A 56,457-nucleotide genomic window follows, 5' to 3' on the forward strand; every position below is an offset into this window, starting at 1 on the left:
GCTTCCGGCTGGAGCATCTTGCCGGGTGGGACTTGCACCCACTGGAAAGCGCCGCCTTGTCACGGCGCACGCCATTTGCTGACCTTCATGGCGCATCTACAAACCTGCCGTTCGCGCTATGACTTGATGCGACCCATTCGAGACGCCGGGGCGATGGGAGGAGTGACTGCGGAACCCTGGGCAGCGGTCGTTTCGGGCCATGGGAGAACCCGTTCGATCCAGACCGGTTGCGATGCCAGCATGCAGAACCGCGGCCTGACACCATCATGTGGATAGGGGATTTGGCGGCAGTCCTCGCAGCCTCGACATGTCCGCGCGGTATTAGAGCTGGAACTCAGCCGAAAATTCAGCTCCATCAGGATGCAGCGTAAGCCGGGAGCTGCCCTTCAGGGTGTGGCGGAACGCTGCCTCCAGGACGCGGGAGCCGTAGCCGGTGCGGCCGGCGCTGGTTATGATCGGGCAACGTTCCCGCCAGCGAAACATTACCCGCGTCGCGCCCCCTTCGCCCGCCTGCACCGTCCATTTAATGTCAACTCGCCCCTCAGGCGAAGCAAACGCGCCATGCTTGACTGCGTTGGTGGTGAGTTCGTGAACGGCCATTGCGAATGCCTGGACCGCATCTTGCGGTAGCGCGATTGCGGGGCCGTCGAGATTGAAATTCCCACCTTCCCGTCCGCCATGCGCCTGCAGCTCCAGCCGCAGAATCTCGGACATATCAACACTTCCTCTCGGCGCGCGCACCAACAGATCCTGCGTGCGTGCCATGGCACCGAGCCTGCTCTCGAAGGCTCGGCCGAATTCCTCAAGCGAACCGCTGTCGCGCAGCGTTCGTCTTACCAGCGCATCGACGGTGGTGAGGACGTTCTTTATCCGGTGATGGAGCTCGCCGACCCGCGTTTCCCGCTCCTTCTCCATGCGGCGCTGCTCGGTGACGTCGCGGATCGCCAGCAGGATGAGGTCCAGATGGTCGAGGCGTCGCCCGTTGAGGAGCATGACGCGGCGGCCGACGTGCTCAAAATCATGCTCCACTTCCACATCATCGAAGGCGTTGTTGTCGGGCAGGACGTTCTCAAGCAGCTCTCTCAGACGCGGGATGTCCCATTGCCCATTGCCGATCTCGTAGATCAGCCGCCCCTTAGTGTCGTCAGGAGACACCTGGAAGGCGTCATAGAAGGGCCGGTTGGCGCGAACCACCTTCAGGTCCCAATCGAGCACCAGGAGCGCCTCCCGGGTACTGTCGATCAGCTTTTCCCCGAACTCGACGTGGCCTTCGAGTTCGAACCGGGCCTGTTCGGTCTCGGTGCGATCTGAGATGACCAAAAGGATCAGTTCAGGGCGGTCGCCCTCGGGCGGCAGCCGCCTCGCGTTCAGGATCATGATCCTTTTGCCGATCTCCGGGAACTTATGCTCTAGTCGGTAGTGCTCCACTACCGACTGCTGCGGCAGGATCTCCTCCAGGAGCCGACGGAGCTCGGGGATATTCCACTGGCCATTGCCGAGTTCGTAGAGCAGGCGCCCGCGGGTCTCTTCGGTGTCGACCTTGAACAGCGTGTAGAACGCCGAATTGGCTTCCTCGACCGTAAGGTCGTCTCTTAGGACCAGCAGCGGCTGATCCATGGTCTGCAAGATCGCTTCGGCAAGGCCAGTTGAACCGAGATTGTACAACCGGGGTGGCCTGCTTTCCCCCGAGGATTTTTGGTTGCCCATTCGTTACAATGAACAGCAGATTGAGCTAGAGTCCAGTTGGATAGCTTCTTGTGAGCCCCACTTGATCGGAAACAGAAGGAATGGCCTCTTTCTAACGTCAACCGGTTCTGCGGCGCGCGCAGCCAGAAAAGTCGGCTCGCCGCCCAACCGCGACGAAGAACGCTCCGCGGCTGTACGGCAGAACGAATCCTTCGGCCGGCTCGGTCGCGCCACGAGTTGCCCTTCAATGACCGTGGGACCTACCGCCGGATTGCGGGCATTCGCGACGTTAGACTGCGACAGACTGTAACTGGACAGGACGCGGAAACAGGCTAGCATGCGGCGTCGTGGATAGGCTTGCCCGCATCTTTGCAATTGTCCTGCTCGCGGTCTTCGCGGCGGGTACGGTTGCGCATGCAGCGAACGCGACGAGGATGTCGCTGGCCATGTCTTCCGCCGCGATGACCGACGGAGACATGGGCGATTGCGATGCCTGCCCGCCCGAGGACGGCAAGGCCCCATTGTGCGGCCAGGCCTGCCTCGCGCCGTTCGTCGCAATTCCGGCGGCCGCCGGTGTTGAACTTTCCCTTGTGGTGGCCGAAACAGCGGCTTCGCCACTAAAAGAGATGGTCGGCCACACCGGCCCGCCCGACCCCTCTCCTCCCCGAATCATCATCCTGAACTGACGCCGGTCGGGCTTGCCCGGCTTTCGGCGTAGACGATCGCTTGCGCATTTTTTGCCACGGCGATCGGGGTTTCGCATGAAGCGTCGTTTCGCGCGTCGCCATGCGAGCGAACGACCGATTTCAGGATGGTTGAACCATGCCCAGTTTTCCCATGCCGACGCTGACGCGTCGAGCCTTTCTCGCATTGGCCGCGGCAGGCGCGATGCTACCCTTCCGACAATCGCCGGCCGATGCCGCGGCCATCCGCGAAGTACGGTTGCGGGCGGCGCCCGGCGGTATCCGCCTCTTGCCCGAACCAGCCGGCGAGGTTGCCGCGTGGTACTACAACGGCACCGTTCCAGGCCCCGAGATCCGCGTCCGTCAGGGCGAGGGCCTGCGGGTCGAGGTCGAGAACGGCCTTGCCGAGGAAACGACCGTGCACTGGCATGGCGTGCGCGTGCCACATGCCATGGACGGCGTGCCTCACCTCACCCAGAAGCCAATCGGAGCAGGCGAGCGCTTTGTCTACGAATTTGACGCCGTCGACGCCGGCACTTTCTGGTATCACCCGCATCAGCGAAGTTTCGAACAAGTCGGGCGTGGGCTTTACGGACCGCTGATTGTCGAGGAGCACGAGCCGGTTCGGGTCGACCGCGACGTGACCTGGGTGCTCGACGACTGGCGGCTGACCAAATCGGGCGCAATCAGCGAGGATTTCGGCAACCGGCACGACATCCACCACAATGGTCGCGTCGGCAACACAGTCACCATAAACGGCCGCGTGCCGGATACCTTTGCGGTCAGAAAAGGCGAGCGCATCAGACTGCGGCTGATCAACGCCGCCAATGCACGTATCTTCAGTCCCGACTTCACGGGTCTTCAGCCGGTCGTCATCGCGCTCGACGGCCAGCCGGTCGCGCCGCACGCGCCGGATGGCGGGCGGGTGGTGCTTGGGCCGGCCATGCGCGTCGATCTCATCCTCGACATGACCGGCGAGGTCGGCAGTCGGGTTTCGGTCTTCGACCGGTTCTATGAAGGACTGGAATACAAGCTCGTTGACCTCGCTTATTCCGACACTCCTCTCAGAGAACGCGCGCCCGACTGGCCGCTGGCCCTGCCGGCCAATTCGCTGCCGGAGCCGGACCTCGAGACAGCGTCCCGCAACGAAGTCGTCTTCACTGGCGGCATGATGGGCGAGATGGTGGCGCAGGACATGGGTGAAAGCATGGGTCCGGGCGCGCCGGGCAGGATGATGCGCGACATGGATTCGATGATGGGAATGATGCAGGCCATGAACTCCGGCACCGCCTGGTTCATCAACGGCGTCGCTGCCGACGAGGCCAGCCACGACATGAAGCCAGCACAGACTCTCGGGCGGAACAAGAGCCACGTCATCGCCATGACCAACGCGACCGCGTGGCACCACCCGATCCACCTGCACGGCCATTCGTTCCGGGTGATTTCCCGCAACGGCCAGCCCACCCGCCACCGCGAATGGCAGGACACCGTGCTCATCTCGCCGCGCGAGAAGGTCGAGATCGCCTTCGTCGCCGACAATCCCGGCGACTGGATGTTTCACTGCCACATTCTGGAACACCAGGCCGGCGGCATGATGGCCGTCTTCCGCGTCGCCTGACCACTCCACAACCCGAAAGGAGAAGCAAAATGTCCAATATTCTGAAAGCTCTTGTCCTCGGCTCGATCCTGTCGGGTGCCGGTCCGGCGCTCGCCGGCGAAAAGGACGTTACCCTCTACAAGAACCCGCAATGCGGCTGCTGCGAAGGCTATGCCGACTATCTCAGGGAGAACGGCTTCGCGGTCACCGTCAAGCCGACGCACGACCTTTCCGCCATGAGCCGCGAAGAGGGCATTCCGGCGGAAGCCGAGGGCTGCCATCTTTCCTTCATCGACGGCTACGTGGTGAGCGGCCACGTGCCGGTCGGCACGGTCAACAAGCTCTTGACCGAGCGCCCCGACATCAAGGGCGTGACGCTGCCCGGCATGCCAATGGGCTCCCCCGGCATGAGCGGCACGAAAGAGGGCCCGTTCGAGATTCTCGAAATCCGGAAGTCCGGCGGGACCGGAGGCATCTACACCACGGAATAGGAGGCTTCGATGATGGAAGGCATGAGCGGCATGATGATGTTCGGCATGGGCCTGGTGTGGTTGCTCGTCGTCGTCGTGCTCGTCCTCGGGGCAGCCGCGCTGATCAAGTACCTGTTCTTCAGCGGCGGCAAATGAGAAGGGTGTCGGTCCTCTTATCTATGCTCGGCGTGGCGGCGGCAGGCCTTGGATTGGCCTGGACATGGCCTTGGCTCACCGACCGGATGGCCGGCGGCGGTGCCTCGGCCGCAACGATTGCGCTCGGCAAGACGGTCTATGCCGAGCGCTGCGCCGTTTGCCACGGCGCGAGCCTCGAAGGTCAACGCGACTGGAAAAGCCCACTGCCTTCGGGACGGATGCCGGCGCCACCCCACGACGCCTCCGGCCACACCTGGCATCACCCCGACGGCGTGCTCTTCCGCATCACCAGGGAAGGACCGGCGACGGTCGTCGGCGGCGGCTACCAAAGCGACATGCCGGGCTTCGGGAATGTCCTCACCGACGAGCAGATCCGGGCCGTTCTGGCCTTCATCAAGAGCACATGGCCCGAGAGGGAACGCGCCTATCAGGCGCAGATGAGCCGTCGGGAACGGGAGCAGACACAGTGAGACCAATCCAAACCGCGGAGACCTCGAGCGCCCGCAACTGGAAAGCATTGCCCATGGAAGCGAAAGCGATGCTCGTGGCTCTATCTTTGGCGCTCGCCCTCGCGACCTCGGCGCAGGCCCACCATCCGGGCGCCGACCTCGACGAGATGATGGGCAGCGAGGAGAAATTCTTCCAGGCGATCGACGAGCAGGCCGCGCCGCCTTTCGAACTGGCCGACGCGGACGGAAAGCCCGTCCGCCTTTCCGATTTTTCCGACAAGATAGTGGTGCTCTACTTTATCTTCGCGAGTTGCACGGACCTGTGTCCGATACATTCCGAGGTGATTGCGGACATTCAGCGCAAGGTCAACGATACGCCGATGAAAAACCGGGTGCAGTTCCTGGCGGTGACGACTGACCCGGTCAAGGACACGTCCGAAGTCCTCAAGGCCTATGGTCCTGCGCATGGACTGGACGCCCGCAACTGGATGTTCCTGACGACAAAGCCGGGCCAGATGGAGGACACCACGCGAAAGCTCTCGGAGGAATACAATGTCCGGTTCGAACAGCTGGAAGACGGCCAGCAGATGCATGGTGCCGTCACCCACGTCATCGACCGCGGCGGGCGCTTTGCCGCCAAGTTCCACGGCCTGAGGTTCGATACGTTGAACATGGTTCTCTACATCAACGGCCTCACCAACAACGTGCGGAAACCGGCAAAGCCCGAGGCCGGCTGGTGGGACAGGTTGAAAGCAATGTTCAGGTAAACGTTGACCAATCGAAAAACCCTAGCCGCGACGCCACGGTTCCCCGAACGACCGGAAAGGGGTTGTTGCTTGCCGTAGAACTTCCCCGAAAGAAGGGCAGAGAAGGGTCACGGAGCGCCGCTTCGGAATGCGACGCTCCGCGGCGCTCTACAGTTCGACTTGTTCAGAAATAGCCAACGCATCGTCCACTTCAATGCCAAGGTAGCGGACGGTGCTCTCAAGCTTGGTGTGCCCGAGCAGCAGTTGCACGGCGCGGATGTTGCCGGTCTTCTCGTAAATCTGCGAAGCTTTCGTGCGTCTCATCGAATGAGTGCCATAGCGCTTCGGATCGAGCCCGATGCTCGAAACCCATTTGTCGACAATCCTTCCGTACTGCCTCGTCGACATGTGTGGTTTCGCCCGTACGCGACTCGGGAACAAATAATCCCTTTCGGTGAGACCACGGCGGGTTATCCAAGCACCGACGGCGGCGCGGGTCTGCTCTGTGATCTCGAATTGGACCGGCCGCCCTGTCTTCCTTTGAACGATCACCGCCCGATCGCGGACAGCGCCGGAAAGCGCAATGTCGCTGACCGCGATGGTGACCAGGTCGCAACCTCGAAGTTTGCTGTCGATGGCGAGATTGAAGAGTGCCAAATCCCGTTCTGCGCCCGACACCTGCAGTCGTGTTCGAATGCTCCAGACCTCGCGCGGTTTAAGAGGAGGCTTCTGACCAACAATGTGGCCTCTGTTCCAGATGGACATGGTTCTTCTCCCATGCCGCCCTCCGCAGCCGCAGCGCTCAACACGAGCAGGCGAATGTAACAATGGCTGAGAGCGTCGCCGAGGATTTCAGGCCGAAAGGGTTACCGGGCTCCCGGTTGATCGAAGCCGCGGGCCGATCAATGGGCGCAAGGCGCCATCTCGCGACATTCTGGCCGCTTCTCCAAAGCTGATCTTCGAGCAACGGCAGCTGTCGACCTTCGCGATCGTCAGTCAAACTTCCGGGCTCTGCATTAGCTGAAGAGTGCCACGATTCCATAACAGCAAGCAGCAATCAGCGCCGTAGAGGGCATGGTGATGACCCAGGCGATCACGATCGAGCCGGCTATGCCCCAGCGGACGGCAGAGATGCGCCGTGCCGCTCCGACGCCGACGATCGCGCCGGTGATGGTGTGCGTGGTGGAGACCGGGATGCCGAGCCAGGTCGCGCCGAACAGCGTGATCGCGCCGCCGGTCTCGGCGCAGAAACCCTGCATCGGATTGAGCCGAGTGATCTTCGAGCCCATCGTGTGGACGATGCGCCAGCCGCCAAACAGCGTGCCTAGCGCCAGCATTGCCTGGCAGGTGATCACCACCCAGAAGGGCACGTAGAACTCGCCCCCGAGCATGCCCTGCGAGTAGAGCAGCACCGCGATGATGCCCATCGTTTTCTGCGCATCATTGCCGCCATGGCCGAGCGAATAGAGCGACGCCGACACGAATTGCAGGGTGCGGAAGGTATTGTCGACCGCGAACGGCGTCTGGCGCACGAAAATCCAGGAGACGGTGAGTATCAGCACCAGAGCCAGCACGAAGCCGGTGAGCGGCGACAGCACGATGGCCGCGACCGTCTTCAGCAGCCCCGACCAGACGATGGCGACGCTTCCCGCCTTGGCGACAGCCCCGCCGACCAGCCCGCCGATCAGCGCATGCGAGCTCGACGAGGGTATGCCGTAGAGCCAGGTGATGATGTTCCAGGCGATTGCGCCGACGAGCGCCGCGAACACGACCTGCGGCGTCACGATGTCGGCGCTGACGATGCCCCTGCCGATGGTCTCGGCGACGTGGAGACCGAAGAACATGAAGGCTATAAAATTGAAGAAGGCAGCCCAGAAGACCGCATATTGCGGGCGCAGCACACGCGTCGAGACGATGGTGGCGATGGAGTTCGCCGCGTCATGCAGGCCGTTCAGGAAGTCGAAAAACAGCGCAACCCCGATCAGGCCGACCAGAAGCGGAAAGGCGAGTGTCGGGTCCATCCGCTCAAACGTTCTCGATCACGATGCCGCTGATCTCGTTGGCGACGTCTTCGAAGCGGTCGACCACCTTTTCCAGCTGGCCATAGAGCTCGCTGCCGACGATCCACGCCATGGCGTCGGTCCTGCCGTGCCTCTGGAAGAGTTCCTTCAGGCCTGCGTCGTGCAGCCCGTCGGCGCGCTCCTCGACCTTGGTGATCTCCTCGGCAAGGGCGCCGAGCCGTGTGACGTTGGCACCGACTTTTTCCAGCAGCGGGATCGCCTCGGCGGTCAGATGCGCGGCCTCGACGATGACGGCGCCCATCTCGCGCATGCGCGGCTCGAAGCTCGTTTGCTCGAACAGCCTCACCATCTTGACCACCTTGTGCATCATATCGATAGCATCATCCATCGACTGGATCAGGTCCTTGATGTCGCCACGGTCAAAAGGGGTGATGAAGCTCTTGCGCACGGCGAGCAGCACCTCGCGAGTGACCGCGTCGGCCTGGTCTTCGAGCTCGACTATCTCACGGCAATGGCGCTCGACGCCCTCACCGCCATCGAGCAGCTTCTGCAGCGCCTCGGCGCCGGCGACCAGGATGCGGGAATGGCGCTCGAAGAGGTCGAAGAACTTGTCCTCGCGGGGCAGAAGCGCACGAAACCAATTGAGCATGTTTTATCCTGTAGCGTTCAGAAATGAGCCAGTTCAGGCGCTATAGATTCCAATAGGGCAGCCAACTTCGGTTCATCGACCAGGAGTGCTGCTTGATCCGGCTTAAGCCAGGCCCGTCTTCGATACTTCTGCTCCTTCCATTCATCCAGCTCCTGCTGCACGTGAAGCGGGTATACTTCAACGGTTACCGGGACAAACGTGTCCTTCAATCGTTTCCAATAATGGAAGCTGCCAACGGATTGCTCATGCAAAGTGCCCACTACTCCGGCTTCCTCACCCGCCTCTTGAGCTGCAGCCTCGCGGTCTGGTCGACCCTTCATCGGCCACCCCTTGGGCAAGATGAAGCGGCCCGTTTGCCGAGACGTTAGCAGCAAGATTTCAGTGTCTCCGTCTGCAGCGCGGCGATAAGGCAAAGCGGCAACCTGTGCGATGGGCTTATCACGGCGCGCTCGCTTCCCCAGTTTCTTTTTCTTCAAAGGCCCGGCCAATCCATTTCGCTGAGACCTTAGCCCGTATTGTCGGTAGCTGGCTAAATTTTTTGCGAAAGCCACAGCTAGGTTCTTGGACGAGTCCGACGTCGCCCCTTGCACGCAAAACTGCCAGTCTTCAATTAAGACGTGAAGGATCTTCCTTGAGTCAATGCTGACATTCACAGTAAGCAGCAGAAACATCCTCATGAAGGGCAGCTCAGGGTCATCAGTGCTGGTTGCCGCGAATGTCGGCTATCGGGTAGCAAAACGGGTTGATGAAGGTCGGCTTGGGGTCATGGGCGTGAATTCGGCAGGGTCAAACGAACGTCCGCAACGGGTCGGAACAGGTAATCCCCATCGGGAACCAAGTGTCAGATTTCTACCACTAAGTCTTTGGCCGGGAAGCGTTGTTGTTGCGGTCAAGAATAGCCAATGCACCAGCCACAACGCCATCAAATATCCGCCGAATATCGCCAGGAAGTGTACCGACACGCCGGTAACCCATAGGTGATTGAAATCGAGCCACTCGGGTTCTTGCGGCAGCCCGACGGGCGCCAGCCACTGGTAGTAGATTTCCAGAATGAGCGTGTGGACCGCAGTCAGGATCAGGCCGGGCACGATGCCGATACCGATAAAGGCCGTGCCGAACAGAAACACCGTGGTGATCAGGAAGGTCTTGATGATCCAGTATGTCCAGTAGGGATCATTCTCCCACAGCAGGCCGTGGGCGATGGAGGCATCTACGAAGATGGCTGAAAAGCCGACAAGAATGCTGAACTTGATTGTATCTTTTGCGAGCAGAAACATAGCGCACTCCCGCATTGCGCGATATCAACCCCGAGACCGAAGGTAAGTTCCTTGACCTGATCATGTCTCAGCCCATCCAAGGGGCAGCCGCTAATCCTCCCTATCCAAACTCAAAGAAGCGCCGGTGCAGTCAAGTGCCGGGTCAGATCGATTTGAGGTACTCGATCAGATCACCCTTTTCCTGATCGGTCAGATCAAGGCCCAGATGGCCGTCATAGTGCTCGACAACATCGTCGAGGGTGGCAAACCGTCCGTCGTGGTAAAAGCCGCCCTTATGGATCTTCTCAATGTCCCACAAAGCTCGCAACGACGCCGTCCTGTAACGCTCGTCCGGGGATCGCATCGCCTGGAAATCATCGATTCCTATTTCGTCGGCGGTATGCAAATTCCAGCCCGGTTCGGTGAAGAGCGGCGGCACGTGGCATGTTCCGCATTTGGCCTTGTCGTTGAAAAGAGCCTCGCCTTTTTCCGCGGCCGGGCTGTCGAACGTGCCCTCGGGCGGCTTCGGGGTGGGCAGCGAAAGTTGATAGAAGTGAAGCGCCGGCAGCTTGGCGGTGATCCGATCTTCCTTGTCCTGTTTGTGGCCCTGCTTCGTTCGTGCTGCGACCGGATACTTTTCGGCGTCATCAAGGCGTGGGTCATAAAACACGCCTTTCCCGTGCATCTCGAGATTGCCGACATAAGCGTTCCAGTAGCTCACCGTGCCCCAGGCTCCGGTCCAGGTATGGTTGTTTACGCCGGCCAATCCGAACGCCGGCGGATTGAGCGTGGCGGCCGTCTTGCCGTCCGGCCGGAATGCCTTGCCGTCGAGGTTCAATTCGGCATCGAACTTCCCGGGACCCCAAGCCTCCACCGCCTTCTTCACCTCCGCTTCTGATATCTGCAGCATCTCGGTGAATGCAGTGAGATCAGGTGCGAGGGCAACGATCGCCCCGATATTGAGGTCGCGGTTGGGCCAGCCGTCGAGCCTTTGCCCGATGCCAGGCGCGTAGGCGTCGTCGACGGTCGAATGGCACACCGCGCATTGGATGCCCACCGAAGTCAGCGTCTTTCCGTCCTCAGCGAAGAACCCGGTCACCCCGACAACGGCATTGGCTTTCAGCAGAACAAGCGTGCTCGCGGGATCCGCGAGGTCGACCTCGCCCTTGTTGAGCGCATCGGCCACATCCTTGGGAATGGCGTTCACATCGACCTTGAGGCCGAGTTCGAGGGCTTTCTCCGGGCTCAGGCCGGGTCCTGTGCCGCCCAGCTTCTCACCTGCGATTGCCTCGTGGAGTTTAAGTTCGCCGCCCCAGAAATCCTCGCTGCCGAAAGTGTCAAAGCGGAATGTCTCGCGACCTTCCTCGAGATATCGCTTGGCCTGCTCGGCGGCAGCGTTGTCGAAATCCTTCCCGCTTATTTTTCCTTTCGCGCTCATTTGAGCCGCGGCGGGGATCAAGCTTGAAGACAGGAGAAGAGCGAAAATTATTCCTGTACCGTTGAAACGCAAAGGCATGTCACGTTCCTCCCAAAGACGATTGCCAATCGGCGGTCATCTCGGGTTCGCGAGTTCTGGCCGCGCAAAACGGAATGCAGCCGAATGAATATAAACGTTGCAGGCGATCAAAAAATTCCGTCACCCCCCGCCGCCTCGCGAGCCATGCCGATAACATGGTGCGGGGGCTGACGGGCGCGCATTAAGGACCTCGCCATGGCAGCTCTTGGCCTCGGGGGCGCGCTAAGTCTCAACCCGATGCTCCTCGCGCTCGGGAACGCACGGCATCTTCGTGCTCGACCCATCAACGTCTTCTTATCGGTAACAGGAAGCTGCTCGGCGGCTCTGACCCGACCCGGCAGATCACGGTACAGCTCACGATAGTATGGCGAACTTGCCCGGGCATGGGCGACGATGTCGGCGAGACGGGCGCGCTGACGTTGCGCGATTGCGCCCACGCCCTTCTTTTGTGTGCGCCACGCGTCCCAGATCAGCCTTACAACATGCTCGGTCACAATCGTTCTCGGGTTCACACACCTCCAGCCAGTAGCTAGTGGTGAAAGCCTAACGCTTGGTACCCGCAATGAACGGCAAGATCCGACCCTGAGCTGCCCTTAAATGCTTCTGCTGGAAGGTCGTGATTGAGCCCGAAGCCGACAATCAAAAACGGAATTGCTTTCAATAAGTTGTCCATGCCGGCAGCCGAAATTTCCGCAGCCATCAGGAACCTATCGTGTAATCATCTTCCCATTTCCGGCCGCGCAAGTTCGATGCTTCGGCGGTGCGGATGTGTTATCTAGTTGCTTGTAGGAGTGGGGAGCGCCGATGGAACAGAAACTCTCCGTCATCATGGCCACTGACGTAGTCGGCTACAGCCGGCTGATGGAAATTGACGAGAAAGGTACTTTGTCGGCCCTGAAGAAGCATCGTCAGGAACTATTGGACGTCAAGGTCGCATTGCATCATGGCCGCATCATCAAGCTCATGGGCGATGGCATGTTGGTGGAGTTCCGCGCCGTCGAGGAAGCGGTTCTCTGTGCGGTCGAAATCCAACGGGAGATGCGGACGAGGAACACGAACGTCCGTCGCGATCGGCAAATAGAATTTCGCATCGGCATTAATATCGGCGACATCCTGTTCGAAGACGAAGACGTCTATGGTGACGGCGTAAACGTGGCGGCGCGCATCGAGAGCATCGCCAGGCCTGGGGGCGTCGCGGTCTCGGCATCGGTGCGCGATACTGTGGGCAACCGCCTGTATATCAGCTTCGAAGATGCGGGCGAGCAGGCGTTGAAGAACATTGAACGTCCGCTCCGGATTTTCAATGTCATCATCGATGATGACACGCCATCCAAGCACACGCCCACCGCCCTCATGGCACCGCCGTCGCTCGACGTTCAGGATAATCCTGCTATCGCGTCGAACAGAACGCTTCTCTATGTCTCGAGGTTTGTGAATTTGAGCGGCGATCCCGACCAGGAGTATTTCGCCGCCGGCATAACCGAGGATATCGTTGCCGCATTGTCGCGCTTCTCCGGGTTAAACGTGATCGTTCGCTTGCCTCGTTCAGAGCCGCAACAGAATGCTCCGGCCACGCATTACACTCTTGAGGGCAGCGTGAGGCGGCTCGGCAATCGCGTCCGGGTCAATGCCAATCTGACCAATGCGTTACACGAACACATCTGGGCGGAGAAATACGATTTCGACCTTGTCGATGTGTTCTACATCCAAGACGAGCTGTCCCAATCCATTCCGGCCGCCCTTAACATCAAGATCGAGGAGGCCGAGCGCCACCGTGTTCTCGGCAAACCGCTAACCGCACTGAGGGCATACGACTTTTACCTGCGCGGCAGGCATCTTGAGATGAGCTTGAATCCGGATGACGTCAGACTTGCCAGGGAGATGTTCGTCGCCGCGATCGACGACGATCCGGGCTACGCGCGCGGATACCTGGGACTCGCCTGGCTCGAGATACACAGGCTGAAATGGAATGAGCGCGTCGATCTGGAAACCACGCTGGCAAGTGCATTCGCGTCGGCGAGCAAAGCCCTTGAACTCAGTCCCTACGACGCCAACGTCCACTGGGCGCTGGGCGTCGTTTACCTCTGGCGGGGGGAAGCTGAAAGAGCAATAGGCTGTTACGAACGCGGCCGCGAGCTTGCGCCCAACAATTGCGATCTCCTCGCCGAATATTGCGATGCCTTGGGCTATCTCGGGCGTCTCGAGGACGCGACCAGAATCGGAGAACTGGCTTTACGGCTCAACCCCAGCCGACCCGACTGGTACCTTTGGAACATTGCGGCCAGCAAATACCTTTCCGGAAACTACCTCGAAGCCCTGTCCCTTTTGGAAAAGATGGCGGATCTTGGTTCCGCCTACCGCTTGCTGGCGGCAACATATGCCCAACTTGGTCGCTTGGAGGACGCCCGTCGCGCCGCTAGCGAACTTCTCAAGCTCAATCCGGAATTCTCGATCGAGCGATACAGCTCCCGCGCGCCATATCGGGATAAGGCTCTCCTTGCCCGATACGTCGAAGGCTTGCGGCTCTCTGGCCTGCCGGAATGAAACGCTGGGCATTCGTAGGTAAATCACCATCGCAGCAAACGACGTGACTTTCCGATCGTCCGCAACTGTCGCTTCTTGCCCGTTCAGACCGTCAACGCGAACTCTCCACCCTGAACTGCCCTGCGCGTCGGGTACCAAGCGTCAGGCTTTCACCACTAGATCATCGGGTTGGATGCGCGTTGGAATTGCCTGCAGTGCGTCAGTGCGAGGGCGACGGGCGATTCCGTAACGTGAAGTTTCTGCTTCAGCTGTTTCGAAGGGTCTGTTGCGCAATTCGCCAGGCCTGCTCCACATGTCGCCGGGCCGCCGCTTCGGCTTCCTCGCCGTTGCGCGACTTGATGGCGTTCATGATGTCGGTCATTTCGGCAATTGCGGCATCGCGGCGGTCCACCGAAGCGATGGTCATGGAACGCAGCTGGTTGATGCGGACGTTCAGACCCTGGACGATCTCCCAGGCGATGCGCTTGTCGGCGGCATCGAAAAGCACTTCATAGAATTTTGTCGTCGCCCGCATCACCTCGATCGGATTGGCTGAGGCCCACGCCGTGAGCAGCACATCGAATGCGCGCTCAAGCGCAGCGATCTGGTCCTCAGTCGCCGTCAGCGCGCAGGCGCGCGCCGCGATGCCCTCCATCAAAGCGCGGAGTTCATAAATCTCATCGGTGCGGCTGAGATCCGGCCTGGCCACCGCGGGTCCGTGGCCTGGTATCATCTGGACAAGGCCCTCAGTCTCCAACTGCCGCAGAACTTCGCGCACCACCGAGCGACTGACGCCGAGCTGGTCGCAAAGCGGCCGCTCGACCAGCCGTTCGCCGGGCTGGAAGTGGAACCCCATGATCGCGTCGCGCATGCGCTCCAGCGCCAGCGTTCTCAGCGTCTTGGTGGATCGTTCGATCCTCAGTGTGTCGTCGGCCAATTCATCTACTCCCAGCATCCGCAAACAAACAGATTCGACGATCCGTTGACAAGGGATTTGGTCTTCAATAGTATGGTATACCATAAGATAGTCGAGGCAAAGGAACTTTTCCGGACGTCTCAGCCCGATCGACCACAGAGGATTCGATGAAGCCGGCCATCCGAAAGATCGTCACCTATGTTGAGAACACGCTGATTGAAGGCGGCAAGGTGGCCCCCCGGCCGCTGCGCCTGATCGGCGTGGCGGCAGTGCTCGACAATCCCTGGGCCGGGCGCGGTTTCACTGAGGACCTTTCTCCCGAGATCCGCGCCTATGCGCCGGTTCTGGGGGAGGTGCTGACCCGTGAAATCCTCGCGGTTGCGGGATCCGGCGAAGCGATCGAAGGCTACGGCAAGGCCGCAATCTGCGGCACATCAGGGGAGATCGAGCATGCTTCCGCGCTCATCCATACGCTGCATTTCGGCAACCACTATCGGCGTGCCGTCGGCGCCAAGACCTATCTTGCCTTCACCAACCTGCGTGGCGGGCCGAACACGCCGATCATGATCCCGCTTATGGACAAGAACGACGAAGGCCGACGTTCCCACTACCTGACTGTGCACTTCCAGATCGGTGACGCGCCGGCGCCAGACGAATTGGTGGTGGCGCTTGGCGCCTCGATCGGCGGACGACCGCATCATCGCATCGGCGACCGCTACCAGGATCTCAAGGAGGTCGGCGACCTGCATGGCTGAGCTGACGGAGCCTGGCTGGCATCGCGGAACGGCGCCTGACGGTACCGGCTTCATCCGTGCCGGATCCGGCGCGCCGGTCCTCCTCATCCACGGCGTCGGCATGAATGCGGCGATCTGGAACCCCCAGATCGCGCTTATGAAGGGCAGATGGGATGTGATCGCGATCAACATGCTGGGACACGGCCTGTCGCCGCTACCACCTGAAGACGCGAGCCTTGCCGACTATGCCGGACAGGCAATCCGGCTTCTTGATCACCTTGGCCTGGGTGCCGTCTCGATCGTTGGCCATTCAATGGGGGCGCTGGTCGGGCAGGAAATCGCTCTCAACGCACCCGAACGGGTCCGCCGCATGGTGTCGCTCAACGCGGTCTTTCGCCGCCCGGCGGACCTTGCGCAGGCGGTGCGCGAACGCGCCGCCGAATTGAACGGCGCGGAAAACCCGTCAGGGACGGACGCAACGATCGCGCGCTGGTTCGGCAACCCCGTCCCCGACAGCCTGGCCGAGGCCGCAAGGACAACGCGCGCGGCACTGCAAAGCGTCAACTCCGAAGGCTATGCGCGCACATATCGACTTTTCGCCCATGCCGATGCGGCGCATGGCGATCGTCTTCCCAGTCTCGCGATGCCGGCCCTGTTCATGACCGGCTCGCAGGACAGGAATTCCTCGCCTGCGATGTCGGCGGCGATGGCGCGCCTCGCGCCGCGCGGTCGCTGCGTCGTTCTGGAGGGCGAACGACATATGATGGCCGTTGCCTCGCCTGACGTGGTCACACGGCGCATTGTCGATTTTCTCGAGAGCAACGACGGCGCAAGCGCATCGGCGCGACCGGCGATGGACACAGCCTTCGACGCGGGCGAATTCAGGCGGGCGCTCGGTTCCTTCCTGACCGGCGTTACCATCGTGACCGCGATCGGGCCGGAAGGAGAGCCTCGAGGCTTCACCGCCAATTCGTTTACATCCGTTTCGCTCGATCCGCCGCTTGTGCTGGTCTGCATCGCCAAGAAAGCGCTGGGCCATCCGGTGTTTTCGACCTCGAAGTGCTTTGCCGTCAACGTGCTCTCGGAGGAACAGCGAGCCGCGTCCGGCGTCTTCGCTTCGAAATCGCAGGACAAGTTCTCGGCTGTCGAGTGGCGCTTCGGCCCGACCGGCAGTCCACTGCTCGCTGGATCGGTGGCTACGTTCGACTGTGACATGGAGCAGTTGGTCGACGCCGGCGACCATTCGATCCTCATCGGCCGCGTTCGCGAATTCTCCCACAATTCATCGCAGCCCCTCGGCTATTGCCGTGGGGCGTATGTCTCGCCCGGTCTCAGCCAGGAAGCGTTGGCGGCCGCGCCTCCGGACATGGAAGTCGGCGCCATCCTCGAAGATGAAGGCCGCGTGCTGTTCTTCGAAACCGCCGACGGCTTTCTCGAACTGCCGGCGGGCCGAGGGCTCGGAACGCCCGGCGACACGCGAAGCCTTAGGGGATGCCTCGCTGCGAAAGCCATCGAGGCTAATCTCGGATTCCTGTTTGCGGTCTGGGACGACGCCGCAAACCCATCGCGAACGCATGTCTACTACCGCGGCACGGTGGACGCGCCCCACTCCAGCGATCGCCAGGTCCGGCTCGTCGACATCGACAGGATTGCCGGACTGAACATCGCCGACGCTGCTGTGCGCTCGATGCTCGCCCGCTATGTTCGCGAATGTCGGGAGGATGCGTTTGGAGTCTATGTCGGCAACGAGGTCGAAGGTGAAGTCCGTCCGCTCGCCAAGCCGGTATCCATGAACACTTCGGGGTGAACAGATATGAAGTTCTCGCTCTTCGTCCATATGGAACGCTCGGACCCGGCAAAGCCGCATGCCGAACTCATCGACGAGCTTGAGGAACTGGTTGTGATGGCCGAGGCGGCAGGCTTCGAGACGGCCTGGATCGGCGAACACCACGGCATGGAGTTCACCATCTCGCCAAACCCGTTCATCAACATCGCCTATCTCGGCGCCAGGACGAAGCGCATCCGGCTCGGCACAGGAACGGTCATCGCGCCGTTCTGGCATCCGATCAAGCTCGCCGGCGAGGCAGCAATGACCGATGTCGTCACGGCTGGCCGGCTCGACATCGGCATCGCGCGCGGCGCCTACAGCTACGAATACCAGCGCCTGTTCCCGGGGCTCGACGCCTGGGGCGCGGGCCAGCGCATGCGCGAGATCATCCCGGCCATCAAGGGCCTCTGGGAGGGCGACTTCGAGATGTCCGGGGAGTTCTGGTCGTTTCCCTCGACCACCTCGTCGCCCAAGCCGGTGCAAAAACCGCACCCGCCGATCTGGGTGGCGGCGCGCGATCCGAACTCGCACGACTTCGCCGTGTCCAACGGCTGCAACGTCCAGGTGACGCCGCTCGCCTCGGGCGATGATGAAGTAACCAGCCTGATGGAGCGCTTCAACGCGGCGTGCGCGGCGCATCCCGACATGGCCCGCCCCGAGATCATGCTGCTGATGCACACATTCGTTGCAGAAGACGCCGCCGATGCGGAACAGCTGACGAAGGACCTGTCGCTGTTCTACTGCCAGTTCGGCGCGTGGTTCCAGAACAAGAAGCCTGTTCGCCAAGGCATATTGGAAGCGCTCACCGGCGACGAGATCGCGGCCATGCCGCAATACGCGCCCGACAAAATGCGACAGAACCTGGTCATCGGCGAAGCCGAAGAGGTGATCGCCCGGCTGAAGGCATACGAGGCGCTCGGCTACGACCAATATTCGATCTGGATCGACAGCGGCCTACCGCACGAACGCAAGAAGAAGTCGCTGCAGCTGTTTGTCGACAAGGTGATGCCGGCGTTCGGGCATGGGAGGCCGCAATGACCCTTGTGGCATTCAGCAACTTCATAAATGGAGCGTTCGATACGCCGACGGCCACCTTCGAAAGCATCGATCCGTCCACCGGAGCGCCCTGGGCGACGATGCCCGCTGCAACCGAAGCCGATGTCGACCGCGCCGTCGAAGCGGCGCACCGGACTTTGCACTCCGCCGCGTGGGCATCGCTGACGGCGACGGCGCGAGGCAAGCTGCTGGTGCGCCTCGGTGACCTGGTCGTCGCCAATGCCGGCCGCCTGGCCGAACTGGAAACGCGCGACACCGGCAAGATCATCCGCGAGACCCGCGCCCAGATCGCCTATGTCGGCGACTATTACCGCTACTATGGCGGGCTTGCCGATAAGCATGAAGGCTCGCATCTGCCCATCGACAAGGCCGATATGGACGTCACCATCAGGCGCGAGCCGATCGGCGTCGTCGCTGCCGTCGTGCCGTGGAATTCGCAGCTCTTCCTTTCGGCCGTCAAGCTCGGTCCGGCACTGGCGGCCGGCTGCACGGTCGTCTTGAAAGCCTCGGAAGACGGCCCAGCGCCGCTGCTGGCCTTCGCCGAACTCGTTCACGAGGCCGGATTTCCAGCCGGAAGCGTCAACATACTGACCGGGTTCGGGCACGATTGCGGCCGGCGCCTGACAAGTCACCCGCTGGTTTCACGCGTCGCCTTCACCGGCGGACCTTCGACCGCTCGCGCTATCGTCCGCAACACGGCGGAAAATCTCGCCTATACGACGCTGGAGCTGGGCGGGAAAAGTCCCGTTGTCGTTTTCGCCGACGCCGACCTGGACAGTGCGGCCAACGCGGTCGTGGCCGGGATTTTTGCGGCGTCTGGACAAAGCTGCGTCGCCGGCTCCCGGCTGCTTGTCGAGCGTTCGATAAAGGCCGAGTTCCTGGACAGGCTGAAGCACAAGGCCGAGGCCATCAAAATCGGCGATCCGCAGGATCCGGCCACCGAAATGGGACCGCTGGCAACGCCACGCCAGCGTGAATGGATCGAGAACGTCGTTGCCGAGAGCCTCGCCAAGGGCGGGACGCTGGTCACCGGCGGAAAAAGGCCCGACGACGATCATCCGCACGGCTTCTACTACGCACCAACCATCATCGACGCCGAGGATTCAGCGCTGCCCTGCGTGCGGGAGGAATTGTTCGGTCCGGTGCTCAGCGTTCTCGCCTTCGACACGGAAGCCGAAGCACTGGCGCTTGCCAACGATACGCCGTTCGGCCTGGCCTCGGGCGTATTCACCACCAATCTCGCCAGGGCGCACCGCATGGCGCGCGACATCCATGCCGGCGTCGTCTGGGTCAACACATACCGCGCCGTTTCGCCGCTCGTGCCGTTCGGCGGCTATGGTCAGTCGGGGCTCGGCCGTGAGGGCGGACTTGACGCCATCCGCGATTACACGCGCTCGAAATCCGTCTGGATACGGATATCCGACGAGCCCATCCCGGACCCGTTCGTCATGCGATGAGGGCAGCGCCAATCGCGCAATTTCATAAAAACAAGAAACCAAGCAACCAACAGAGGAGAATGACATGAAACTGATTTTGACCAGCATTTTGGCCGGACTCTTGGCAGCCACCGCCGCACGGGCCGATGAAATGGTGTTCACCAGCTGGGGCGGAACCACCCAGGAGGCGCAGACCAAATCCTGGGCTGCTCCGTTCGAAGCCAGTTCCGGCATCAAGGTCCTGCAGGACGGCCCGACCGACTACGGCAAGCTGAAGGCCATGGTGGAAGGCGGCAGCGTCGCCTGGGATGTCGTCGATGTCGAAATGGATTTCGCCATCAAAGCGGCCAAAGACGGCCTGCTGGAGCCGATCGATTTCAACGTCGTGCCGAAAGCCGATCTCGATCCTCGCTTCACCACCGAGCATGCGGTCGGCAGCTTCTACTTCTCCTTCGTTCTTGCCTGGAACAAAGGGGCGGTGTCGGGCGAGCCAACCGGCTGGGCCGACATGTTCGACCTGACGAAATTTCCCGGCAAGCGCACGTTCTACAAATGGTCGGCGCCAGGCGTCATCGAGATCGCGCTTTTGGCCGACGGCGTGCCGGCAGACAAGCTCTATCCGCTCGACCTCGACCGGGCGTTCAAGAAGCTCGACACGATCAAGTCGGAAATCGTCTGGTGGGACAGCGGCGCGCAGTCGCAACAGCTGATCGCCTCCGGTGAAGCGGCCCTCGGACAGCTCTGGAACGGACGTGTCTTCGCCCTCGAGCAGGACGGCGCCGATGTCGGGGCATCCTGGAAACAGAACATGACTGCCGCCGACGTACTCGTCATCCCCAAGGGTTCGAAGAACAAGGCGAGCGCCATGAAATTCCTGGCCACGGCGACAAGCGCGAAAAGCCAGGCAATGTTTGCTGAAGCAAGCGGCTACGCACCCATCAACACGGCAGCCAAGGCCGAAATGCCGACCGATGTCGTCAAGTCGCTGCCGGACGCCTATGTCGACGGGCAGATCAACCTCGACATGAACTACTGGGCTGAAAACCGCGACGCGATCGCGGAGCGTTGGTACGCCTGGCAGGCCAAATAGCCGCCGACCTCACCCATGAACCGGCGGGGCGCCGCTAGGCGTCCCGCCTGAGCTGCCGGGATCATCGCCATGTCGGGCAATTTGCTTCATCGACAGCCAATCCTCCGAAGGCCAGACGGCGTCGGCGGCGCCTTGCCGGCGCTGACCCTCATCACCCTGTTCTTCGTGGTGCCGGTCGTCGCGTTGCTGTTGCGCAGCGTGACCGAACCCGTACCGGGCCTGCAGAACTACGCCACCCTGTTTGGCGACGGCACCTACGCGCGGGTCTTCCTCAACACATTTCTGGTCGCCACCGTCGTCACCGCCGTCACCGTCATCGTGGCGTTTCCAGTCGCCTGGATGCTGGCGATCATGCCGCCTGCCCTCGGCTCGATCGTCTTCGGCATCATCATCCTGTCGATGTGGACCAATCTGCTCACCCGCACCTATGCCTGGATGGTGCTGCTTCAACGCACCGGCGTCATCAACCGGACGCTGATGGATATTGGCCTGATCAGCGAGCCGCTGCCGCTGATCAACAACCTGACCGGCGTCACCATCGGCATGGTCTACATCATGCTGCCCTTCATGATACTGCCGCTGGTCGGAACCCTGCGCGCCATTGATCCGATGACGCTGCGCGCCGCCGCTCTGTGCGGTGCGAGCCCCTTCGACGCCTTCCGCCGCATTCTGCTGCCATTGTCGCTTCCCGGAATCGCTGCAGGCGGCCTGATGGTTTTCGTCATGTCGCTCGGCTATTTCGTGACGCCCACGCTGCTCGGCGGCACCTCCAACATGATGCTCGCCGCAATGATCGCCCAGATGATCCAGTCCTTGCTCAACTGGGGGCTCGGAAGCGCGGCGGCTTTCATCCTGCTTTTGGTCACCATGGCACTCTACGCGCTGCAACTGCGCCTCGTCGGCGCCAAGCGCATGACAGGAGGCATCTGAGATGCTGCTCGACTACGACCGGCTGGGCTGGCTGCGCGCAGCACTTCTGGGTTTCACCGGCCTGGTTGCCGCGTTTCTGCTGCTGCCGGTAGTCTTCATCGTGCTGCTGTCGTTCGGATCGTCGCGGTGGCTGGCTTTTCCGCCGCCCGGCTGGACGCTGAAATGGTATGAGGAGCTCTTCGCCGATCCGGCCTGGCTCGAAGCGGCGCTGATCAGCGCGCGCATTGCCACCATGGCCGCGATTCTTGCCGTCGTCATCGGGCTCCTGGCTTCTTTCGCCCTGGTCAGGGGACAGTTTCGCGGGCGCAACACGCTTCGCGGCCTGCTGCTGACGCCAATGGTGCTGCCGGTCGTCGTCTTTGCCATCGCCATCTATGCATTCTTCCTGCGGATCGGGCTCGGCGGCACCACGGCAGGTTTCGTCATCGCCCACACAGTCCTGGCACTCCCCTTCGCCATCATTCCCATCACCGCGGCACTCGAAGGTTTTGACAAATCCATCGAGGATGCGGCGATCGTCTGCGGCGCAAGCCCATTCGAGGCAAAACTCCGGGTCACCTTGCCGGCGATCAAGATCGGGATTTTTTCGGCGGCGATCTTTGCCTTTCTCGCCTCATGGGACGAGGTGGTGGTCGCGATCTTCATGGCCAGCCCCACCTTGCAGACCTTGCCGGTCAAGATCTGGGGCAGCCTGCGCCAGGATCTCAGCCCGGTCATCGCCGCGGCATCCAGTCTTCTCGTTCTTCTGACGCTGAGCCTGATGATCGTAACCGCACTCATTCGGCGGAAACTGTCGAAATGACCGAACCGTTTCTCTCCATTCGCTACCTGCGCAAGACATTCGGCAGCTTCGTCGCCGTGCACGATGTCACGATCGATATACCCAAGGGCGAATTCCTGACCTTTCTCGGCCCTTCCGGCTCCGGCAAATCGACGACGCTCTACGCGGTCGCCGGCTTTCAGCATCCGACATCCGGCGACGTTCTTCTCGAAGGCAGGTCGCTGCTGTCGGTGCCGTCGCACAAGCGCAATATCGGCATGGTGTTTCAGCGCTACACGCTGTTCCAGCATCTCACCGTCGCTGAGAACATTGCCTTTCCGTTGCGCGTGCGCCGCCGGCCGGACGCCGAGGTGAAACGAAAAGTCGCCGAGATGCTGTCGCTGGTGCGGCTCGAGAGTTTCGGCGGCCGATATCCTGGCGCGCTATCCGGCGGACAGCAGCAGCGCGTGGCGCTTGCCCGGGCGCTCGCCTACGATCCGCCGATCCTTCTGATGGACGAGCCGCTTTCGGCGCTCGACAAGAAGCTGCGCGAGGAGATCCAGGCCGAGATACGGCGCATCCACCGCGAAACCGGCGTAACGATCCTGTACGTCACCCATGATCAGGACGAAGCCCTGCATCTTTCCGATCGCATCGCGCTGTTTCGGGACGGGCGCATCGAGCAGATCGGTACCGGTGAGGACCTCTATCTGAGACCTGCGAGCGAATTCGTGGCCAGCTTCATCGGAAATTCCAATTTCCTGCCGGCCGAGCATCTTGAAACCGTCAACGGCTCCGCCACGATCCGCCTGGCCGATGGCTCGGTCGTCTCCGGCGTCAGGATCGATCAGCAATTCAGCCATGGCCAGAAGACCAGGCTGATGGTGCGGCCGGAAGCGTTTCGACTGAGACCCGGCCCGGCCACTGCCGGGCTTGCGGTCGAATTCATCGACACAGCCTTCTTCGGCGAGCGGCGGCGCGTTATCGCGCGCACGGCCGCCGGCCAGGAGATCGACGTCAGGCCGACATCCGATGTGGCGCAAGCACATGAAGGCATCGCCTCGAGCAGACAGATTTTTTTCGATCCCGCCGCCGCATTTCTGTTTCCGGCCTGACAGACGACAGTTTGACCTCAGCGCGGCGGATCAGCCGGCGGCTCGATGGTGACGCCGTATTTGGCGGCGATGGCCACGAGCTTTGCCATCTCCGGCATGCCGGCGGCGGTCGCGGCATCCAATTCCGCAAACATCTGATCAAGGCCGCAACTTGGCGCGCAGAAGACGAGTACGCAAGCTGGCTTGTCGGCGACATTGCGGATGGCATGGCGCCGGCCGCGTGCGCCGAAGAAGAAGCCGCCGGGCGCAACGCGATGTGGCGCGGAGTCGCCCTCGAATTCGATGACGAGTTCGCCGCTCAGCACATAGAAGGCTTCATCCTCACGGGCATGGGTGTGCGGTGGTACTCGCGCGCCCGGCGGAACCACGGACTCCCAAAGCGAGAAGGACCCCGCGGTTTCGGCGCCGGTGGCTTTGTAGATATGGGTGACGCCCAGAACGTTGAGCGTCGACCGGGCCGCCGGCTCGCGAACGAACGAATCGGCCGCTGTAATGTTGGCATCCATCGTCGATCTCTTTCGTGGTTCGGGTCGCTCACCAAGAGATAGGCCGTTCTCGCCCTTTGATTAGCCGGAATTGTATGGACATGCTGTCCGGATTTCAGGACAATTCGATGATGGACCCGCTCGACGGCATCGCGGCGTTCGCTCGCGTCGTGGACAGCGGCAGCTTCTCGGCTGCGGCAGATCGGCTCGGAATCTCCAAATCCGCTGTCAGCGCCCATGTGCAGCGGCTCGAACAGCGCCTGGGCATTCGCCTCCTCAACCGCACCACGCGTCGGCTCTCTATGACCGAAGCGGGCGCAGCCTACTACCGCCACTGCACCCGGATTCTCGCCGAAGCTGAAGCGGCGGAACAAGAAGCGAGCGCGCTGCAGCGCGAACCGCGCGGCACGCTCCGCATATCAGCGCCCGACAGCTTCGGCTGGATGCATGTGGCGCCGGCCGTCCCGGAGTTCCTGAGGCGCTATCCGGAACTTTCCGTCGATATTGCTTTGAGCCCGGCGCATGTGAGTCTGGTCGATGAGGGGCTCGATCTGGCGATCCGCATCGGCGTGCTCCAGGATTCGCCGCTTGTCGTGCGCAAGCTCGCGCCATCCCGGCTCGTCGCCTGTGCTGCGCCCGCCTATCTCGACAAGCATGGCATGCCGCGCGAGCCGGGCGACCTTGCAAAGCACAACTGCCTCTGCACAAGCCTCCTGCCTTGGGGCGATGAATGGCGCCTTGCCGGCAAAATTGGCGAGGCGCGCGTGGCCGTGGGCGGCAGCTTTCGCAGCAATAATGCGGAGATGCTGCGCGTCGCGGCGCTCGACGGCATCGGCATTGCCCTATTGCCCACGTGGGCGGTAGCGGAGCCACTGCGCACCGGCGCGCTGCGACGCGTGCTTGATGCCTGGGAGCCTCCAGCCAGCACGATTTATGCCGTCTATCCCAGCAACAGGCTCATGTCGATGAAGGTCCGTGCCTTCGTCGACCACCTTGCGCGACGCATCGGGCGTACGCCGTATTGGGACGAAGGCCTTTGAGAGGAGCGCCGTTTTGGATCGTTTTTGAGCTACGGCAATCCATTGATCCAGCTTTGGCAACTTTCTCTCTGAATGCGCTCAAGAACCGTCTCCCATCGGTCAGAAAACGTGCGATCTTGACTTCAACACGGGATTTGGGCGGCTTGAAATTTCCTCGGTTTCGCCCACGTAGTGAGGCTACGTCGGCTGCAAGGCGAGTTTTTTGCTCAAAAGCGTCGCTTATGGGGCCGTCAAACCGGCAGCCGCGCAGCCTTCAGTAGCGACGACCGCCCGGTTGCGCCGGTTCTTACTCGCGATAGCTGGAGTATCTGATGCCGACCCGCCCCTATGCCATCCTTGAAGCGCCGTCCGCACTGGGTCTGGCGACCGACGGCGTGGAGGGCTTGCCCGGTCGGCTGCTGGAACTGGGCCTCGCCGAACGCATCCATGCGCGCCGCGCCGGGCGGCTGGCCGTCCCGCCGAAAGACCCGAAGCCCGACCCTGCCACCCTGACGCTGAATGACAACGCGATCGCGGCGTGGTCGCCCAAGCTCGCCGACGCCGTGGAGGAGGTGCTGGACGCGGGCGAATTCCCGGTGGTGCTGGGCGGCGACTGTACGATCTTGCTGGGTCCGATGCTCGCGCTGCGCCGGCGCGGTCGATACGGCCTGTTCTTCATTGACGGCCACGCCGACTTCTTCCAGCCGGAAGCGGAGCCCAACAGCGAAGGCGCGTCGATGGACCTGGCCTTCGTCACCGGCTACGGGCCGGAGCTGCTGACCGACCTGGAGGGCCGCCGCCCGTTGGTTCGCTCCGAGGACGCTGTCGCCTTCGCGTTTCGCGACCACGAGGACCAGGCCAAATTCGGCAGCCAGCCTTTGTCAGCGGAGATCATGGCCGACGATCTCCACGCCATCCGCCGCCTGGGCGTCGAAGCCGCCGCCCGGGCGGCCGTTGGCCACCTGACGCGGGCGGAACTCGACGGCTTCTTCATCCATCTCGACGCCGATTGTCTCGACGATGCGATCATGCCGGCGGTCGATTTCCGCGTACCGGGCGGGCTGTCGTGGGACGAGCTGTCGGCGGCGCTCCGGATCATCCTGGCGAGCGGAAAGGCGGTTGGACTCGAGGTCACCATCTACAATCCGCGTCTTGACGAGGACGGCAGCGCCGGCCGTGGCCTTGCTGATGTCCTGGCCGCAGCCCTCGGTACAGCCGCGCCCGCTTAGGCGGACGGGAGCTGGCGGCTATCGGGTGGCGTTGAAGCGTCACATGCAACCACCTGTCCGCCGAACGAGAACCCCGCGCCTTATCCGCCGCCTGGATGATGGCAACCTGGCGATCGTTTCGAGCCGGAGCATTGAGGCTCTCCGCCTGAGGGCCACCGGCCCCCGCCAGGGCAAACCTATAAATAGTGCTAGCTGTAAATGCGCCGGGCCGCTTAGTACCGTCGGCCGCAAACAAGGCTTGGGAGGGTCCGTCACTATGGTTCCTGCCGCGCCATGACGCGGAGCTTGGAACTGTGACGGCACATGCGACCACCGAAGGATTTAGCGACTACAGGGATTACCGCACCTGGTATCGCGTAATCGGAGATCTCAACTCGGGCAAGCTGCCTTTGGTCGTCGCTCACGGCGGGCCGGGTTGCACCCATGACTATGTCGATTCGTTCAAGGAGTTGGCCGATACCGGGCGGGCCGTCATCCATTACGATCAGATCGGCAACGGTAAATCGACCCATCTCCCCGACAAGGGCGGCGACTTCTGGACCGTCGATTTCTTCCTGGGCGAACTCGATGCGCTGCTCACTCACATTGGCGTAGCCGACCGTTACGCCCTGCTCGGCCAATCCTGGGGCGGCATACTCTCGGCTGAACATGCCGTGCGACGCCCCGCCGGGCTCAAGGCATTGATCCTAGCAAACTCGCTGGCCTCAATGGCGCTATGGGTGGAAGGCGCGCTGCAATTGCGCGCCGGGCTGCCGGCCGATGTGCAAAGTGCGCTTGACCGGCACGAGGCAGCCGGAACCACCGATCACCCGGACTATGTTGCGGCAACCAAGGCCTTCTATGACCGCCACGTCTGCCGTGTCCTTCCGACGCCGCCGGAAGTCGCCCGGACATTCGCGGCAATCGACGAGGATCCGACGGTTTATCACACCATGAACGGACCCAATGAATTCCACGTCATCGGCACCATGCGGAACTGGACCATCGTCGAGCGCCTGCATCTGATCGAGGCGCCAACCCTGGCGTTCCGCGGATTTTACGACGAAGCGACCGAGGCGTGCGTCCAGCCCTTTCTCGATCATATTCCCGACGTCGAAGGCATGGTCTTTCCGAATTCCAGCCACATGCCGCATGTCGAGGAGAAGGACGATTGCCTCGCCGCCGTTGGACGTTTCGTGGCCAAATACGATTGAGGTCCGCGCTCCACAGCAGCCTATCTTTGCACAAGCTTATCGTGCAGGGCTTGGCCTTGCATTTATCCTGATGCGTTCCGTCGTTCCTTGAGCGCCTGGGCCAGGAAATCCTTGACCGGATCGAGAACCGCGTCCCGTTCGTGGGCTACCCCGGGCAGCAAATCAAAGCGCACGCGCACACCTGCTTCCTCGAACGATCGACACAACGTCCCGAGGCGTTCCGGCCTCGTTTGTCCTGCATCGTTGGCGCCCGGCATCCAATGGGTGCTGCCCTGGATATGGGTGATTTCCCAGGTCTCCAGGTCGGCATCGCCGACGATCATCTGGACAGGCACTTTTGCCAGCGCGGCGGCATCGAAGGTGATGCCGAACTTCTCCGGCAGGTCGCGAATGCCCACCCACCAATCCCGCGCGGGATCGAGCAAGGTCACTGAGCCCGGCGCGCCGATCGAAGCCGCCCATAGCCTGTCGGGATGGACGATGGCGAAGCGATGGGTGAATTGCCCGCCGCCGGAAAATCCAAACATGGCAAAGCGGGTCCAGTCCTGACGGTATTTGGCGACGACTTCCTCGACTATGGCGAGCAGCACCTGATCGTAGCGGATGTCGCCCTCGATCATGTATTTGTACCCGCTGCGGGCATCATCGCCGAGAACGCCGATTGGAAATAGCGGGCACAAAATGGCGCAGTCGTTCCAGCGTCCGAACTCGGCGAACGCGTCGCGGAAACCCAGGAACGAGGTGCGGCCAGTACCATGGACGGCCACCAGCAGGTCGACTTGGGCGCCTTCCCCAACCGCGGGCGGTACATACAGGCAATAGTGGAAGCGTGGGTCTGATTTGGAAGCAAAGATGGCGGTCGCGCCAAGATCGTATGTAGCGCGACCGCGATCCGCGACGGATCCCGTGGCGATGTTCGTCAAGTCTACAACTCCTCAGACAGTCTTGGCATTCATGGATAGCGTATACTGGTCGGCCCGCGTCGTGAACTGGAAGGTCCTTTCAGGCAGCCACGACGAGGACCTCGTGGTGCATCGGAATCAGGGCAACGTCGTTGAAGACGATCTCGCTGAGTTCCGAGAGCATCTTTTCGCGCTTGGCATCGTCCAGCATCCGCTTCGCCACAGCCAGTTTGGCATCGAGATCGGAATTTGAATAGCGGCCCGAATTGGCGATACCCATACCGGCGTCCGGATTCTGCGTCGCGAGCAGCGCTGTCATCGGATTCGAGGTTCCGCCCGTGTTGACGCCCCAGGAGTCCAGATTGATGCTGAAGTCGTGGGCATCCGCCTTGTTGGCATAAACCGACCAGCATAAGCGAGCTGGGCGACATGGTAGCCCGGGCCGCCCATCGTATTTCCGCCGCCCTTGGCTTTCGCTCGCCGGCTGCCAATGAGGTAGCGAGTTGAACTGGTGCCAAGCATCACACGACTGCCTCGGCAGATTGCGACGAGGGGTGTATCTCCGGAACGGTGAAAACCGGCACCTCGCCCTTGAAGCCTTGGAGTTCAAAGGCGCCCGCCTGGACAACCGGCATCGATGCTCCTTGGGCAAATCCGGGACCAAGCACCAGAGGGATGCTCAGCTTTTTGGTCGTTGACTCGAGCCGTGCCGCGCGGTTCACCGGCGGGCCGATCGCGGTGTAATCGAAGCGCCGTTCGGAGCCGAAATTCCCTACGGAGCAGATGCCAGTCTCGATGGCGACGCCGATTTCGATAGGGGGGTGCCCGCGCGCGGTGAACGCGGCGTTTTCGCGCTTCACCCGTTCGATCAGGGCGAGCCCCGCTTCGAGCGCGCGCTCGCGATGATCTGGCTGGTCAAGCGGCGCGTTCCAGAAGGCTAGCACGGCATCGCCCATGAACTTATCGATGGTCCCATCGCGCTTGAGTATCTCATCGGTCGCAAGGCCGAGGAAGTGGTTGACTACCTTTCCAATTTCCTGGGCATCGAGTTGTTCGCTCATCGTCGTGAAGCCGCGTATGTCACTCAGCAGGATTGTGATCTCGCGCTTCTCTCCGGACAGGATCGCTTCGGTATCCGAATTTGCGAGGCGTTGCACCACGGAGGGCGACAGAAATTGCGAAAACTGCCGGGCCAGGGTGGACCGGCGCTGCTCGCTGCGCCTGTAGAGGGCATAGCCTTCGAAGCCGGCTACGAGGATCGTCGCAAGCGCCGGCTGCAGTGGGTCATAGAGCTTACCCTGCAGGCTGTATTCGAGAGCGCCGAACGCGAAGGGCGTGGCAGCCAGGAGCGCCAGAGCGAGGGCGCCAAGCATGACACGCTGGGCGAGAACTCCCGAAAGTCCGATGAAAACGATGCCACTGAGGACCAACCACAGCCGCTCCAGCGTACGCGCTTGGGTTGGCTCTACAAGATACCGCCCGGCAAGCATCTGGCCGATTGCATCTGCGTGGATGTCCACGCCTGGTCGTGCCGGACGCGCCGGGGTGGGCAGATACTGCGTCAATCCCACGGCTGACAGATCAACAATGGCGATCGCGTTCCGCAGCAGCGGATCGCCGCGACCCGAGAGGATATTACTGGCAGATATGCGCGGCGTATTGGTGTCGGTTTCCCAGAGGCGGATGCTGCCCTGCGGCTCGAGTGGCACAATGGTGCCGGCCATCCTGAGCGCGTCAAAGCCGGTGGCATTCATCCGGGCCACGTAGCCGTTCTCTCCGGCGTAGAGGCGCAGGAGTTCGAGCGCGAAGGACGGCCAGAGCTGCACGCCTTGAGCCGTATTTCGGAGCCAGAGCAGCGGCACATGGCGTAATACCCCGTCGGGATCGGGCAGAGTGCGAATTACGCCGAGGCCTGCAGCGGCGCTCGAGAAATCAGGAAGCGAGCCTGTCAGACCGGTGAAGCCAGGAAGCGTCTCGGGTACTTGCCCAACGATCGACCAGCCGGCTTTGGGCTCTGCTTCTGATACGGTCGCCTCATTGCCTAGGCTGACGGCGAGCGCCGTTCGATTTTTCGCCAGCGCGCTGGCGAGGCGCTTGTCTCCGGCGATGCCATCAGGAGAGAGGTCAGCCTCGGGCAGCACCAGCGCAAGCCCGATCACCGCGGCACCAGACTCGGCGGCACCATCGACCAGATCGGCCAAAAGGCCACGGTTCCAGGGCCATCGCCCATATGCCTTAAGGCTCGCGTCGTCTATCGAGACTATGACAACAGGATTGCTCGTCGCCTCGCGCGGGGCGAGGAACTGGTAGAAGTCGTACGTACGCTCGCGCAGGCGCGACAGCGGCCCGTCGAAAGCAAAATGGCAAGCGAGCAGCAAGAGTACGACCGCAAGACCAGGTATTTTCCGCCTGGCAGCCCGCCGCCAATCAAGCGAGGGGCTCATGCCAGTCGGCCGGCCTTACCGGCAGTCGGGAAAGCAGTCATCATCCTCATCATCCACCCCGCTGCCTACAGGGGGCGTTGGGCTGTCAGGGAACTCCATGGCCACGCCGGGCAATGCGCCGTCGGTGGACTTGCAGGCTTTGAGCGAATTGCCGAGTGCTGACGCACAGATTGCGCTTACGTTCAGCCCCGGGCCCGGTTCGCCTGGCAGGCCGGTGCCGGCTATTCGATCGATGCTGTCCAATATCGGGAAGGCGTCGATACCGCCGTAGCCGGTCAGCAGTTTGTCATTGTCCGACGTGCAGGCGTGGCCCGGGTTTGTGATCACGAGCTTGCGACCATTCATCATGCAGGTCATGCGGCCGGCGCGCAGTATGCCGACGGTCTGACCAGCTATCACAAGCACTTCAATGATGCCGCCTCTGGCTCCGAGCACCATGTGTGGCGTCGCAACTTGCATGTCGCCGCCCTTCGAAACCTGACCGCCGTAGAAACGGGCCAGGCCGCTGTTCATCCCGATGCCGATCTTTCCTGACCGGGAGCCCGGATTGTAGACGAATTCATCGATCGTCAGCCTGGTGTTCGGACCAATCTTGGCGCTCGACTCGTCCTGGAACACGAGCATTCCGAGACCGGTGGTATTGCTGCGCAGCTGGTCGCCGAGTGCGACGCCAGCGCCGACGTACATCGCCTCGCCGCCATTGCGGAAGATGTTGGTCTGATAGGCCGTCATGGACCCGACCGTTTCAGCGGCAGATGGTGCCGCAAAGGCAAGGCAGGCGATACAAGTGGCGATCTGACGATATAGGGTCCTCATCGCGACCTCCTTCAGTTGAGCGTCAACGTGTAGCTCACGAGCAATTCGAACGAATTTCGGTCGCGACCAGCGATATCGAAGTCGGTTTCGCGATAGGCGAGGTCGGCACTGATCTTCTGCCACTCCGTGAGCTGAAAATCGCTTTCTGAGGCAATGAGCCAGAAGTCGCTGTCTATGTTCGTGCCGATACCGATGGACAAGTCGGGCGTGTCGCTGTGACCGGCCGAGAAGGCGACCTGGTGAGACCATACGAGAAGGTCCGGTACTTCCATCACTATGCCGCCGTAGCGGACCTCTCCCATGTAGCCGCGGCCGATTTCGCCAACTCCGGAGGCGAAGTCATTCGAGCCGACTAGGCGCAGCCCGAGCGCCTGGCCATTGCGGAAGCGGTAGCTGCCGCCTGCCTCATAGAAAACCCCGCTATCGGCGAAGATGCCTTTCGAGGCGCTTAGATCGATGTAGCCGCCACCCGCGAAAAGCGTCGTCTCGACCGTGGGGCGCACGAGCAAGCGTCCACTGAGACCGACGCCGGTCTCGTGGATATCGCTGTCGAAGCGATCTGTGACGGCGAACGCGGAAAGCAGCAGCCGTAGCGAATCGATGCCACTGTTGGGCAGTCCCTTGTCCAAGGTAATCGCCGCGTCGCCGTGGATAAAAGTCTCCTCATCTCCGGGAACCGAGAGGTCTTCGGTGAAAAAGCGCTCTGTCGCCGCCAACGAGCCCGAGAGGACAAGCGCGTCAGCACTTGGCGTGCCGAGGTCCCGCCGGACAAAGCCTTCCGCCCACCCATAGGGCGAGACGAAGGTGCGGTCGTCTTCGGCCCCGCCCGGCTCAAAATCGGTGGATGCGCTGAACATGCCGCCAGTCAGAGCGATCTCCCAGGTGACGCCACGTAACGCGAGCTCGATGCGGGCGAGCAGGCGAACGGCTTCCTGCTGCTCATCTGCGGACAGGTCCCCGGTCTCGATGCCGTACTGCACCTGCCGCCGGGCCAATTCATAGGAGCCGACATTGTAGTACAACCGGCCGGCCGCGAGGCGGGCGCGCGCATCGCGAGGATATCTGATGAGATACTGCTCGATTGACGAAATCGCCTGATCGTACTGCCCTGCGTTGACAGCGACCGTGACGAATTGGGCTAGCGTCGCGTTGTCAGTCGGATTGGCAATGCGGGCCGAAAACGCATCGTCATAGGCCGGATAGAGACCTTGTGCGCCGGCCGGCAATATGCCGGTACAAAGCAGCGCCGCGGCGAGGCCGAGGATCATTGAAAACGAGGAATGCATGCCGAGAGCCCACCCAAACCCGACTAGTGCAGCGGATCTAGCACGCCGCCACGAAAAAAAGCGACAGAACTGTCACGCGGCCTTCCGAGTCTTCAGCAGCTGTTGCAGCTGCGCAACAAACTATCGGATTCATTCGCATTTCTCCTACGCTGGTTGGCCAAACATCTTTTCAGCGTTGCTGGATCCGAGAAAGTATTCTCTACAAACGGCAACTAAGACACATCATAATCAGCCGTGGATTGCGTAGCCTCCAAGATCAATATTGTTTGCGCGATTCTGCACGTATCTGGCCGCGCCTGACGCATCAGGGTCAAATGTGGCTCATCCGAAGGTCTTCGGTACAGTCGGTCCGCCAGATCGCCAGCACGGCACAGCACAGCGCCCGGCGCTCAAGTGGCGCGACGGACTACAGCACCAGCATGGTGGCCAGTCCCAGCATCAGGCCCATGCCTACGATATCGGTCACGGTGGTTAGGAAGATGGCCGAAGCCACGGCCGGATCGGCGCCGACACGCCGCAGGCCCAACGGGATCAGCACGCCGGAGATTCCGGACATGAGGCACGATCCGGACATTGCGAGCAGGATCACAAGTGCCAGCATGGGCGCCTGGGATGCCGACTCCGGCTGCCGTGAAGCGTAGAACCACATGGCCGCAGCCGCCACCAGACCGACGAGTAAGCCGTTGGCGATCCCGAGCGCTCCCTCCCTCAGCACCAGGTGCAGCTTCGGTCGTTTGTCCACATCCCCTAAGGCGAGGCCACGCAGCGTAATAGCCAGCGCCTGGCAGCCGGTGTTTCCGCTCTGTCCGGCCAACACCGGGAGGAACGCCGCCAACGCGACGATCTTCTCGATCGTGCCTGTGAACGAGCCGACCACGAAAGCGGCTATGAAGGCCGTCAGCAGGTTGAGCTGCAGCCACGGATGACGTTTCAAGAAGGCTGAAAACAGCGGAGTGAAAGAACGCTCCTCCTTCTGGACACCCACCATCTGGCCAGGCTGGGCAGAAATCTCGATGATTTGCTGCTCGAACAGCCGCCAGCCGCGAACCTGCCCGAGCAGCCGGTTCTCCGCGTCCACCACGGGATAGACAGGGTAGTGACGGCGTACCGCCGCCTTGCAGGCTTCGCTCAAAGGCATATCGACGTGAAGGGCGAACGGACTTGCCAGCATGATCTGATCCACCGTCGCGTCGGCCTCGCTCAGCATCAGATCGCGCAAGACCACCAGGCCGACCAGTCTATCACCCTCGTCCGTGATGTAGAGGTAAGTCAACTCGGTCGGCACCTGGGCTCGTCTGACGGCCCCCACCGCGGCGGCTACCGTCGTCCCGACAGCAACGCTGGCGGGGATCGGGTCCATCAGCTCGACGATGGCCTCGGGGATCGCGAGATCCTTGCCGTCGGTATGAGATTTGATGGGCCTCCCTTGCGATGGCAAATACTCCGCCACCTTCCGGGCGTGCCTATCCGGTAACAACTCTAGTGCGTCGCGGATGAACTCGGGAGACTCTCGGGCTAGCAATTCAGCCGCATCGTCAGGTGCTCGAACACGCAGCGTTCGCACCAACTTCTGAATGTCGTTCTCTTCCCTCATCTGTTCCCCCAACCTCTAATGTTGCGCCTCTGAGCTTATAGACGGGACCGGTTCGCTCTGCCCAGGCGCACGGTGGCCCAAGCGCCTCGATCCGGAAATCTTCGCCTTCTCAGGGCGCCGAGTAGACCGACCCAGACAAATCGGAGCCATTGCGTGGGTGCATACAGGCGGGCTGTAACGTCAGCGTGTCGCCAAGAGAATTGACGTGTTGCCGAACTTCACCGTCGATTCCTGGGCTCTGCGAGCACGTCGCATCAACGACAAGGTCGGCAATGGGCCGTCGTGGCCCTGCTCATTGGGGTACGCTCAGCCCGACAGTTCGCGGTGTGAACGGCCGCGATTCAACCTGGGAAGATGGTGAAACCGCCGTCGACGCGAATGACCTGCCCGTTGATGAAACGCGCGCGCGGACCGGCGAGGAAGGCCACCGCTTCGGCGATCTCTTCAGGCTCGGCATACCGGTTCAGCGACTTCTTGCTCGAATCCATGCGCTCCGGATCGACCACGCGGCTCGCCTGGAACCGTGCCGTCTTGGTGGCGCCGGGGCTCACCGCGTTGATGCGCACGCCGTCGTCGATCAATTCCTTGGCGAGGCAGCGCGTATAATGGACGACGGCCGCCTTAAGCGTGGAGTAGACCACCTCCGGCGAGCATCCGATATGCGCTGCCGCTGAGGCAATGTTGATCACCGAGCCTGAGCCGCGCTTGACCATAGGCGGAATGAACGCCTGGCAGACCAGCATCGTGCCGATGAGATTGTTGTCGGTCAGAACCTTGATGTCATCATAGTCGATGTCGAGCGCGTTGTTGGGGCTGGGCTTTACTCCCTTGGCGCCGATGTCGCCGCCGGCGCAGTTGACCAGAACATGCACATCGCCGAGCTCCGCCTCGATCTTCCTCTTCATTTCGGCGACGGCTTGCCTGTCGCCTATGTTACCGGTGACCGCGGTCACCCGTGTCCCATGTTTTTCCAAACCTCTGGCGGATTCGCCGAGGTCTGCGAATTCGCCATACTGTGATGGCCGAGTCCAATCGAGATCATGGATCGCGACGTTTGCTCCAAGTTCGGCCAGGCGGTCGGCCATGACGCGGCCGAGGCCGCGTCCCGAGCCGGTCACGAAGGCAGTCAGGCCGCTGAGTTCTCGGGCAGTCATGCTGATTTCTCCATTGCAATGAAATCGAACTTCTTCATGTTGGCGGCGCTGCGCCGGATCATGTCGAGCTCATACGAAACCAGCGCACCGTCATCGTCGCGCTCCCATGGCGTCCGGTAGTCGGCGTCGTCCGCAAGGCGGTTTACCCGCGCAGCACTCAGGCAGGCCGCGAACTCGCGCGCAGTCTTGGGCGCATATCCGTTCCACCAGTCGTCGGTCAGACAGCGAACGTGACGGGCTTCCAGTGCGCCTGGCTCAAGCACGGCCGTCAGCGTGTCATGGTGCTCGGCGAGGATGGCTACCAGTTCGGCGAAAGGCACGGCGCCGTCGCCTATCGCGCAGCGGACCAGACGATAGCCCTCATCCGTGAACTGCACGCGATAGTCCTTGAGGTGGACATGGCGGACGTGCGGTGCAATCCGCCGCGTGAAGGCAAGCGGTGCCTCGCCGACAGGGAAGGTATTGCCGGTATCGTAGGTGATGCCGACACCCGGCCCGCCGAGTTCGCAGAACGCGACCAGTTCGTCGCTGCCGAAGTCCTGATGGTTCTCGATGCCGAGCACCCGGCCCTCAGCCGCCCCACGCGGCCCCCATTCCGTCAGGGCAGCGCGGATCGTCGCGTTGAACTCGCTCCATTTTGGGCTCCACAGGTTGCGGTCGCCGCACAGGACGGGGGTCAGTGCGATACGGATCGTTGTCGCCTCGAGCAGGCGCGCAGCCCGAAACGCGTTGTCCAGCGGACCGGCCACGATAAGACCGCCGCTGACCACCGGGACGATGTCGAGCGCGGCCAGACGCCTGCGCAGTTCGACGACCTCGGCGTCCGGCAAGTCGGTCAGCCATGGTTCGTAGATCTCGAGCGTGCGTGCGCCGAGTTCCTGCGCAAGCGCTATGAAGCCTTCCAGCCCCGCCCCATCCGGATTGTGCCGCGGCGTATCGCGCCCCTGCAAGCCGAGATGGTAGGTCAGTCCGTAAGGGTTGAGACCGAGGCGAAGCATCAGTTTGGCAGTCCCGTTGAAAGATGTGGAAGCGATCGCATCAGCGCAAACCGGCATCGACGGTGATGGACTGTTTCGTGATCATGCGGCTGTCATCGGCTGCAAGGAAGAGCACGGTCCGTGCAATCTCCTCGCCCAGGAGGACGCGGCGGATCAATTGTCGCTGCACGGTCTGGTCGATTGCGTTCTGCGTCTTGAACCACAGCTCGCGCTGTCGCTCGGTGATGACAGCGCCAGGCTCGACTGCATTGACGCGGATGTTGTCAGGTCCGAATGACCGCGCCAGTGCGCGGGTCAGGGCCACCACAGCCCCCTTGGCGCTGGCATAGGCCACCATCTGGTCCGCGCCGAAACGCCAGGCGATGGAAGAGAAGTTTATGATCGAGCCGAAGCCGAGTTCCTTCATGTGCGGATGCACCGCCTGCGCGGCGAAGAAGTGATGCCGGAGATTGACGTCGAAGCTGCGGTCCCAAAATTCGGCTGTCACCGCGTCAACGGGATGGCGCTGGTCATCGGCAGCGTTGTTCACCAGGACGGCGACCGGACCAAGCCGCGCACGCACGCCTTCAACCGACGCCTGCAGCGCAGCGACGTCGGTCACATCGCAATGGAGGTACAACGGGGCATGCTTGGCGGTGCCACCGAGTTCGCGCACCAACGCCTCCGCGGGCCCATCCTGCACATCGAGAAAGCCCACGCGGGCGCCATTCGAGGTGAAGGCGCGGACCATGTCGGCCCCGATCCCGGAGGCGCCGCCGGAGATCAGCACGACGCGATCGGTCAAGCTCGGGTACGTCGCGAATTGCATGGACATCAGATCACAGAAGCGCCTTGGTTGTTGGATCGAACAGACAGGCGCGCGACATGTCGATGCCGAGCGTTATCGTCTCGCCCATGACGGGAGCGTCATCCGGCTCGAAACGGCCGGTGATCTCAAGGTCACCCAGCCTGAGGACGGCATGCGTCTCGGCCCCGGTCGGCTCGACCAATTCGACCGGGGCCTGCATGGACTCGACGGCAGGTTTCCGCGACTTCAGGTCCGTCGTGAAACGGTAGATGTGTTCTGGCCGAACACCGAGCACTACATCTTTTGGCGCGCCGGCGGGCAGCGGAGCGGCAAGGGTGAGAGCAGCGTCGCTGCCGTCAGCGGCGCGCACCGAGATGCTGGTCGAGTTCGTAAGCCGGGCGGGGATGAAATTCATCGCCGGTGATCCCATGAAACCCGCAACGAACATGTTGGTCGGCCGGTCATAGATCTGCTTCGGCGTGTCGAACTGCTGCACCGAGCCCTGGTTCATCACCGCAATGCGGGACGCGAGCGTCATCGCCTCGACCTGATCGTGGGTGACGTACACCGTCGTCTTGCCTACGCGATGGTGAAGCTTCTTGATTTCGGTGCGCATGTCCACGCGCAGCTTGGCGTCGAGATTGGACAGGGGCTCATCGAACAGAAACAGCTTCGGGTCGCGTACCAGTGCGCGCCCCATCGCAACGCGCTGCCGCTGGCCACCCGACAGCTGCCCGGGCTTGCGGTTGAGCAACTGCTCGATCTGCAGGAGTGCGGCAACCCGCTTTACGGCTTCCGCTTGCGCCGCTTTGGGCACGCCCCGGCTTTCCATGCCGAAGGTGATGTTCTCGCGCACCGTCATCGTGGGATAGAGGGCGTATGACTGGAACACCATCGCTATGTCGCGGTCCTTGGGCTGCACGGAATTCACCAACCGGTCGCCAATCCAGATCTCGCCCGACGTGACGGTTTCCAGGCCGGCGATCATGGCGAGCAAGGTTGATTTTCCGCAGCCGGAGGGGCCGACAAGGGCGACGAATTCTCCGGTCTGCGCCTCAAGATTGATGCCGGCCAGAATCTCGACCGCGCCATAGCTCTTGTGAAGATTGCGGATGGTCAGTGTGGACACGGGCGACGCCTCATTTGATGGCGCCCTGTGTCAGGCCGCGCACGAAGTATTTTCCACCGAACAGGTAGATCAGCAACGGCGGCAGTGCGCCGATCAGCACGGCTGCGCTCATCACGTCGTAAGCACGGGCGGTCGTGCCGCCGGCAGTGAGCGCGACCAATGCCGCCGTAATCGGCTGCTGCTGGCCCGATGTGAAGACGACGCCGAACAGATACTCGTTCCAAATACCTGTGAATTGCCAGATGACGGTGACAATCAGAATCGGCGGCGACAGGGGCAGGATGATCTTGCGGAAAATCCGCCAGAAGCCGGCTCCGTCGATGCGTGCCGCCTTGATAAGGTCGTCCGGTATGCTGACGTAGAAGTTGCGGCAGAACAGGGTCGTGAACGAGATGCCCTGGACGACGTGAATCAAGACCAGCCCGTATGTCGAATTGGTTAGGCCGAGTTTGCCGAGCAGGAACGCCCACGGCATTAGCGAGATCTGGCCGGGCATAAAGACGCCGAGCAGCATCAGATTGAACAGGACTTCCGAGCCCTTGAAGCGCCATTTCGACAGCACGTAGCCGTTCATGGCGCCGAGGAGCGTCGAGATGACCGTCGCGGGGATCGCCATCCAGAGCGAGTTGAAGAAATTGCGCTTCATGCCTTCGCAGGTGCCGCTGACGCAATAAGTACCCCAGGCCTCCGCCCACGCGTCGAGGCGGAAGCTGCGCGGCAGGGAGATGAGGCCGTTGCGGGCAATTTCGGACTGCTCCCGCAACGAGTTGAAGACCACGACCAGCAGCGGTGCAAGGTAGATCACAGCGAAGAGCGTCAGCACCGCATAGATAAGAAAGCGGTTCCAGAAATATCGCCGCGTAGCCGCGGCCGCTTCGGGATCATGCCGGGCGTTGAGAGCAATGTCAGCCATTGCGACCCTCCTCCCGCTTGCGCCAAACGATCCATAAGGAATAGGGCACCAGCACAACAGCAAGGGCCGCGAGCATCATCATCGCCGCAGCGGCACCCTCGCCGATCTGGCCGCGCTGGAACATCAGGTCGTAGACATAGATCGCCGGGAACGTAGTGGACACACCTGGCCCACCCCGCGTCAACGCCGCCACCAGGTCGAACGTCTTGATAGCGAACTGGATCTGAATGACCGCCACCGCCAGGAAAATCGGGGCGATCGTCGGCAGGATGACCTTCCGATAGATCCGGGAAACCGACGCACCGTCGATTTGCGCTGCTTTGACGAGATCCGGATCGACGGACCGCAGGCCAGCCAGGAAAAGCGCCATTGCGAAGCCGGACGACTGCCAGATACCGGTTATGATCACCGCATAGATCGCGGTGTTTCGGTTGGCCGTCAGCGCGAAGCTGAAGTCGGTCCAGCCGAGCCCCCGCACGAAGGCTTGGATGCCGTCGACGGGATTATAGAGCCAACTCCACACCGTGCCGGTGACGATGAAGGACACTGCCAGCGGGTAGAGGAAGATCGTGCGCCAAACCGCCTCGCCGCGAACGCGCTGGTCGATCAGGATCGCGAGAAGCAGCCCGATGGCCATCGAGCCGACGATATAGAAGCCGCTGAACAGGAAGAGGTTGGTATAGGCGATGTTCCAGCGCCGGTTCGCCCAAAGCGAAGCATAATTGTCCAGACCGACGAACCCATAGGTCGGCATCAGCGACGAATCGGAAAGCGAAAGATACAGCGTCCAGAGCGTGAACACGAAAACGTAGATGAAGCTCGCCGCGAGCGACGGCGCCAGCACCAGAATGGGCACGATCGTGCCCAGGCGCTCCCGCCACGGGGTCGCGGGAGCCGCAACCGGTACAGTCAAATCATGCGTGGGCATCGGCTGCTCCGGCGAAGGTCAGGCCGGGCGACGCGCGCCAGGCCATCATCGGCAGCTTCTTCACATCTGCGCTTCGGCCGCATCAGCCATGGCACTAGCTGCGTCCTGCGCGGTCATGTCCGGCGTCGCTACGAATTCGGTGACGGTATCCATGATCGCGCCGCGCACCTTCTGCGGGATCGTCATGTTATGCGCCATCGAACGGACAAGCGTGCCGGCATCGATCGACGCCTGCAGATCCTTTTGGGAGAGCTGCTGGCAGGGATTGAAGCCGTTCGAAAGATCGACGTCGAGACGGGCAGGGATTGAGCCCTTGGTCTGATTGAAAATCGTCTGGAACTCGGGCGAGAGGATCGTGCTGGCGAGCAGTTTCTGCCCCTCGACGTAGTCCGGATCCTTCTGCTGGAAGAACACGACCGAGTCGGAATTCAGGATGAAGCCCGGCTTGCCCCAGTCAGTCGGCGCCTGGGCGCAGACATAGTCGGTGCCCTCCTTGAAGCCACCGGCCGTGAGCAGACCGAGCGTCCAATCGCCCATGATGTGGAAGGCGGCCTCGCCGCGGCCGACCAGATGCGACATGGTATCCCAGTCGCGCCCGTTCATGCCGGGATCCATGTACTTCGTGATCATGGTGCGGAACTGTTCGAAGGCCTTGACCATGCCTTCGCTGCGCATCGCCTCGACGTCGCCCTCGACGAAGGCCTTCTTGAAGAGATCGAGATCCATTCCGTAGACCACGACCTCGAAGACCGTCGAATCGGTCCAGTCGGCAGTCGAGTGCGAGATGCAGATTTTGCCTGACGCCACGATCTTGTCGCAGGCGGCGTTGAAGTCTGCCCATGTCTTCGGCACCTCGGCGACGCCCGCGTCCTTCATGACCTTCGGCGATGCCCACAGCCAATTGATGCGGTGGATGTTCATCGGCGCCGCCACCCAGCTGCCGGTCGGCTTCATCACCGGCAGCAATTCGGGAGCGACGACCTTCTCCCAATTTTCCGCTGTCGCCAGTTCGTCGAGATTGGCTGTCATGCCGGTCTCGTTCCATTCGGCGATCTCGGGCCCCTTGAGCTGCACCGCGGGAGGTGCGTTGCCGGCGATCACGTCGGCGCGCAGTTTCGCCAGCGTGTTGGCTGTGTGGCCTGCGATGGAGGTCTGCTGCCAGGTGCCACCCTTCGCGGTAAACATCTCGCCGAGCTTGGCAATGGCCTGGGCGTCCGATCCGGTCGCCCATTGATGTAACAGATTGGTCTTGGGCTCTGCGAATGCGGCTCCCGCAACAAGGGTGTACGCCGTAGCGGCCGCAAGGGCCGTCCTCAGGTATTCCATCGTTTCACTCCCATATGTGATGTACGGTTCGTATCGACCGCTTGTGACCGCGATTTGAAGCCGCCGCCGGTGAGATGCAGGTATCTCTGTTCTTTCCAAGATGACATATTTGAGCTATCAGTCAACGTCCTTTGTGCTCATCATGAACAAACCTTCGCTTAGAAATTGGCTGATCGACAAGCCCTCCGCATCACCGGAGAGCCTGATCGTGCGATGCCTGCGTGAGCGCGGCGTGCTTTCCGCGTCGCAAATCGCGCATATCACCGGTTTGGCGCGGTCGACAGTTTCAACCGCGCTCAATGGCTTGAGAAAGTCCGGAATGGTGATCGAATCCTCGGCCCATCATGACGGGATCAGGGGTATCGGCAGGCCTGCCGCGACCTTGACGCTCAATCCCGCTGCGGGCACCTGCGTCGGAATCCATCTGGGCCTCGACGAGATACGGTGCGTCGTCGCCGATGTGTCGCATTCTGTCATTGCCGAACAAACTATCCCTATGGGGCTGGACTACCAGCCGCAACAGGCGGCCCAGCTCGCCAAGTCAGCAATTGCCCAATGTTACGACGAGAACGGTCTGCCGATGGCGGGGCTCCTGGGGGTTGGGGTTTCCGTCTCGGGCCCTGTCAGCCGCGAAGGAGTGGTACTGCGTGCGAGTATTGTTCCGACCTGGGCCGGGGTCAACATCCGCGATGTGTTCGGGCCGGTTCTCGAACAGCCGATTTTCGCCGATAACGAGAGCAACTGCTCGGCCATTGCGGAGTTGATGTGGGGCGCGGCCGTCGGCCAAGACGATTTCGTGCTGTTCAAGATCGATCTGGGCGTCGGCGGGGCCATTGTCCAGCATGGCCGGCTGGTGACGGGCATCGCCGGCGGCGCCGGCGAATTCGGGCACATCAGCATCGATCCCGGCGGCGATCTTTGCCGGTGCGGCAATCGCGGATGCCTGGAGCTCTATGCGAGTTTTGCCCGGCCGCTTGAGCAGATTTCGCGAATCGTGCGGCGGCCGGTCACGATGGACGACGTGATCATGATGGCTGAACAGGGCGACGTCGGGGCGTTGCGGATGATCGAAGACACCGCCGAGTTTGCCGGCCGTGGTCTTGGCTTGATCGGCTCGGTGATCAATCCGCCGCTCATCATCATCGGTGGCCGCATGGCTTTGGCAGGCGACATTCTCCTGGCGCCGCTGATCGCGTCATATGAACGCCACACGCTCATCAAGTCCCGCGATATCGCGCCCGCCCTGCGGACGCGGATAATTGTTGGCAAGCACACAGAGAACGACGCATTGCTCGGCGCGGTCGGCCTCGTGCTGCGACACAACAGCCGACTGCAATGAGCCAGCTTTGCGCCGGGTGCCGCCCGACCGGTTCCCCTCACTCCCACCTACGAAACCGTCAAAAAAACTGCGCCTTTGATTGTCCCAATAGTATCTCCCAGAGCCGGCCTTCACCGAGCGCGACGTCAAGTTCTCTGAACGCCAGATAGGGGATCAAATATCAGCAACATGATGAGGCTGGTCACAAGAATCTGCGGCAGCGAGCCACCGCCGATCTCGGAGATCGAAGCTGCGATTGACCGCCCGTGGATGATCCCGGCGACGGCTTCCTCGACGATTGTCAGAACGATAAGCAAGGCAAGGTAGAGCAATGCCTTGGCGATTATGACGTAGACGACCCTACGCATCCCGAATCGCTCGCCCAGCCCGACCGCGTGCCCGAGAAGTATGAATTTCGCGAGGATCAATGCCTTGATAACGGCAGGCCATATAGGAGGTAGCTAACCCAGCTCCACCCAGAATTGTTGCCTTATAAAGAACGAGCGCCACGAACAGACGTACAGATACGCGGACGGTAGAAAATACTCTTGCAGCTCGTGCTTTAGCTTTTTTGCAAAGGTCATAAAGCTTCCTTCCAATGCGCTCGCAGTGGGAGGCAGCAACGCTCCCGCCAAAAACGCGCAACCGAAATCCCCTTGAATATTGACGCGCAGATCCGGCATCGACTCGCAGAAGACCGCTGCCGCCTCGACCGATCACGCATGTGTTCATGCCTCCCTCATAGAAACATCGCGTCCAGCCGCTCGATGCTCCAGAACGCCGCGACGGTTCCGATCACATAGGCCGAAGCGACGATAGCCCGCCGCGGTATCGTGATGATGCGCTGTATCGAATGAACGGCGAGCAGGATCGCCGCGATGAATAGGAGTTGCCCGATTTCAACGCCGATATTGAACGACAGCAAAGCGAGCGGAATATCGCCGCGCGGGAGCCCAAGATCAACCAGGGCGCCAGCGAAGCCGAAGCCGTGCAGCAGGCCGAAAGCGAAGGCGACGACCCAAGGCCATTGGATGGTCAGGCTCGACTGCCCGCACTCCATCCTAACGATTTCGGTCGCGACAAGCAGGATGCTGAGGGTGATCATTGCCTCCACCGGCGCAGACGGCAAAGTGACCCAGCCAATGGTGGCGAGAGTCAGCGTGATCGAATGGGCGACGGTGAACGCGGTGATCGTCTCGACTATCCGTCGCCAGCCGCGCACGATCAACATCAGCGCGGCGACGAACAGGAGGTGGTCGAGGCCGGAGGCGATGTGCTCGATGCCGTGGCGAAAATAGGTCGCGGCCACCTCCCAAGGGTTCTGCGTCGCGGGGATCGCCACGTCGGGCGCGCTAGGGGTGAGCCGCTCGACCCATGTGCCGCCATCGGCGAACTCGATGCGCACCAGCGCGTCGGTCATGGTCTGCGATAGGCCCTCGATGCTCACTTTCTGGCCGGCGAGCGGTTCGATCGCTGCAATCCGCCACGTCTGAACCATGGCGTCGCCCGTCGCGCGCGACACCACCGGCGTCAGATTCTCGACCGCGCCAGAAAAGCGCGGCGAAAGCGCGAGCCTGAAATCGCCCTGCATCGGTGTCTTGAAGGTTACGCTGAACTCACCCGGGTTTTCCTCTCGAAGCTCTAGAAACGCCGGGCGCATCTCGTGTGTCAGGGCCGGGGAGGCCCCAACGCATGCCGCAACCAAAAGCAATGCAGCGCGCCCGAACCGCAGGAGTAAGGCTAGGAACCGGACCGGGCTCATCGCGACGCCACATCGGCTTTCGGGCCAGGAGAAAGCAGCTTCGCCACCTCGTCACCATAGACGACACCGTATTTCTCGCGCAGCCGTGCAATGTAGTCGCGGCTGACTTCGTCCTGGCGATCTCTGAGCCATTCGGCTGACACGGCCTCACGCGCCTCTTCGAAAGGACGCGAACCCTGTTCGTTCCGCTCGGAGACATTGATCAGGTGGTAGCCATAGCCGGACTTGAACGGGCCGGCCCAGCTTCCCGTTCTCGCGGCATAGATCTCGCGCGAAAGCTCCTCGCCGAGCATGCCGGTCGCCTGCTGTTCGCCGAGGTTCTCGAACTCGGTGCCGAGCAGAAATCTGTCGCCGAATTCGGCCACGTCGCCGGCATCGCCGGCCTGGAGCCGTTCGAGCATATCGGCCGCATCGGCGGCGGCGTCCTTGCGGCCGTCCGGATTGAAATAGACCTGTCGGAAACTGGCCCTGCTTGCGACGCGGAACAGGTCGAGATTGGCTTCATAGTATTTTCTAAGATCGGCTACCGTCGGCTCGACGACCTTGGCAGTGTCCTTGAGCAGGAACTCCAGTTTCTGGGCCAGCCGGCGCCTGACAATCGTGTCGTGCTCTTCGAGACCCATTTCCCGCGCCTCGCGAGCGAATAGTTCCTCTTTTATCAGCTCAGTAATCAAGGCTTGCAGCTCCTGGCCGTCCGGGGGACGCTGCCACTGGCCCTTGAAAGTTTCGGTGAGCCACTTCAGCTCGCCGTCGCCGATACGCACCGGCTCGATGCTTTTCGTCTGCTCTTCGCTGTCGCCAAGCCATGCAAAGGCAGCGAACAGCACGGTGCCCGCCACGACAAAATGCAGCAATGGTTCATGAAAAAGTTTCATTGGGCGGCGTCCTTGCTAGCTAGGCGGTGTCGATGAGTTGGTGCCGCCTTGGCGAGTGGCGAGCGGTAGGCAGACGCCTCTGGGCGTCTACCTTGTCTTGATGCGTCGCTTCCTTCCTCAAGTGCCTGGCGTGTACCAAATCGGCGAGGTGTAGGCCCGTTCGGTGATGGTCATCGCCGTGCCTGGCAGGGCCTTTACGCCGAACCGCTTGACGTCGTAGGCGGTCCAGCGCGGGGTCGGGATCTCGATCACCCGTCCATAGTAGAAGGCCGGCTGGCTCGCGTCGAAATCCGGGTCCTCCCACACCGCGCTGAGCTCCGGGGAGCCGATCGTATTGGTCCAGCCGGCGTTCGCGGCGTCCACAGTGTCGCCGACCGATGGCAGCTTGCCGGTACCCGCGTCGGGCTTCCGGTCACCGGACCAAGCCACGTCATAGACCTTCTCGTTCAGTTTGCCGTCCGCCTCCAGCCAGCCCTTGACGATCTGGTAGCGGTCGAGGTTGGCGCCGAGCGGATCTTTCAAGGCGGCGACCAGGAAGGTCGGTTTCTTGCCTTCAGGGGCTGCGCGAAGATCGCCGCCCATCGGCACGCCCTTGGTGTAACCGATCTGCCCCGGTAGCCGACTTTGCGCATCCTCACTTGCAAACTCCCAACCGCCGAAGAACCGAACCGCCATGCGCGGGCCGGTGGTGGCGTAGGTCTCCTTGCGCTGCATGGCATCCCAGATCGATGCGCGGGTGTTGTCCTTGGCCCAGACGGCTGCGTAGCCGGAGGCGCCGACCTCCCAGTCCATGATTTTGACACCGGTCTGGGCATTGTTGATAAAGGTTGCGCCGATGCGTTCCGGGCTCGGCTCCTGCGGTGTGGTCTTGCCGAAGAAATTGTCCTCCTCCATGGCGGTGAGGCCGGTGTGCGCATCACTGCTGCTGATGAGGCCGAACTTGTAGGGATTGGTGCCGAGCTCGCGCTCGAGCTTCAGTCCGTTCTTGAGGGCCGAGCGGGCATACTCGAACTCGAGCATCTCCTTGGTCTTGGGAACGCTGCCGTCCAGATTGCCCTTGTCCCAGATCTCGAAACTGGCGAACTCGTCGTTGGGCGAGAGGAACGGATGCGACTCGCCGGTGCCCTTGGTCTGCGAGGTCTCGTAGAGCCGCTCCCATTTCGCCCGCTGCTCGACATATTCGCGGTCCACGGGCTTGCCGAACTGCTCGACGGTGGGGAACATCAGGCCGCTGCTGAGATTGCCGTTATGCGCGATCGCGAGCACATCGCCGCCAGTCTTCTGTTCATAAGCGCCCATCCATTTCCACAAATCGACCGGGTTGTCGCTGCCGTAGGGCGGATAGACGGTGAACGGCTCGACCTGGCTCGCCTTGTCTCCATTGTCGCGGAAGATGACGTTGCGGTGCAGATTGTTGCCGCCGGTGTTCGACGTCCACTCGAAGCCGATGAAGGCGGTGAAAAGGCCGGGATTGTTGTAGTCCTCCGCGGCGGCGATCGTTTCCTGCCACGCGCCCTTGTAGGCGGGCGTGCCCGGGAAATACATGATATCCTTCGGGAACGTCCCGTGCGAGAAGGCGACGATGATCTCGATCGCCGCATCCGCGCCTTTGCCGGACTGTATCATGTCGTACCATTTCTTGCCGGTAGGGTCAGCCAGCACCTCAGGCTTGCCGGCGAACAGATCCGGGAAGAAGCCCATATTGTCGGAGTGATCGGCGACCACGAGAAAGTCGAGCGGGCGGGAAAGCTTCACCGGCTGGCCGGTGGACGAGGTAACCTCCTCGCCCCTGGCGAAGCGGTAAGCGTCCCGCGGTGTCAGCTTGGCGCCGAATGCGCCTGCGTCCATGGAAAACGCGGTGTGCAGATGCGTATCGCCGAAGAATGGGCGCGTCGGGAAGTCGCGCTCCGCGTATGGCGAGTAGGCCGGCGGGTGCTGGTGCGCGGCGTCGGCCTTTCCCTTGTCCAGGGCCCCGGCGTCCTGCGCAATCGCCGGAAGCGCGAAGCTCATCAGGCTTGCTAGTGCCGTCCCGTACAGCAATGTCTTGGTCATGGATTCCCTCCTGAAGGTTGAACTGAGTCAGTGATGAGCTGGGCGGCAGGCGGCATCGCCGCATGGCTCGCGCCCCACTTGGCAATAGGTTGGCCGCCGGCGTGTCGATAGGTGCTGATGAAGTCCGACTTCTGCTTCTCGGATCCGTAGAAGCGAATGAGGCCGCGCTCACCGGCCTCGCCGACAGCCAGCCGGCCGAGCGCGATCTCGCTGATGACAGCCTCGCCGGTAACCAGAACCAGATCGCCCGGTTCGGCGGAGGCAACATGGACCTTGGCATGCAAGCCTTCGGCGCTCGGCTCGAAGCGGGTCCAAAGCACCGGCTCGACAAGGACAAGGGAAAAGGCTGGCTGTGATGGCTCGGATGACGCGGCGCGGAGCAATTCGGCGAACCCGGTGAGCGCCGTCTGGGTCGCGCGAAATCGCTGCCCGAACAAATCTGCTCCGGCCCGATTGAAATTCGCCAAGGGCAGCCGCCGCGCCGCGACCTCCCGCGATATGGCTCCAATGACATGAAGCGAATCCGGATAGGCCCAGTTCAAAACGCCGCGCGAAACCGACTGCGGGCTGTCATAGCCGCACGCGACTGCTTCCGAAAAGGGGGCCATCACCCCCGCCATCAGGGTTAGCCAGACAACGCCGGAGTTTCTCAACGCCAGAACTCTCATAGTGCTCCCACCTAATAGGAAGGTCGCGTCGTCCAGCCGGGCTGGCCGCTCCGAGGGGCTTTGCCTGCCCTTGGTGAGGCTCGCGCATTGTTCGGCGGCACGGAACGTAATTAACTGTATCCTACAGGCGGAATTCGTTGGGGTGGCCAGGCAGGGATCTCATGTGGATCTCATGGGCCACACCCTCAGAATTTCTGCGGTGATCCAGGTTGGAACGAAAACCAGGCGTGAACAAAAAGCAGGCCCAGCGCGGCATGGAGAACAACGGTCGGCCACAATAGTTTTCCGACCTGGGCACCTTCCATCCCGAGATAGGCGAGATAGATGGCGGCAAGGACGTTGTAGGTCAGCATTCCCGCCAGCGGCGAGCTCCTTCCCTGATCCTGCCGGCCCATCCAACTGCTTACTGCCAGAGCGAGCAGCGCGACGCCGGTGACGCGGGCAACTGTCAGCCCGTACCGGTCAGACCGTCGCCGAGCAACAACACGGCGACCGTGTTCGGAACGACGATCAGGGCCACACCCATGGCGGCCTCGATGACACCTGCTGCCGCAAGTAACCAAACAACCGGCACCGCTATCAATGCTCGCCGCGAACTCAACAGTACACACCGGCCGCGCAGCGCCGTACCGTGCGCCGCGCCACCCCGGCGACACTGACCGGCGTCAGGGGACGCCCGACCCTGGCCTCGGCGCTGGAGACAAGGCTGCTAAAGCCGGGAAGCGCTAGCTGCTGCGAGGCTTCAAGCCCGAACAGTCCAACGGCTCCAGCGAGCACGACGATTCTCAGTTTTCTCGACACGGTCATTTGGGGGCTCCTGGCGAAAGATGTGTGGGCAGTTCATCGAAGTCGACAAGTTCCTTCAGATCGACCTTCTTGGCACCGTCCGGCGCCTTGAAGGCGAAATCGTCCGCGGCAACATCAGCGCCGGTTTTCCAGTCGCTGATCTGAATGCTGTATTGCGGACCTTGGTCGACTGCGTTGGACGTGATGACATAACGGCAGGGATAGGGATGCTCACCTTGCGCGATCCATATCTGCCAATCGACTTCCTTTTTCCGAAACGCCAGATGATCGCACTCCGTGCCGCCGATCACGCCGCTGCCGAGATCCTTGACGTCGGTGACGTCGCGCATCAACTCGTCGTAGACGTTCGACAGCAGAAGATCGGCGCCGGGGACTGGCCTCTTGTATTTGTTCCGCAGCTCGTCGACCAGATGATCGAGTGTGCCGGGGATATCGACCTGCGTATAGAGATTGGCGTCCTTGCCCAGAAGCGTTAGCGTCTTGCCGTCAAAGACCATTTCGACATTGGCAAACCCGCCGTGGCGGCTGCCGCGGAACTTGTCGGGCCGGCTGAGATCCATCATGCCCGAACTCGCCAGCAGCAGCTTCTGGTGATCCTTGGTGACGATCTCGAGATTGGTGTCGTATGCGAACGATATGGTCGTCTGCGCGGTCAGGTAATCCGACATCGCCTTGAGCATGCTCTTGGCCGCAGCCTCGTCGGCCCTTGCGGGCGCTCCCAGGCCAATTGCCAGAACCAGCGCCACAACAGGTGCCGCAAAGCTTCCGACCAATGCTTGACCTGTAAAAGATCGTCTGTTGGTTTTCATGCCAGTCACCTTCCGGCTTGTTGCGCCGAGGTGACGTTGCGGCATTGCCGCTCCGTGCGCAACGTAACTAACTGTATCCTACTCGAAGAATTACGGTCAGTCTGCGATCGTGAGGCCGGCTTTCTCAGCGAGCCAATCAAGAAGTCGACGTCTTGCGAACAGGCTTATCCTTGCCGCGCGATGCAGCGCCGAGGCGGAGACCGCCGCCGCCCAGAGTCGCGCGTGTCGACGATACTGTCCGCAGACAACTAGAACGCTTTCTCTCAGTCGGCCACGACCTGCCAGGCATCGTCCGGGTTGAAGCGGTCGATGTATTTGACGATCTGCTCGGTGGTTGGGCCGAGGTCGGTTTCGTAGATGACGCCGTGCTGGTTGACGGCGAAGGTTTTTGCGCCTGTCTCGCCGTATTTGGCAGGCCAGGCGATGAGGCCGAAGCCGGCGATCATGTTGCCGTTTATGACGTAGTCGTAGGCGCCGCCGGCGATATGGTCGCCCTGGCCGGTCAGGATCTTGTACTTGTAGCCGAAATAGCCTTCGCCCTTGGCCGCGTCCTCGAGCTCGGCCTGATCGATATTGCCACCGGCCGGGCTCTCGCCGTTGATGTCGTCTGTCGGCCAGTAGAGTCCGTCGGTCGCGCCTTCCGAGCTGATCAGCTTCTGCGCGAACTCCTCCACGCCATCCTCGTCGCGGTCCTGCGACGCATAGTCCTCCTGCGCATCGACATAGGCGCGCATCGTCTCGATCGCGGTGAGCTCGTTCTCGCCGACATACCGGTTCACGATCTCTTCGAGCCCGGCATAGGTGTCGAAAGCCCACTTGCTGTCCTTGCCCTTGACGATCGGAAACGGCAGCGGCCACAGCTTGTCGCCGATCTGCAGCGTGCGGCGGTCGCCCTCGCCATCGAGGACAAGCTGCTTGGCCACACCCTCCTTGATCGCCGCCAGCGTCTCGTCCGAGTTCTCGTCAGCTTTCAGCTTTTCCGCATCGAGGCCGAGAAGGGCCGCAACCGCACCGTTGCCGGCGTCGTTGAGGGCCTGCTTGAATGCTTCGACCGCTGCCTCGGGCGTATCGAAGACAGGCGGCTCGGCGGCGGCCGCAAAGGCGGTGATCTCCGGCGCCTCCGGCGCATCCTGTGCGGCGGCTGGCTGCCAGACAGCGATGCCCACTGCAAGCGCCACGGCGCAGACAGAGCGGAGAAGGATCGTATGCAAAACTCCCGTGTGACGGGTGGTGCTGAACATCTGTGTCATAATCCTGTCCTCCCGTTCCGTTAACGCCCGCGTCCGCCGCCGCCGCGCTTGATCTGCTTGTGGCCGCCACCGCCGCGCTGGCCGCCGCCCATCGACTTGTGGCCACGGTTGGAGCTGACCTTGGTCGCCTTGCCGCGATCGACGTTGCCAAGCCCCGACGGTTTCTTCGGCCGGTTGTCGACCCTTGCCGCAGGTTTTGGCTTGCCAGCCGGACGGTTCACCTTAGCCGGCTTCGCCGCCGGGCGATTGGCGGTAGGCCTGGCCGCAGGTTTCTGGATGTTGGCGGGCTTGGCGGGGCGGGTGACGTTGGCGGGCTTGGCCTTCAGCCCGTCCAGCGTGCTCTTGCGGATGTCTCTCGTTGCAGCCGTCTTGCCCGGCACCCTGTTGGCGAGTTTGTCGTTCTTCTTGATGTCGCGGGCGCGGTCGCGGATAGCGTTGTCGCCATTCTTCTCGATCCGGTTCTTGATGTTGGTCTGGTCAAACTTGTTGATCTGGTTGCGGTCGATATTGATCTTGTCGCGGTCGATGTTCTTCCAGTCGACGTCGTTGAAGTTGATCTTGCCGTTGAAGTCGCGGTTGTTGAAGCAGTTGTTGCAATCGATGTTGATGTCGTTGCCGTTCCAGCGGCCGCCCCACACGCCCCAATCATCCCAGTCGACGGCGGCGGCCCAAATGGCGCCCGTCACCGCCCCGGCGAAAAAGGTCGCTCCCGGATACCAATAATAGGGATAGGGGTCGGGATAATAGCGGATCGGCTCCCACACATAGTTGGGCTCATAAAACATCTGCGGCGGATATTGCGGGACGTAGATCACTTCGGGGCTCGCCGACTTGATGACGAAATTGTCGTTCTCCTTGACCACCTGGATCTTGTCGTCGGTCTTGATCACGCCCTTGGCGACCGCCTCGTCGCGCAGCTGCTGGATGGCAACCAGCACGTCCTTCTGCTGGTAGGCGATGGCATCGCCGAGCGTCTGCGTCCATTCGAGGTCGTCGCTCATCATCTTGACGATGTCCGGATAGTTGAGCAGCGACACCACGGAGCCGTCCCAGCTGTCCTTGGGTTTCAGGCTCTTGTCTTTCTCGTACCGGTCGAGGAAGCGCGCCGCCTCGACGATTTGTAGCGGATAGAGTGCAGCAGCCGTGATCACCGCGATCAGCTCGTCCGGATAGAGCGCGATCCGCGCCACAAGCACCTCCATTTCGTCCGCGCTCAACGGCTCCGGCGAGGCCGCCGCATCGCCGGATGCGTCAGCCGCCGCGATCTGTTCTTGTGCAAAGACAGGATGCGCCGAGTCAAACCCGGCAAGCAGCAGCGCCAGCGCCGCAGCGCCGATCTTCAACATATCATTGCCCGTCATGCTCTATCCTCCCTGCTTGTCGTCGTCCCGGCAGGCCTTTGTGCCGGGCGGCTATTTTGGAAATAGGAACGTCACCGCGCCGCGGAATCCAAACCCGTCGGGGCCGCTGTCGGGGCTTTCGGCCCAATAGCGCACCCCGGCGGTGAAGCTCACTGGCTGATGGCCAAACTTGGTAAGCTTAGCCACGGTGAAGTTCACTGGAACCGACCAGTCCTCGGTTTCCCAATTGTATGTGCTTTCCGTGTTGACGCCGAACGTCCACGCGTCGGCAGTCGTGTAGGAGACGAAGGGCTGCAGGAAGGTGGAGCTGATATCCGCCCGGTCGCCCTCGCCGGCAAAGGACCAGATGTGGTTCCCCAGCGCGCCGAACGTCCAGCCCCCATGCTGCTTCAGCACGACGGCGGTCGGGCCGGCGCCCCACTTGCCGCCGCCCAGCAGGTCGTCGGTCGCGGTCGGAACGAGGAACACCGGACCTACGCCCCAGATGATGCCCGATGGCCCCGGATTCTTCGGCGAGAAGAACAGGCTCTGGGTGATATCGCCGAGGCCGGACTGCTCGCCCGACGGTCCGGCGATGTCGTTTTGCCAGATCACCGGCAGGATGGTGCGCGAGATCATGTTCCAGTCGTCGTTCAGCGAGACAGGGATGACTGGCTGGATGTTGAGATAGGCGCGCTCGCCGTCGTTAGGCCCGAAGCCGCTGTCATAGTTGAACTGCAACGGTACGCTGATCAGCGACGCGATCGGATTGGAAAGCTTCTTGGCGAGTTCCTGGCTGTCGTCCTGGGCTGCAGCGAAATCGCAAAAGACAGATACGACGGCAAAGGCGATACCCGTAGGAATGGTTTGGATTGCTTTCATGCAAGCGCCTCCCGGCAGCGCGAAGTCACTTATTCGTTAGACAATCCCAACAAGGCGTCATCGATAGCAGACAGCAAAAAAGTGGCTGCGAAAGGCTTGCGAAGAAAGGCCACGCAGCCCGCGTCACGCGCCTCCGCTTCAAGCGCGTCGTCGTCAACTGCGGTGATGAAGATAACCGGCAGGCTGGAGCCGAAATCGCGAAGCCAACGCCGCAGCTGGATTCCGGACATGTTGCCAAGATGAATGTCGAGCACCAGGCAACCGATCGTGCCGGCGAAATCGGATTCAAGAAACGTCTCTGCCGACGCGTATCCATGCGTTTGGTGACCGTGCGCGTTTAGCAACCGTTCAATGCTTCTCCGCACGCTCGGATCGTCTTCCACGACAGCCACTGTTCGTGGCGGGCTTTCCACATTTGGCTCCTCGAAGGGGCGACGCGTGCGAGTATCAACGGAGAGATTGTGAGCCGAGTTAACGTCACTGGATATTGGCCTTTGGGGAAGCACCGAATGTTGGATTTGAGCCTGTTTGCGCTGCCCGAACGGCCCCCAGCCTCTCCGCGATCGATACCATCTCGGCGAGGGACGTAACGCCCAACTTTTCCATGACGCTGTGCCGATGCGCCTTGACCGTGCGCTCGGAGGTGTTCAGGTCGTATGCAACCTGCTTGTTACGCCTGCCGCGAACGACCAGATCGAAAACCTGGATTTCGCGTGGCGTTAGGCTGAACACTTTGGTCTGGAGCGCCTGAATCTGATCGTGTCCGGCGCGCCGTTTTTCATTCTTGGCGAGCGCGCGCTCGATCGCCTCACGTAAGATTTGGGACGAAATGGGTTTCTCCAGAAAATCATCGGCACCTGCCTTCATTGCCTGAACACTCGCGGCAATCGTGCCTTGGCCCGTCAAGAAGACGATGGGTAGCAGCGGGACCGCCAGTACGAGCCTTTCCTGCAGCTCCGGACCGCTGAGCCCTGGCATGCGCAGATCAAGAAGGATGCAGCCGGCTTCCGATTCCGGCAGCTGCGCCAGGAAATCCTCGCCCGACTGGTAGCCGCTAACCCGAAAACCATAGGTTTCGACGAGACGTCCGAGCGCCGTTCGAAACGATGCGTCGTCATCGATAATGTGAATGAATGGTTCCATAGGCGTTCAAGTGGCCTCCGCGAGCGGCAGGACGAAGCGGAACACCGCGCCGCCGCCGACGCGATTGTCCGCCCAGATCTTTCCACCGTAAGTTTCCACGATCGCGCGAGCGATGGAGAGCCCCAGCCCGGTTCCGGTTGGCTTTGTCGTGTAGAATGCTGCGAAGATACTATCGAGATGGTCTTTTGGGATGCCCCTGCCGGTGTCTGAAATCGACATCTCGACCCTGGCATCGCCCTGTAACGCCGTCTGAAACACAAGCTTGCGGTTCGCTGTTACCGATTCGACCATCGCGTCCATTGCATTGGTCGCGAGATTCAGGATGACCTGCTGCAGATGAACCTTGTCGGCGCGAACCGGCAGTCTGCCCGTGGATTGCTCGGCGCTTACGGCCACCTGTTTCTTAGCGGCTTCAGCGCGCAAGATACAAATGGCGCCGTCGACGACCTCATTGAGGTCAAACTCCTGCCAGTCGATCTCACTCCTTTTCTTCAGCATACCCCGAAGGCGAAGAATAATATCGCCTGCTCGCTGGTCGTCGTCCCTGATGTCAGCCAAAATCTGCTGGATGAGATCCAGATCAGGCGTCTTTCCCTTGAGTATCATCTCCGCTGCCTCGGCATTGCTGAGAATGGCGCCCAGCGGCTGGTTGAGTTCGTGAGCGATCGATGCCGACAATGCGCCTGCGGTTGCAGACTGATTCATGTGGACCAGCTCAAGGAGACGTAGGCTGGATTCACCTTCGGCGGCGAAACGCCGGCGTCGCTCGAAGAGCAGCCCAGTGATGATCAGGGCCTGTAAGGCGACCAGGGCAATGGCTCCCGCGACCAAATCGCCATGCTGCTCCCAAAGCGTAGGTTCTCTGAAACTCAACGCGGTCTCTGCAGGAAGCGCGCTTTCCGACAGGCCCCATCGCTTTAGCTGCCTTGCGTCGGCAAAGAATGTTTGCGGCACTTCGATGTCTGTGATCGGCTTTCCCGCGAGTGCATCCAAAGCCAAGCCGGCGACCGCGTTTCCCAAGGACTCGAAGGTTACCGAGTTTCCGCCTACGACACCTTGACCAACGTAGGTGTCATAGGGTCCATAAATCGGCGCACTGGCCTTCGCCGCCATTATTCCTAAAGCGTCTTTGGGCAGGAAGTTGCGGCCTGTACTATCGGCAAGAATGGTGAGGAACAGGACAATACTGTCCGGTGGGAAGTGGGAGGCACGCTCCACGAATTCATCGATCGAATAACCTTCCAAGTAGGTGGTTGCGTAATCTTTTGAAGCGACCGCGAGGTCGGTTCTAGCGCTGTCAAGCCAAGTGCGATCGAAAGCTGCCGAACCACCAATGATGAAAAGATTTTCGGCGTCGGGCTGGAGGGCGCGGGCCAATTCGAGCGTCTTGGCAATATCGAATTCGCTGAAAGCCCCGACGACATCTGCCGGCAAGTTGAGTTTCGAAGCACTGTCACGCCCGAAGCCGCAGAACACGATCTTTGCGTCGGGCGCGATCGCCTCACGGTTATTGACGATGAAACGGGTTGCCGATTCTCCGAGCGCGATCACGACGTCCGGGCGATGATCGAAGTATTTCTCGGCCATGTACCGTGCCATGCGGTCGATGTGAGCAGGCTCGGGAAACCTCGATAGGTCCAGATATTCCGAGAACAGATCGATTTTGCCGGCCGTCGCCTCCTGCAGTCGCTCCCTGGCGTTATCTCCGGCAATCGCACTCGCGGGCAGCCA

The 56,457-nt window shown here is 61.6% G+C and carries 58 protein-coding genes (1 of these 58 only partly in view); 19 read left to right on the forward strand and 39 right to left on the reverse strand.

Features of this window, described 5'->3' with window-relative positions:
- Window positions 1-321 precede the first annotated feature (321 nt).
- On the reverse strand, window positions 322-1,665 hold the full coding sequence (locus AC0L3N_RS27000) for a sensor histidine kinase (protein ID WP_473550531.1): 1,344 nt from the start codon (window positions 1,663-1,665) through the stop codon (window positions 322-324).
- A gap of 368 nt (window positions 1,666-2,033) precedes the next feature.
- Between AC0L3N_RS27000 and AC0L3N_RS27005 the strand changes: the two genes are divergently transcribed.
- The 6 genes from AC0L3N_RS27005 (at window position 2,034) to AC0L3N_RS27030 (ending at window position 5,808) form a co-directional block, all read left to right on the forward strand.
- Window positions 2,034-2,372: a hypothetical protein gene (locus tag AC0L3N_RS27005; protein ID WP_473550532.1), complete on the forward strand. Its 339-nt coding sequence runs from the start codon at window positions 2,034-2,036 to the stop codon at window positions 2,370-2,372.
- A 136-nt stretch (window positions 2,373-2,508) separates the two neighbouring features.
- Window positions 2,509-3,987 carry a multicopper oxidase family protein gene (locus tag AC0L3N_RS27010; protein WP_473550534.1) on the forward strand — a complete coding sequence of 493 codons (1,479 nt, stop codon included), beginning with the start codon at window positions 2,509-2,511 and terminating at the stop codon, window positions 3,985-3,987.
- 29 nt (window positions 3,988-4,016) lie between these two features.
- Window positions 4,017-4,457, forward strand: a complete 441-nt coding sequence (locus tag AC0L3N_RS27015) for a DUF411 domain-containing protein (protein ID WP_473550536.1) — start codon at window positions 4,017-4,019, stop codon at window positions 4,455-4,457.
- A gap of 9 nt (window positions 4,458-4,466) precedes the next feature.
- Window positions 4,467-4,592, forward strand: a complete 126-nt coding sequence (locus AC0L3N_RS27020; RefSeq protein WP_473550538.1) for a hypothetical protein — start codon at window positions 4,467-4,469, stop codon at window positions 4,590-4,592.
- Complete coding sequence (locus AC0L3N_RS27025; RefSeq protein ID WP_473550539.1) at window positions 4,589-5,062, forward strand: c-type cytochrome; 474 nt, start codon at window positions 4,589-4,591, stop codon at window positions 5,060-5,062. The genes AC0L3N_RS27020 and AC0L3N_RS27025 overlap by 4 nt, the downstream gene beginning before the upstream one ends.
- Window positions 5,063-5,115: 53 nt before the next feature.
- The gene (locus tag AC0L3N_RS27030) at window positions 5,116-5,808 is read left to right on the forward strand and encodes an SCO family protein (RefSeq protein WP_473550541.1); all 693 of its coding nucleotides are present in this window, start codon (window positions 5,116-5,118) and stop codon (window positions 5,806-5,808) included.
- Window positions 5,809-5,955: 147 nt separating this feature from the next.
- On the opposite strand, the gene AC0L3N_RS27035 is transcribed toward AC0L3N_RS27030, so the two are convergent.
- From AC0L3N_RS27035 to AC0L3N_RS27065, 7 genes are all read right to left on the reverse strand, one after another.
- On the reverse strand, window positions 5,956-6,552 hold the full coding sequence (locus AC0L3N_RS27035) for a tyrosine-type recombinase/integrase (RefSeq protein ID WP_473550542.1): 597 nt from the start codon (window positions 6,550-6,552) through the stop codon (window positions 5,956-5,958).
- A 251-nt stretch (window positions 6,553-6,803) separates the two neighbouring features.
- On the reverse strand, window positions 6,804-7,808 hold the full coding sequence (locus AC0L3N_RS27040; protein ID WP_287241873.1) for an inorganic phosphate transporter: 1,005 nt from the start codon (window positions 7,806-7,808) through the stop codon (window positions 6,804-6,806).
- A gap of 4 nt (window positions 7,809-7,812) precedes the next feature.
- A complete protein-coding gene (locus tag AC0L3N_RS27045) occupies window positions 7,813-8,457 on the reverse strand; it encodes a DUF47 domain-containing protein (protein WP_473550544.1) in 645 nt (214 codons plus the stop codon).
- Window positions 8,458-8,474: 17 nt separating this feature from the next.
- Window positions 8,475-9,134: an NUDIX hydrolase gene (locus AC0L3N_RS27050; RefSeq protein ID WP_473550546.1), complete on the reverse strand. Its 660-nt coding sequence runs from the start codon at window positions 9,132-9,134 to the stop codon at window positions 8,475-8,477.
- A 45-nt stretch (window positions 9,135-9,179) separates the two neighbouring features.
- Window positions 9,180-9,734 (reverse strand): hypothetical protein, encoded by a 555-nt coding sequence (locus AC0L3N_RS27055; RefSeq protein WP_473550547.1) that lies wholly within the window; start codon window positions 9,732-9,734, stop codon window positions 9,180-9,182.
- Window positions 9,735-9,876: 142 nt separating this feature from the next.
- Entirely contained in the window at window positions 9,877-11,151 is a 1,275-nt protein-coding gene (locus AC0L3N_RS27060) for a hypothetical protein (RefSeq protein WP_473550549.1), read from the reverse strand.
- Window positions 11,152-11,758: 607 nt separating this feature from the next.
- Window positions 11,759-11,929: a hypothetical protein gene (locus AC0L3N_RS27065; RefSeq protein WP_473550550.1), complete on the reverse strand. Its 171-nt coding sequence runs from the start codon at window positions 11,927-11,929 to the stop codon at window positions 11,759-11,761.
- A 104-nt stretch (window positions 11,930-12,033) separates the two neighbouring features.
- On the opposite strand from AC0L3N_RS27065, the gene AC0L3N_RS27070 reads away from it, so the two are divergent.
- Window positions 12,034-13,773, forward strand: coding sequence for an adenylate/guanylate cyclase domain-containing protein (locus AC0L3N_RS27070; RefSeq protein WP_473550552.1), 1,740 nt, complete (start codon window positions 12,034-12,036; stop codon window positions 13,771-13,773).
- 244 nt (window positions 13,774-14,017) lie between these two features.
- Here the strand turns inward: AC0L3N_RS27070 and AC0L3N_RS27075 are convergent, their stop codons facing one another.
- Window positions 14,018-14,689, reverse strand: a complete 672-nt coding sequence (locus AC0L3N_RS27075; protein ID WP_473550553.1) for a GntR family transcriptional regulator — start codon at window positions 14,687-14,689, stop codon at window positions 14,018-14,020.
- A 146-nt stretch (window positions 14,690-14,835) separates the two neighbouring features.
- Between AC0L3N_RS27075 and AC0L3N_RS27080 the strand changes: the two genes are divergently transcribed.
- The 8 genes from AC0L3N_RS27080 (at window position 14,836) to AC0L3N_RS27115 (ending at window position 23,617) form a co-directional block, all read left to right on the forward strand.
- Window positions 14,836-15,423, forward strand: a complete 588-nt coding sequence (locus tag AC0L3N_RS27080; protein WP_292482036.1) for an amino acid synthesis family protein — start codon at window positions 14,836-14,838, stop codon at window positions 15,421-15,423.
- The gene (locus tag AC0L3N_RS27085) at window positions 15,416-17,209 is read left to right on the forward strand and encodes an alpha/beta fold hydrolase (protein ID WP_473550555.1); all 1,794 of its coding nucleotides are present in this window, start codon (window positions 15,416-15,418) and stop codon (window positions 17,207-17,209) included. Before AC0L3N_RS27080 ends, AC0L3N_RS27085 begins: the two co-directional genes overlap by 8 nt.
- Window positions 17,210-17,215: 6 nt before the next feature.
- Entirely contained in the window at window positions 17,216-18,268 is a 1,053-nt protein-coding gene (locus tag AC0L3N_RS27090) for an LLM class flavin-dependent oxidoreductase (RefSeq protein ID WP_473550556.1), read from the forward strand.
- Entirely contained in the window at window positions 18,265-19,743 is a 1,479-nt protein-coding gene (locus tag AC0L3N_RS27095) for an aldehyde dehydrogenase (RefSeq protein ID WP_473550557.1), read from the forward strand. Before AC0L3N_RS27090 ends, AC0L3N_RS27095 begins: the two co-directional genes overlap by 4 nt.
- A gap of 64 nt (window positions 19,744-19,807) precedes the next feature.
- On the forward strand, window positions 19,808-20,812 hold the full coding sequence (locus AC0L3N_RS27100; protein WP_473550559.1) for an ABC transporter substrate-binding protein: 1,005 nt from the start codon (window positions 19,808-19,810) through the stop codon (window positions 20,810-20,812).
- A gap of 69 nt (window positions 20,813-20,881) precedes the next feature.
- On the forward strand, window positions 20,882-21,742 hold the full coding sequence (locus AC0L3N_RS27105) for an ABC transporter permease (RefSeq protein WP_473550560.1): 861 nt from the start codon (window positions 20,882-20,884) through the stop codon (window positions 21,740-21,742).
- A 1-nt stretch (window position 21,743) separates the two neighbouring features.
- Entirely contained in the window at window positions 21,744-22,544 is an 801-nt protein-coding gene (locus AC0L3N_RS27110; protein ID WP_473550562.1) for an ABC transporter permease, read from the forward strand.
- Window positions 22,541-23,617, forward strand: coding sequence for an ABC transporter ATP-binding protein (locus AC0L3N_RS27115; protein ID WP_473550563.1), 1,077 nt, complete (start codon window positions 22,541-22,543; stop codon window positions 23,615-23,617). The genes AC0L3N_RS27110 and AC0L3N_RS27115 overlap by 4 nt, the downstream gene beginning before the upstream one ends.
- Window positions 23,618-23,634: 17 nt before the next feature.
- Here the strand turns inward: AC0L3N_RS27115 and AC0L3N_RS27120 are convergent, their stop codons facing one another.
- Entirely contained in the window at window positions 23,635-24,123 is a 489-nt protein-coding gene (locus tag AC0L3N_RS27120) for a cupin domain-containing protein (protein WP_473550564.1), read from the reverse strand.
- A gap of 74 nt (window positions 24,124-24,197) precedes the next feature.
- On the opposite strand from AC0L3N_RS27120, the gene AC0L3N_RS27125 reads away from it, so the two are divergent.
- From AC0L3N_RS27125 to AC0L3N_RS27135, 3 genes are all read left to right on the forward strand, one after another.
- Window positions 24,198-25,142, forward strand: a complete 945-nt coding sequence (locus AC0L3N_RS27125; protein WP_473550566.1) for a LysR family transcriptional regulator — start codon at window positions 24,198-24,200, stop codon at window positions 25,140-25,142.
- Between the two features lie 311 nt (window positions 25,143-25,453).
- Window positions 25,454-26,350 carry an arginase family protein gene (locus AC0L3N_RS27130; RefSeq protein ID WP_473550567.1) on the forward strand — a complete coding sequence of 299 codons (897 nt, stop codon included), beginning with the start codon at window positions 25,454-25,456 and terminating at the stop codon, window positions 26,348-26,350.
- Between the two features lie 293 nt (window positions 26,351-26,643).
- A complete protein-coding gene (locus tag AC0L3N_RS27135; RefSeq protein ID WP_473550568.1) occupies window positions 26,644-27,543 on the forward strand; it encodes a proline iminopeptidase-family hydrolase in 900 nt (299 codons plus the stop codon).
- 62 nt (window positions 27,544-27,605) lie between these two features.
- Here the strand turns inward: AC0L3N_RS27135 and AC0L3N_RS27140 are convergent, their stop codons facing one another.
- The 13 genes from AC0L3N_RS27140 to AC0L3N_RS27200 all read right to left on the reverse strand — a co-directional run bounded on the left by AC0L3N_RS27140 (window position 27,606) and on the right by AC0L3N_RS27200 (window position 41,820).
- On the reverse strand, window positions 27,606-28,466 hold the full coding sequence (locus AC0L3N_RS27140) for an alpha/beta hydrolase (RefSeq protein ID WP_473550571.1): 861 nt from the start codon (window positions 28,464-28,466) through the stop codon (window positions 27,606-27,608).
- Between the two features lie 79 nt (window positions 28,467-28,545).
- Entirely contained in the window at window positions 28,546-28,764 is a 219-nt protein-coding gene (locus AC0L3N_RS27145; protein ID WP_473550572.1) for a hypothetical protein, read from the reverse strand.
- A 202-nt stretch (window positions 28,765-28,966) separates the two neighbouring features.
- Window positions 28,967-30,823, reverse strand: a complete 1,857-nt coding sequence (locus AC0L3N_RS27150) for a CHASE2 domain-containing protein (protein WP_473550574.1) — start codon at window positions 30,821-30,823, stop codon at window positions 28,967-28,969.
- Window positions 30,824-30,904: 81 nt separating this feature from the next.
- Window positions 30,905-31,621 (reverse strand): FecR domain-containing protein, encoded by a 717-nt coding sequence (locus AC0L3N_RS27155; RefSeq protein WP_473550576.1) that lies wholly within the window; start codon window positions 31,619-31,621, stop codon window positions 30,905-30,907.
- Between the two features lie 95 nt (window positions 31,622-31,716).
- Window positions 31,717-32,991, reverse strand: coding sequence for a tetratricopeptide repeat protein (locus AC0L3N_RS27160; RefSeq protein WP_473550577.1), 1,275 nt, complete (start codon window positions 32,989-32,991; stop codon window positions 31,717-31,719).
- Between the two features lie 406 nt (window positions 32,992-33,397).
- The gene (locus tag AC0L3N_RS27165) at window positions 33,398-34,585 is read right to left on the reverse strand and encodes a magnesium transporter (protein WP_473550579.1); all 1,188 of its coding nucleotides are present in this window, start codon (window positions 34,583-34,585) and stop codon (window positions 33,398-33,400) included.
- A gap of 341 nt (window positions 34,586-34,926) precedes the next feature.
- On the reverse strand, window positions 34,927-35,739 hold the full coding sequence (locus AC0L3N_RS27170) for an SDR family NAD(P)-dependent oxidoreductase (RefSeq protein ID WP_123146787.1): 813 nt from the start codon (window positions 35,737-35,739) through the stop codon (window positions 34,927-34,929).
- Window positions 35,736-36,737, reverse strand: coding sequence for a sugar phosphate isomerase/epimerase family protein (locus tag AC0L3N_RS27175; RefSeq protein ID WP_473550580.1), 1,002 nt, complete (start codon window positions 36,735-36,737; stop codon window positions 35,736-35,738). Before AC0L3N_RS27175 ends, AC0L3N_RS27170 begins: the two co-directional genes overlap by 4 nt.
- Window positions 36,738-36,777: 40 nt before the next feature.
- Window positions 36,778-37,506: an SDR family NAD(P)-dependent oxidoreductase gene (locus AC0L3N_RS27180; protein ID WP_473550582.1), complete on the reverse strand. Its 729-nt coding sequence runs from the start codon at window positions 37,504-37,506 to the stop codon at window positions 36,778-36,780.
- A 49-nt stretch (window positions 37,507-37,555) separates the two neighbouring features.
- Window positions 37,556-38,653 (reverse strand): ABC transporter ATP-binding protein, encoded by a 1,098-nt coding sequence (locus AC0L3N_RS27185; protein WP_473550583.1) that lies wholly within the window; start codon window positions 38,651-38,653, stop codon window positions 37,556-37,558.
- A gap of 10 nt (window positions 38,654-38,663) precedes the next feature.
- Entirely contained in the window at window positions 38,664-39,566 is a 903-nt protein-coding gene (locus AC0L3N_RS27190) for a carbohydrate ABC transporter permease (RefSeq protein WP_473550584.1), read from the reverse strand.
- Window positions 39,559-40,494, reverse strand: a complete 936-nt coding sequence (locus AC0L3N_RS27195) for a carbohydrate ABC transporter permease (protein WP_473550586.1) — start codon at window positions 40,492-40,494, stop codon at window positions 39,559-39,561. The genes AC0L3N_RS27190 and AC0L3N_RS27195 overlap by 8 nt, the downstream gene beginning before the upstream one ends.
- A gap of 60 nt (window positions 40,495-40,554) precedes the next feature.
- Window positions 40,555-41,820 carry an ABC transporter substrate-binding protein gene (locus AC0L3N_RS27200; RefSeq protein WP_473550587.1) on the reverse strand — a complete coding sequence of 422 codons (1,266 nt, stop codon included), beginning with the start codon at window positions 41,818-41,820 and terminating at the stop codon, window positions 40,555-40,557.
- Window positions 41,821-41,962: 142 nt separating this feature from the next.
- Between AC0L3N_RS27200 and AC0L3N_RS27205 the strand changes: the two genes are divergently transcribed.
- On the forward strand, window positions 41,963-43,159 hold the full coding sequence (locus AC0L3N_RS27205; protein WP_473550588.1) for an ROK family transcriptional regulator: 1,197 nt from the start codon (window positions 41,963-41,965) through the stop codon (window positions 43,157-43,159).
- A gap of 125 nt (window positions 43,160-43,284) precedes the next feature.
- Here AC0L3N_RS27205 and AC0L3N_RS27210 read toward each other — a convergent pair whose 3' ends face one another.
- From AC0L3N_RS27210 to AC0L3N_RS27285, 16 genes are all read right to left on the reverse strand, one after another.
- Window positions 43,285-43,506 carry a hypothetical protein gene (locus AC0L3N_RS27210; RefSeq protein ID WP_473550590.1) on the reverse strand — a complete coding sequence of 74 codons (222 nt, stop codon included), beginning with the start codon at window positions 43,504-43,506 and terminating at the stop codon, window positions 43,285-43,287.
- A 93-nt stretch (window positions 43,507-43,599) separates the two neighbouring features.
- The gene (locus AC0L3N_RS27215) at window positions 43,600-43,821 is read right to left on the reverse strand and encodes a hypothetical protein (protein ID WP_473550591.1); all 222 of its coding nucleotides are present in this window, start codon (window positions 43,819-43,821) and stop codon (window positions 43,600-43,602) included.
- A gap of 56 nt (window positions 43,822-43,877) precedes the next feature.
- A complete protein-coding gene (locus AC0L3N_RS27220; RefSeq protein ID WP_473550592.1) occupies window positions 43,878-44,798 on the reverse strand; it encodes a HupE/UreJ family protein in 921 nt (306 codons plus the stop codon).
- A gap of 98 nt (window positions 44,799-44,896) precedes the next feature.
- Complete coding sequence (locus AC0L3N_RS27225; RefSeq protein WP_473550594.1) at window positions 44,897-45,775, reverse strand: peptidyl-prolyl cis-trans isomerase; 879 nt, start codon at window positions 45,773-45,775, stop codon at window positions 44,897-44,899.
- Between the two features lie 117 nt (window positions 45,776-45,892).
- A complete protein-coding gene (locus AC0L3N_RS27230) occupies window positions 45,893-47,827 on the reverse strand; it encodes a DUF3604 domain-containing protein (RefSeq protein ID WP_473550595.1) in 1,935 nt (644 codons plus the stop codon).
- Window positions 47,824-48,495, reverse strand: a complete 672-nt coding sequence (locus AC0L3N_RS27235; RefSeq protein ID WP_473550596.1) for a hypothetical protein — start codon at window positions 48,493-48,495, stop codon at window positions 47,824-47,826. Before AC0L3N_RS27235 ends, AC0L3N_RS27230 begins: the two co-directional genes overlap by 4 nt.
- A gap of 185 nt (window positions 48,496-48,680) precedes the next feature.
- Entirely contained in the window at window positions 48,681-48,848 is a 168-nt protein-coding gene (locus AC0L3N_RS27240) for a hypothetical protein (protein ID WP_473550598.1), read from the reverse strand.
- 95 nt (window positions 48,849-48,943) lie between these two features.
- Entirely contained in the window at window positions 48,944-49,096 is a 153-nt protein-coding gene (locus AC0L3N_RS27245) for a hypothetical protein (RefSeq protein ID WP_473550599.1), read from the reverse strand.
- Window positions 49,093-49,302: a hypothetical protein gene (locus AC0L3N_RS27250; RefSeq protein WP_077377871.1), complete on the reverse strand. Its 210-nt coding sequence runs from the start codon at window positions 49,300-49,302 to the stop codon at window positions 49,093-49,095. The genes AC0L3N_RS27245 and AC0L3N_RS27250 overlap by 4 nt, the downstream gene beginning before the upstream one ends.
- Entirely contained in the window at window positions 49,299-49,982 is a 684-nt protein-coding gene (locus AC0L3N_RS27255) for a DUF2092 domain-containing protein (protein WP_473550631.1), read from the reverse strand. Before AC0L3N_RS27255 ends, AC0L3N_RS27250 begins: the two co-directional genes overlap by 4 nt.
- Before the next feature lie 392 nt (window positions 49,983-50,374).
- A complete protein-coding gene (locus tag AC0L3N_RS27260) occupies window positions 50,375-51,361 on the reverse strand; it encodes a DUF2950 domain-containing protein (protein ID WP_473550601.1) in 987 nt (328 codons plus the stop codon).
- 20 nt (window positions 51,362-51,381) lie between these two features.
- Complete coding sequence (locus AC0L3N_RS27265; protein ID WP_473550633.1) at window positions 51,382-52,707, reverse strand: DUF3300 domain-containing protein; 1,326 nt, start codon at window positions 52,705-52,707, stop codon at window positions 51,382-51,384.
- 66 nt (window positions 52,708-52,773) lie between these two features.
- Complete coding sequence (locus AC0L3N_RS27270) at window positions 52,774-53,583, reverse strand: transporter (protein ID WP_473550602.1); 810 nt, start codon at window positions 53,581-53,583, stop codon at window positions 52,774-52,776.
- A 29-nt stretch (window positions 53,584-53,612) separates the two neighbouring features.
- Complete coding sequence (locus tag AC0L3N_RS27275) at window positions 53,613-53,996, reverse strand: response regulator transcription factor (protein ID WP_473550603.1); 384 nt, start codon at window positions 53,994-53,996, stop codon at window positions 53,613-53,615.
- A 64-nt stretch (window positions 53,997-54,060) separates the two neighbouring features.
- A complete protein-coding gene (locus AC0L3N_RS27280; protein WP_473529599.1) occupies window positions 54,061-54,726 on the reverse strand; it encodes a response regulator transcription factor in 666 nt (221 codons plus the stop codon).
- A 6-nt stretch (window positions 54,727-54,732) separates the two neighbouring features.
- Window positions 54,733-56,457, reverse strand: partial view of a sensor histidine kinase gene (locus tag AC0L3N_RS27285; RefSeq protein WP_473550604.1) — the 3' portion only. It continues 93 nt past the right edge of the window; the window shows 1,725 of its 1,818 coding nt (coding positions 94-1,818); its start codon lies beyond the right edge, outside the window — the gene reads right to left on this strand; the stop codon is at window positions 54,733-54,735.

This window comes from Mesorhizobium sp. WSM4807, assembly GCF_055811615.1.

Coding starts and splice junctions, on each gene's coding strand:
- AC0L3N_RS27110 (WP_473550562.1), top strand. CDS start 21,744: ATGCTGCTCGACTACGACCGGCTGGGCTGGCTGCGCGCAGCACTTCTG.
- AC0L3N_RS27235 (WP_473550596.1), bottom strand. CDS start 48,495: ATGAGAGTTCTGGCGTTGAGAAACTCCGGCGTTGTCTGGCTAACCCTG.
- AC0L3N_RS27260 (WP_473550601.1), bottom strand. CDS start 51,361: ATGACACAGATGTTCAGCACCACCCGTCACACGGGAGTTTTGCATACG.
- AC0L3N_RS27145 (WP_473550572.1), bottom strand. CDS start 28,764: ATGACAGCGCTGCTCGCGACGCAGAATCCGGACGCCGGTATGGGTATC.
- AC0L3N_RS27125 (WP_473550566.1), top strand. CDS start 24,198: ATGGACATGCTGTCCGGATTTCAGGACAATTCGATGATGGACCCGCTC.
- AC0L3N_RS27040 (WP_287241873.1), bottom strand. CDS start 7,808: ATGGACCCGACACTCGCCTTTCCGCTTCTGGTCGGCCTGATCGGGGTT.
- AC0L3N_RS27270 (WP_473550602.1), bottom strand. CDS start 53,583: ATGAAAGCAATCCAAACCATTCCTACGGGTATCGCCTTTGCCGTCGTA.
- AC0L3N_RS27205 (WP_473550588.1), top strand. CDS start 41,963: ATGAACAAACCTTCGCTTAGAAATTGGCTGATCGACAAGCCCTCCGCA.
- AC0L3N_RS27080 (WP_292482036.1), top strand. CDS start 14,836: ATGAAGCCGGCCATCCGAAAGATCGTCACCTATGTTGAGAACACGCTG.
- AC0L3N_RS27265 (WP_473550633.1), bottom strand. CDS start 52,707: ATGTTGAAGATCGGCGCTGCGGCGCTGGCGCTGCTGCTTGCCGGGTTT.
- AC0L3N_RS27220 (WP_473550592.1), bottom strand. CDS start 44,798: ATGCGCCCGGCGTTTCTAGAGCTTCGAGAGGAAAACCCGGGTGAGTTC.
- AC0L3N_RS27105 (WP_473550560.1), top strand. CDS start 20,882: ATGTCGGGCAATTTGCTTCATCGACAGCCAATCCTCCGAAGGCCAGAC.
- AC0L3N_RS27165 (WP_473550579.1), bottom strand. CDS start 34,585: ATGAGGGAAGAGAACGACATTCAGAAGTTGGTGCGAACGCTGCGTGTT.
- AC0L3N_RS27170 (WP_123146787.1), bottom strand. CDS start 35,739: ATGACTGCCCGAGAACTCAGCGGCCTGACTGCCTTCGTGACCGGCTCG.
- AC0L3N_RS27015 (WP_473550536.1), top strand. CDS start 4,017: ATGTCCAATATTCTGAAAGCTCTTGTCCTCGGCTCGATCCTGTCGGGT.
- AC0L3N_RS27130 (WP_473550567.1), top strand. CDS start 25,454: ATGCCGACCCGCCCCTATGCCATCCTTGAAGCGCCGTCCGCACTGGGT.
- AC0L3N_RS27030 (WP_473550541.1), top strand. CDS start 5,116: ATGGAAGCGAAAGCGATGCTCGTGGCTCTATCTTTGGCGCTCGCCCTC.
- AC0L3N_RS27190 (WP_473550584.1), bottom strand. CDS start 39,566: ATGGCTGACATTGCTCTCAACGCCCGGCATGATCCCGAAGCGGCCGCG.
- AC0L3N_RS27020 (WP_473550538.1), top strand. CDS start 4,467: ATGATGGAAGGCATGAGCGGCATGATGATGTTCGGCATGGGCCTGGTG.
- AC0L3N_RS27055 (WP_473550547.1), bottom strand. CDS start 9,734: ATGTTTCTGCTCGCAAAAGATACAATCAAGTTCAGCATTCTTGTCGGC.
- AC0L3N_RS27095 (WP_473550557.1), top strand. CDS start 18,265: ATGACCCTTGTGGCATTCAGCAACTTCATAAATGGAGCGTTCGATACG.
- AC0L3N_RS27175 (WP_473550580.1), bottom strand. CDS start 36,737: ATGCTTCGCCTCGGTCTCAACCCTTACGGACTGACCTACCATCTCGGC.
- AC0L3N_RS27160 (WP_473550577.1), bottom strand. CDS start 32,991: ATGCATTCCTCGTTTTCAATGATCCTCGGCCTCGCCGCGGCGCTGCTT.
- AC0L3N_RS27195 (WP_473550586.1), bottom strand. CDS start 40,494: ATGCCCACGCATGATTTGACTGTACCGGTTGCGGCTCCCGCGACCCCG.
- AC0L3N_RS27050 (WP_473550546.1), bottom strand. CDS start 9,134: ATGAGGATGTTTCTGCTGCTTACTGTGAATGTCAGCATTGACTCAAGG.
- AC0L3N_RS27250 (WP_077377871.1), bottom strand. CDS start 49,302: ATGACCGTGTCGAGAAAACTGAGAATCGTCGTGCTCGCTGGAGCCGTT.
- AC0L3N_RS27215 (WP_473550591.1), bottom strand. CDS start 43,821: ATGCCGGATCTGCGCGTCAATATTCAAGGGGATTTCGGTTGCGCGTTT.
- AC0L3N_RS27200 (WP_473550587.1), bottom strand. CDS start 41,820: ATGGAATACCTGAGGACGGCCCTTGCGGCCGCTACGGCGTACACCCTT.
- AC0L3N_RS27100 (WP_473550559.1), top strand. CDS start 19,808: ATGAAACTGATTTTGACCAGCATTTTGGCCGGACTCTTGGCAGCCACC.
- AC0L3N_RS27255 (WP_473550631.1), bottom strand. CDS start 49,982: ATGCTCAAGGCGATGTCGGATTACCTGACCGCGCAGACGACCATATCG.
- AC0L3N_RS27070 (WP_473550552.1), top strand. CDS start 12,034: ATGGAACAGAAACTCTCCGTCATCATGGCCACTGACGTAGTCGGCTAC.
- AC0L3N_RS27280 (WP_473529599.1), bottom strand. CDS start 54,726: ATGGAACCATTCATTCACATTATCGATGACGACGCATCGTTTCGAACG.
- AC0L3N_RS27230 (WP_473550595.1), bottom strand. CDS start 47,827: ATGACCAAGACATTGCTGTACGGGACGGCACTAGCAAGCCTGATGAGC.
- AC0L3N_RS27115 (WP_473550563.1), top strand. CDS start 22,541: ATGACCGAACCGTTTCTCTCCATTCGCTACCTGCGCAAGACATTCGGC.
- AC0L3N_RS27210 (WP_473550590.1), bottom strand. CDS start 43,506: ATGCGTAGGGTCGTCTACGTCATAATCGCCAAGGCATTGCTCTACCTT.
- AC0L3N_RS27085 (WP_473550555.1), top strand. CDS start 15,416: ATGGCTGAGCTGACGGAGCCTGGCTGGCATCGCGGAACGGCGCCTGAC.
- AC0L3N_RS27225 (WP_473550594.1), bottom strand. CDS start 45,775: ATGAAACTTTTTCATGAACCATTGCTGCATTTTGTCGTGGCGGGCACC.
- AC0L3N_RS27065 (WP_473550550.1), bottom strand. CDS start 11,929: ATGGCTGCGGAAATTTCGGCTGCCGGCATGGACAACTTATTGAAAGCA.
- AC0L3N_RS27060 (WP_473550549.1), bottom strand. CDS start 11,151: ATGAGCGCGAAAGGAAAAATAAGCGGGAAGGATTTCGACAACGCTGCC.
- AC0L3N_RS27035 (WP_473550542.1), bottom strand. CDS start 6,552: ATGTCCATCTGGAACAGAGGCCACATTGTTGGTCAGAAGCCTCCTCTT.
- AC0L3N_RS27155 (WP_473550576.1), bottom strand. CDS start 31,621: ATGACGGCCTATCAGACCAACATCTTCCGCAATGGCGGCGAGGCGATG.
- AC0L3N_RS27025 (WP_473550539.1), top strand. CDS start 4,589: ATGAGAAGGGTGTCGGTCCTCTTATCTATGCTCGGCGTGGCGGCGGCA.
- AC0L3N_RS27240 (WP_473550598.1), bottom strand. CDS start 48,848: ATGCTGACCTACAACGTCCTTGCCGCCATCTATCTCGCCTATCTCGGG.
- AC0L3N_RS27010 (WP_473550534.1), top strand. CDS start 2,509: ATGCCCAGTTTTCCCATGCCGACGCTGACGCGTCGAGCCTTTCTCGCA.
- AC0L3N_RS27120 (WP_473550564.1), bottom strand. CDS start 24,123: ATGGATGCCAACATTACAGCGGCCGATTCGTTCGTTCGCGAGCCGGCG.
- AC0L3N_RS27045 (WP_473550544.1), bottom strand. CDS start 8,457: ATGCTCAATTGGTTTCGTGCGCTTCTGCCCCGCGAGGACAAGTTCTTC.
- AC0L3N_RS27090 (WP_473550556.1), top strand. CDS start 17,216: ATGAAGTTCTCGCTCTTCGTCCATATGGAACGCTCGGACCCGGCAAAG.